Annotated in this window: 53 protein-coding genes and 1 pseudogene (1 of these 54 only partly in view); 36 read left to right on the top strand and 18 right to left on the bottom strand. The window is 63.1% G+C overall.

What is annotated here, in order from left to right; genetic code table 11:
- Nucleotides 1–2135: the 3' portion of an ABC transporter ATP-binding protein gene (locus tag EOC83_RS17615; RefSeq protein WP_063168510.1), read on the top strand. 82 nt of this gene lie to the left of the window's left edge; only the last 2135 of its 2217 coding nucleotides appear in the window; its start codon lies off the left edge, out of view; the stop codon is at nucleotides 2133–2135.
- A gap of 34 nt (nucleotides 2136–2169) precedes the next feature.
- On the opposite strand, the gene EOC83_RS17610 is transcribed toward EOC83_RS17615, so the two are convergent.
- On the bottom strand, nucleotides 2170–2760 hold the full coding sequence (locus EOC83_RS17610; RefSeq protein WP_013530886.1) for a transglycosylase SLT domain-containing protein: 591 nt from the start codon (nucleotides 2758–2760) through the stop codon (nucleotides 2170–2172).
- 217 nt (nucleotides 2761–2977) lie between these two features.
- Between EOC83_RS17610 and EOC83_RS17605 the strand changes: the two genes are divergently transcribed.
- Nucleotides 2978–4516 (top strand): trimethylamine methyltransferase family protein, encoded by a 1539-nt coding sequence (locus tag EOC83_RS17605; protein ID WP_024501515.1) that lies wholly within the window; start codon nucleotides 2978–2980, stop codon nucleotides 4514–4516.
- 58 nt (nucleotides 4517–4574) lie between these two features.
- Entirely contained in the window at nucleotides 4575–7001 is a 2427-nt protein-coding gene (locus EOC83_RS17600) for an FAD-dependent oxidoreductase (RefSeq protein WP_063168509.1), read from the top strand.
- 113 nt (nucleotides 7002–7114) lie between these two features.
- Here the strand turns inward: EOC83_RS17600 and EOC83_RS17595 are convergent, their stop codons facing one another.
- Nucleotides 7115–7507: a DoxX family protein gene (locus EOC83_RS17595; RefSeq protein ID WP_013530889.1), complete on the bottom strand. Its 393-nt coding sequence runs from the start codon at nucleotides 7505–7507 to the stop codon at nucleotides 7115–7117.
- Nucleotides 7508–7704: 197 nt separating this feature from the next.
- Here EOC83_RS17595 and EOC83_RS17590 point away from each other — a divergent pair, with 197 nt between their 5' ends.
- Nucleotides 7705–8193 (top strand): hypothetical protein, encoded by a 489-nt coding sequence (locus EOC83_RS17590; protein WP_084652544.1) that lies wholly within the window; start codon nucleotides 7705–7707, stop codon nucleotides 8191–8193.
- 80 nt (nucleotides 8194–8273) lie between these two features.
- On the opposite strand, the gene EOC83_RS17585 is transcribed toward EOC83_RS17590, so the two are convergent.
- Nucleotides 8274–9050 carry a VOC family protein gene (locus EOC83_RS17585; RefSeq protein WP_013530891.1) on the bottom strand — a complete coding sequence of 259 codons (777 nt, stop codon included), beginning with the start codon at nucleotides 9048–9050 and terminating at the stop codon, nucleotides 8274–8276.
- Between the two features lie 166 nt (nucleotides 9051–9216).
- Between EOC83_RS17585 and EOC83_RS17580 the strand changes: the two genes are divergently transcribed.
- From EOC83_RS17580 to EOC83_RS17530, 11 genes are all read left to right on the top strand, one after another.
- Nucleotides 9217–9954 carry a gamma-glutamylcyclotransferase gene (locus EOC83_RS17580; RefSeq protein ID WP_024501513.1) on the top strand — a complete coding sequence of 246 codons (738 nt, stop codon included), beginning with the start codon at nucleotides 9217–9219 and terminating at the stop codon, nucleotides 9952–9954.
- Between the two features lie 120 nt (nucleotides 9955–10074).
- A complete protein-coding gene (locus EOC83_RS17575; protein WP_063168508.1) occupies nucleotides 10075–11439 on the top strand; it encodes an NAD(P)-dependent oxidoreductase in 1365 nt (454 codons plus the stop codon).
- A 2-nt stretch (nucleotides 11440–11441) separates the two neighbouring features.
- Nucleotides 11442–12755 carry an NAD-dependent dihydropyrimidine dehydrogenase subunit PreA gene (gene preA, locus EOC83_RS17570; protein WP_013530894.1) on the top strand — a complete coding sequence of 438 codons (1314 nt, stop codon included), beginning with the start codon at nucleotides 11442–11444 and terminating at the stop codon, nucleotides 12753–12755.
- A 108-nt stretch (nucleotides 12756–12863) separates the two neighbouring features.
- Nucleotides 12864–13367, top strand: coding sequence for an Rrf2 family transcriptional regulator (locus EOC83_RS17565; protein WP_013530895.1), 504 nt, complete (start codon nucleotides 12864–12866; stop codon nucleotides 13365–13367).
- Nucleotides 13368–13410: 43 nt separating this feature from the next.
- A complete protein-coding gene (locus EOC83_RS17560) occupies nucleotides 13411–13869 on the top strand; it encodes a carboxymuconolactone decarboxylase family protein (protein WP_024501510.1) in 459 nt (152 codons plus the stop codon).
- 72 nt (nucleotides 13870–13941) lie between these two features.
- Complete coding sequence (locus EOC83_RS17555; protein WP_013530897.1) at nucleotides 13942–14319, top strand: DoxX family protein; 378 nt, start codon at nucleotides 13942–13944, stop codon at nucleotides 14317–14319.
- A 114-nt stretch (nucleotides 14320–14433) separates the two neighbouring features.
- Nucleotides 14434–15495, top strand: a complete 1062-nt coding sequence (locus EOC83_RS17550; RefSeq protein WP_013530898.1) for a glycosyltransferase family 4 protein — start codon at nucleotides 14434–14436, stop codon at nucleotides 15493–15495.
- Nucleotides 15496–15545: 50 nt separating this feature from the next.
- On the top strand, nucleotides 15546–17708 hold the full coding sequence (locus tag EOC83_RS17545) for an amylo-alpha-1,6-glucosidase (protein ID WP_027160673.1): 2163 nt from the start codon (nucleotides 15546–15548) through the stop codon (nucleotides 17706–17708).
- A gap of 142 nt (nucleotides 17709–17850) precedes the next feature.
- A complete protein-coding gene (locus EOC83_RS17540; RefSeq protein ID WP_013530900.1) occupies nucleotides 17851–19632 on the top strand; it encodes a trehalose-6-phosphate synthase in 1782 nt (593 codons plus the stop codon).
- Nucleotides 19633–19685: 53 nt separating this feature from the next.
- Entirely contained in the window at nucleotides 19686–20411 is a 726-nt protein-coding gene (gene otsB / locus EOC83_RS17535; protein ID WP_032898633.1) for a trehalose-phosphatase, read from the top strand.
- Between the two features lie 60 nt (nucleotides 20412–20471).
- A complete protein-coding gene (locus EOC83_RS17530; RefSeq protein ID WP_063168507.1) occupies nucleotides 20472–20729 on the top strand; it encodes a hypothetical protein in 258 nt (85 codons plus the stop codon).
- A 30-nt stretch (nucleotides 20730–20759) separates the two neighbouring features.
- On the opposite strand, the gene EOC83_RS17525 is transcribed toward EOC83_RS17530, so the two are convergent.
- Together EOC83_RS17525 and EOC83_RS17520 are read right to left on the bottom strand one after the other, a co-directional pair.
- Nucleotides 20760–21482: an SDR family oxidoreductase gene (locus EOC83_RS17525; RefSeq protein ID WP_013530903.1), complete on the bottom strand. Its 723-nt coding sequence runs from the start codon at nucleotides 21480–21482 to the stop codon at nucleotides 20760–20762.
- Nucleotides 21482–22324 carry an SDR family oxidoreductase gene (locus EOC83_RS17520; RefSeq protein WP_063168506.1) on the bottom strand — a complete coding sequence of 281 codons (843 nt, stop codon included), beginning with the start codon at nucleotides 22322–22324 and terminating at the stop codon, nucleotides 21482–21484. Before EOC83_RS17520 ends, EOC83_RS17525 begins: the two co-directional genes overlap by 1 nt.
- 103 nt (nucleotides 22325–22427) lie before the next feature.
- On the opposite strand from EOC83_RS17520, the gene EOC83_RS17515 reads away from it, so the two are divergent.
- Complete coding sequence (locus tag EOC83_RS17515) at nucleotides 22428–23315, top strand: helix-turn-helix transcriptional regulator (RefSeq protein WP_063168505.1); 888 nt, start codon at nucleotides 22428–22430, stop codon at nucleotides 23313–23315.
- A gap of 200 nt (nucleotides 23316–23515) precedes the next feature.
- Here the strand turns inward: EOC83_RS17515 and EOC83_RS17510 are convergent, their stop codons facing one another.
- On the bottom strand, nucleotides 23516–24151 hold the full coding sequence (locus EOC83_RS17510) for a TetR family transcriptional regulator C-terminal domain-containing protein (protein ID WP_013530906.1): 636 nt from the start codon (nucleotides 24149–24151) through the stop codon (nucleotides 23516–23518).
- 226 nt (nucleotides 24152–24377) lie between these two features.
- On the opposite strand from EOC83_RS17510, the gene EOC83_RS17505 reads away from it, so the two are divergent.
- A complete protein-coding gene (locus tag EOC83_RS17505) occupies nucleotides 24378–25706 on the top strand; it encodes an aspartate aminotransferase family protein (protein ID WP_013530907.1) in 1329 nt (442 codons plus the stop codon).
- A gap of 75 nt (nucleotides 25707–25781) precedes the next feature.
- On the opposite strand, the gene EOC83_RS17500 is transcribed toward EOC83_RS17505, so the two are convergent.
- The gene (locus tag EOC83_RS17500; protein WP_013530908.1) at nucleotides 25782–26420 is read right to left on the bottom strand and encodes a TetR/AcrR family transcriptional regulator; all 639 of its coding nucleotides are present in this window, start codon (nucleotides 26418–26420) and stop codon (nucleotides 25782–25784) included.
- 121 nt (nucleotides 26421–26541) lie between these two features.
- On the opposite strand from EOC83_RS17500, the gene EOC83_RS17495 reads away from it, so the two are divergent.
- The 3 genes from EOC83_RS17495 to EOC83_RS17485 all read left to right on the top strand — a co-directional run bounded on the left by EOC83_RS17495 (nucleotide 26542) and on the right by EOC83_RS17485 (nucleotide 29686).
- The gene (locus EOC83_RS17495; RefSeq protein ID WP_063168504.1) at nucleotides 26542–27792 is read left to right on the top strand and encodes a Zn-dependent hydrolase; all 1251 of its coding nucleotides are present in this window, start codon (nucleotides 26542–26544) and stop codon (nucleotides 27790–27792) included.
- Nucleotides 27793–27855: 63 nt separating this feature from the next.
- Entirely contained in the window at nucleotides 27856–29307 is a 1452-nt protein-coding gene (gene hydA / locus EOC83_RS17490) for a dihydropyrimidinase (RefSeq protein WP_063168503.1), read from the top strand.
- Between the two features lie 43 nt (nucleotides 29308–29350).
- On the top strand, nucleotides 29351–29686 hold the full coding sequence (locus EOC83_RS17485; protein WP_244514313.1) for a hypothetical protein: 336 nt from the start codon (nucleotides 29351–29353) through the stop codon (nucleotides 29684–29686).
- A 62-nt stretch (nucleotides 29687–29748) separates the two neighbouring features.
- On the opposite strand, the gene EOC83_RS17480 is transcribed toward EOC83_RS17485, so the two are convergent.
- The gene (locus EOC83_RS17480) at nucleotides 29749–30159 is read right to left on the bottom strand and encodes a cupin domain-containing protein (RefSeq protein ID WP_013530912.1); all 411 of its coding nucleotides are present in this window, start codon (nucleotides 30157–30159) and stop codon (nucleotides 29749–29751) included.
- Nucleotides 30160–30301: 142 nt separating this feature from the next.
- On the opposite strand from EOC83_RS17480, the gene EOC83_RS17475 reads away from it, so the two are divergent.
- The 5 genes and pseudogenes from EOC83_RS17475 to EOC83_RS17455 all read left to right on the top strand — a co-directional run bounded on the left by EOC83_RS17475 (nucleotide 30302) and on the right by EOC83_RS17455 (nucleotide 34658).
- The gene (locus EOC83_RS17475; protein ID WP_013530913.1) at nucleotides 30302–31093 is read left to right on the top strand and encodes an ABC transporter ATP-binding protein; all 792 of its coding nucleotides are present in this window, start codon (nucleotides 30302–30304) and stop codon (nucleotides 31091–31093) included.
- A 112-nt stretch (nucleotides 31094–31205) separates the two neighbouring features.
- Nucleotides 31206–31616, top strand: a pseudogene (locus EOC83_RS17470) (DUF559 domain-containing protein); the annotation flags it as partial.
- On the top strand, nucleotides 31617–32495 hold the full coding sequence (locus EOC83_RS17465; protein ID WP_063168502.1) for an ABC transporter permease: 879 nt from the start codon (nucleotides 31617–31619) through the stop codon (nucleotides 32493–32495).
- Complete coding sequence (locus EOC83_RS17460; RefSeq protein WP_063168501.1) at nucleotides 32492–33646, top strand: ABC transporter permease; 1155 nt, start codon at nucleotides 32492–32494, stop codon at nucleotides 33644–33646. The genes EOC83_RS17465 and EOC83_RS17460 overlap by 4 nt, the downstream gene beginning before the upstream one ends.
- Nucleotides 33647–33686: 40 nt before the next feature.
- Nucleotides 33687–34658, top strand: a complete 972-nt coding sequence (locus EOC83_RS17455) for an ABC transporter substrate-binding protein (RefSeq protein ID WP_013530916.1) — start codon at nucleotides 33687–33689, stop codon at nucleotides 34656–34658.
- Between the two features lie 50 nt (nucleotides 34659–34708).
- Here EOC83_RS17455 and EOC83_RS17450 read toward each other — a convergent pair whose 3' ends face one another.
- Nucleotides 34709–35167: an Lrp/AsnC family transcriptional regulator gene (locus EOC83_RS17450; protein WP_024501498.1), complete on the bottom strand. Its 459-nt coding sequence runs from the start codon at nucleotides 35165–35167 to the stop codon at nucleotides 34709–34711.
- 125 nt (nucleotides 35168–35292) lie between these two features.
- Here EOC83_RS17450 and EOC83_RS17445 point away from each other — a divergent pair, with 125 nt between their 5' ends.
- Nucleotides 35293–36576, top strand: a complete 1284-nt coding sequence (locus EOC83_RS17445; RefSeq protein WP_063168500.1) for a cystathionine gamma-synthase family protein — start codon at nucleotides 35293–35295, stop codon at nucleotides 36574–36576.
- A gap of 153 nt (nucleotides 36577–36729) precedes the next feature.
- Nucleotides 36730–37170: a CHRD domain-containing protein gene (locus tag EOC83_RS17440; protein ID WP_013530918.1), complete on the top strand. Its 441-nt coding sequence runs from the start codon at nucleotides 36730–36732 to the stop codon at nucleotides 37168–37170.
- 211 nt (nucleotides 37171–37381) lie between these two features.
- On the opposite strand, the gene EOC83_RS17430 is transcribed toward EOC83_RS17440, so the two are convergent.
- The 3 genes from EOC83_RS17430 to EOC83_RS17420 form a co-directional block, all read right to left on the bottom strand.
- A complete protein-coding gene (locus EOC83_RS17430) occupies nucleotides 37382–39031 on the bottom strand; it encodes a thiamine pyrophosphate-binding protein (RefSeq protein ID WP_063168499.1) in 1650 nt (549 codons plus the stop codon).
- Nucleotides 39028–40203 carry a CaiB/BaiF CoA-transferase family protein gene (locus tag EOC83_RS17425; protein WP_063168498.1) on the bottom strand — a complete coding sequence of 392 codons (1176 nt, stop codon included), beginning with the start codon at nucleotides 40201–40203 and terminating at the stop codon, nucleotides 39028–39030. The genes EOC83_RS17430 and EOC83_RS17425 overlap by 4 nt, the downstream gene beginning before the upstream one ends.
- A gap of 99 nt (nucleotides 40204–40302) precedes the next feature.
- Nucleotides 40303–41235: an alpha/beta hydrolase gene (locus EOC83_RS17420; RefSeq protein ID WP_063168497.1), complete on the bottom strand. Its 933-nt coding sequence runs from the start codon at nucleotides 41233–41235 to the stop codon at nucleotides 40303–40305.
- Between the two features lie 183 nt (nucleotides 41236–41418).
- On the opposite strand from EOC83_RS17420, the gene EOC83_RS17415 reads away from it, so the two are divergent.
- The 4 genes from EOC83_RS17415 to EOC83_RS17400 all read left to right on the top strand — a co-directional run bounded on the left by EOC83_RS17415 (nucleotide 41419) and on the right by EOC83_RS17400 (nucleotide 46315).
- On the top strand, nucleotides 41419–42426 hold the full coding sequence (locus EOC83_RS17415; protein ID WP_063170270.1) for a ribonuclease: 1008 nt from the start codon (nucleotides 41419–41421) through the stop codon (nucleotides 42424–42426).
- A gap of 164 nt (nucleotides 42427–42590) precedes the next feature.
- Nucleotides 42591–44240, top strand: coding sequence for an energy-dependent translational throttle protein EttA (gene ettA / locus EOC83_RS17410; RefSeq protein WP_013530923.1), 1650 nt, complete (start codon nucleotides 42591–42593; stop codon nucleotides 44238–44240).
- Between the two features lie 43 nt (nucleotides 44241–44283).
- A complete protein-coding gene (gene tam, locus EOC83_RS17405; protein WP_063168496.1) occupies nucleotides 44284–45051 on the top strand; it encodes a trans-aconitate 2-methyltransferase in 768 nt (255 codons plus the stop codon).
- Between the two features lie 142 nt (nucleotides 45052–45193).
- Nucleotides 45194–46315, top strand: a complete 1122-nt coding sequence (locus tag EOC83_RS17400) for a beta-ketoacyl-ACP synthase III (protein WP_027160654.1) — start codon at nucleotides 45194–45196, stop codon at nucleotides 46313–46315.
- A 10-nt stretch (nucleotides 46316–46325) separates the two neighbouring features.
- Here the strand turns inward: EOC83_RS17400 and EOC83_RS17395 are convergent, their stop codons facing one another.
- Complete coding sequence (locus EOC83_RS17395; RefSeq protein ID WP_063168495.1) at nucleotides 46326–46892, bottom strand: isoprenylcysteine carboxylmethyltransferase family protein; 567 nt, start codon at nucleotides 46890–46892, stop codon at nucleotides 46326–46328.
- A 197-nt stretch (nucleotides 46893–47089) separates the two neighbouring features.
- On the opposite strand from EOC83_RS17395, the gene EOC83_RS17390 reads away from it, so the two are divergent.
- On the top strand, nucleotides 47090–47707 hold the full coding sequence (locus tag EOC83_RS17390) for an MOSC domain-containing protein (protein WP_063168494.1): 618 nt from the start codon (nucleotides 47090–47092) through the stop codon (nucleotides 47705–47707).
- A 47-nt stretch (nucleotides 47708–47754) separates the two neighbouring features.
- On the opposite strand, the gene EOC83_RS17385 is transcribed toward EOC83_RS17390, so the two are convergent.
- Nucleotides 47755–48594 (bottom strand): SDR family oxidoreductase, encoded by an 840-nt coding sequence (locus tag EOC83_RS17385; protein ID WP_063170269.1) that lies wholly within the window; start codon nucleotides 48592–48594, stop codon nucleotides 47755–47757.
- Between the two features lie 129 nt (nucleotides 48595–48723).
- A complete protein-coding gene (locus tag EOC83_RS17380; RefSeq protein ID WP_063168493.1) occupies nucleotides 48724–49689 on the bottom strand; it encodes a D-amino acid aminotransferase in 966 nt (321 codons plus the stop codon).
- Nucleotides 49690–49847: 158 nt separating this feature from the next.
- Here EOC83_RS17380 and EOC83_RS17375 point away from each other — a divergent pair, with 158 nt between their 5' ends.
- Nucleotides 49848–50345 carry a hypothetical protein gene (locus tag EOC83_RS17375; protein WP_063168492.1) on the top strand — a complete coding sequence of 166 codons (498 nt, stop codon included), beginning with the start codon at nucleotides 49848–49850 and terminating at the stop codon, nucleotides 50343–50345.
- 6 nt (nucleotides 50346–50351) lie between these two features.
- Here EOC83_RS17375 and EOC83_RS17370 read toward each other — a convergent pair whose 3' ends face one another.
- Complete coding sequence (locus tag EOC83_RS17370; RefSeq protein ID WP_013530931.1) at nucleotides 50352–50666, bottom strand: DUF2293 domain-containing protein; 315 nt, start codon at nucleotides 50664–50666, stop codon at nucleotides 50352–50354.
- Nucleotides 50663–51202: a tRNA (N6-threonylcarbamoyladenosine(37)-N6)-methyltransferase TrmO gene (gene tsaA / locus EOC83_RS17365; protein WP_063168491.1), complete on the bottom strand. Its 540-nt coding sequence runs from the start codon at nucleotides 51200–51202 to the stop codon at nucleotides 50663–50665. The genes EOC83_RS17370 and tsaA overlap by 4 nt, the downstream gene beginning before the upstream one ends.
- 122 nt (nucleotides 51203–51324) lie before the next feature.
- Between tsaA and EOC83_RS17360 the strand changes: the two genes are divergently transcribed.
- Nucleotides 51325–52347 carry a metalloregulator ArsR/SmtB family transcription factor gene (locus EOC83_RS17360; protein ID WP_013530933.1) on the top strand — a complete coding sequence of 341 codons (1023 nt, stop codon included), beginning with the start codon at nucleotides 51325–51327 and terminating at the stop codon, nucleotides 52345–52347.
- Nucleotides 52344–53261 (top strand): methylenetetrahydrofolate reductase [NAD(P)H], encoded by a 918-nt coding sequence (metF, locus tag EOC83_RS17355; protein WP_013530934.1) that lies wholly within the window; start codon nucleotides 52344–52346, stop codon nucleotides 53259–53261. Before EOC83_RS17360 ends, metF begins: the two co-directional genes overlap by 4 nt.
- 439 nt (nucleotides 53262–53700) lie before the next feature.
- Here metF and EOC83_RS17350 read toward each other — a convergent pair whose 3' ends face one another.
- Nucleotides 53701–54618, bottom strand: a complete 918-nt coding sequence (locus EOC83_RS17350) for a DMT family transporter (protein ID WP_063168490.1) — start codon at nucleotides 54616–54618, stop codon at nucleotides 53701–53703.
- Between the two features lie 208 nt (nucleotides 54619–54826).
- On the opposite strand from EOC83_RS17350, the gene EOC83_RS17345 reads away from it, so the two are divergent.
- A complete protein-coding gene (locus tag EOC83_RS17345; protein ID WP_063168489.1) occupies nucleotides 54827–56047 on the top strand; it encodes an alanine racemase in 1221 nt (406 codons plus the stop codon).
- Nucleotides 56048–56094 lie beyond the last annotated feature (47 nt).

Genomic DNA, 56094 nt, shown 5'->3' with positions numbered 1-56094 from the left:
TCTCCTTCTTCACCCGCAAGGGCGAGATACCGGCGGTCATGGATTTTTCCTGCACCGTCATGCCGGGCGAGGCGATGGGCATCGTCGGCGAATCCGGCTGCGGCAAGTCGACCGTGTCGCTCGGCATCATGCGCGACCTCTCCAACATCGGGAAGATCGTCGGCGGCAAGATCAAGTTCCAGGGCAAGGACATGGGCGAACTCTCCGACGAGGAGTTGCGTTCCATCCGCGGCAACAAGATCGCCATGATCTACCAGGAGCCGATGGCGAGCCTGAACCCGGCGATGAAGGTCGGCCAGCAGCTGATGGAAGTGCCGCTGATCCACGACAAGGTGTCGAAGGAAGAGGCCTATAAACGCGCCCTCGATATGGTGCGCTCGGTCAAATTGCCCGATCCCGAGCGTATGATGCGCTCCTATCCGCACCAGCTCTCCGGCGGCCAGCAGCAGCGCATCGTCATTGCCATGGCGCTGCTGTCGAAGCCGGCGCTGCTTTTGCTCGACGAGCCGACGACGGCGCTCGACGTGACGGTGGAGGCGGGCATCGTCGATCTGGTCAAGGGGCTGGGCGAGAAGTTCGGCACGTCGATGATCTTCGTGTCGCACAATCTCGGCCTGATCCTGGAAACCTGCGATCGCATCACCGTGATGTATTCGGGCGAAGCGGTGGAGACCGGCAAGATCAAGGACGTGTTCGACCGGATGCGCCACCCCTATACGCAAGGGCTGTTCCGCTCGATCCCGCTGCCGGGCGCCGACAAGAACTCACGGCCGCTGATCTCCATCCCCGGACAGCTGCCGCTGCCGCACGAGCGGCCCAAGGGCTGCAATTTCGGCCCGCGCTGCCACCATTTCGTCGAGGGTGTCTGCAACGCCGCCGAAATCCCGATGATCGAGGTCGCTGGTCATGAAGGCCATTTCTCGCGCTGCGTGCGCTTCAACGAGATCGACTGGGAAGCGCTGCCACCCGGTGCCAAGAAGGTCAATGAGCGCGTCATGCCCGGCGCGCCGGTGCTCAAGATCGAGGACCTCAGAAAATATTACAGGGTCGGCGGCAGCGAGGTGTTCGGCTCGAGCGAGGGCCGCGTCGTCAAGGCCAACGAGACGATCTCGTTCATGGCGCGCGAATCCGAGACGGTCGCCATCGTCGGCGAATCCGGCTGCGGAAAGTCGACGCTGGCCAAGGTGCTGCTCGGGCTGGAGACGGCAAGTGCCGGCACGGTGACGCTGGGCAACACGGAAATCCAGTCGACGGGGATCGACAAACGGAGCGTCGACACGGTGTCGTCGATCCAGATGGTGTTCCAGAATCCGTTCGACACGCTCAATCCCAGCCATTCGGTCGGTTCGCAGATCATCCGCACGCTGGAGAAGTTCAATGTCGGCAAGACGGTTGCCGATCGCCGCAAGCGGATGCTGGAGCTGCTCGACCTGGTGAAGCTGCCGCGGGCATTCGAAACCCGCAAGCCGCGTCAGCTTTCGGGCGGCCAGAAGCAGCGCATCGGCGTGGCGCGAGCCTTTGCCGGTGACGCCAAGGTGGTGGTGGCCGACGAGCCGGTCTCGGCATTGGACGTGTCGGTGCAGGCGGCGGTGACCGAACTGCTGATGGACATCCAGCGCAAGAACAAGACGACGATGCTGTTTATCAGCCACGATCTGTCCGTCGTTCGCTACATCGCCGACCGCGTCGTCGTCATGTATCTCGGCTATATCGTCGAGCAAGGCACGACCGACCAGATCTTCGCACCGCCCTATCATCCCTATACCGAGGCGCTGCTGTCGGCGATCCCGATCGCCGACACGAGTGTCGTGAAGAAGCACATCGTGCTGGAAGGCGACATCCCGTCGGCGATGAACCCGCCATCCGGGTGTCCGTTCCAGACCCGTTGCGGCTACAAGAAGCTGGTGCCGGACAATCTCTGCGAGACCAAGGTGCCGCCGGTCAAGCATCTCGGCGACGGTCATATGAGCCTGTGCTGGCTCTCCGACGACGTGCTGGCCAAGATGGAGCCCGTGATCAAGTTCGACAAGGAACACGCCGCGCACGAAGGTATGCCGGACGACGCGCCGCATGGCGATGGCCCCGGTTTTGCTGGCACGCCACCAAAGCGTCCGCGCGGCAAAAGGCCGAGCTGACAGTCCGAAGATCGAGATCAACGATGCGGCAAGCTCAGTTCCCGCACTCGCTCAACTGCTGGGCATAGTCCCGCGCCATCTTGTCGGTGGCCCGGGCATAGCCCTGCACACCGGCATCGCCCCTGTTGCCGCGGCCATAGGCGGTCCAGCCGAGATAGTAGGCAAGGTAGAGATTGTAGGTGTCGTTGCGGGCGACGCCGTAGGTGTCAGATGTCTTGGAATGATACCAGCCGACGAAATCGACCGCATCGGCGAATTTCGTCCGCCGCGCCGCCCAGTTGCCGGTCTCGCGCTGATATTGCGACCAGGTGCCGTCCAGCGCCTGCGAGAAGCCGGTGGCCGTGGAGACGTGCTTCCACGGAATGAAGCCGAGCAGCTTGGTACGCGGCGGCCTTGCATTGCTCTTGAAGCCCGATTCCTTGCGCACCGTCGCCATCAGTACGGGAACGGGAATGCCATATTTCTGTTGGGTGCGCTCGGCGGCAGACTGCCAGTTGTCGAACCAGCCGTCATTCTGGTCGAAGACGGCGCAGACATTGTTGATGTGATTGGGCGGCGTGGCGCAGGCCGAAAGCGCCAGCAGCACGCAAACCGCACCAATTTTACTAAAACTCGAACTACGCATCGGCAGAGCAATAGGCCGAAATCATAAAGGGAATCTTGCAGCGTCCATTAACGCTTCGCCCGAGCGGTCGCTCGAGGAAATCCCATATCAACAATCCGACATATTTCGTCGTATTCTATAAATGGATACTGCGGAAATGCCGCCGTGGCTAAAATCACGCCCGCAAACGGCGTATTTATGACAGCTTGCCTGGTTTGCCGGGGCTTTGATGCCAGGCATGAACGAACCAAGACGCAAACGCGGCGCCGAGCGCACCAGCAATCGGGGGCCATCGGCCATTCCGCAACTGCCGCTCAGGCGGGTGACCAATCCCTATCCGCCAATGGCCATGCTGTCGCCCGATCAGATCGAGCAGATCCATCAGGCGTCGATGCACATATTGGAGAATTTCGGCATCGAGGTGATGAGTCCGCGCGCGCTGTCGCTGTTCGAGAAGGCCGGCGCCAGGGTCGATCATGCCTCAGCGAATGTCCGCATCGATCGCGGCCTGATCGAAGACGTGCTGAAGACCACGCAGCCCAGCTATGTGTTGACGCCGCGCAACCCGGCCAACGCGGTTCATCTGGGCGGCAACACCATCAATTTCACCCTCGTTGCCGGGCCGCCCAATGTCCATGACATGGAGCGCGGCCGCCGCGCCGGCAATTTGCGCGACTATTCGGATCTCACACGGCTGGCGCAGCATTTCAACTGCATCCACATGCTGGGCAACCAGGTCTGCGCGCCGGTGGAGCTGCCGGCAAACTCTCGCCATCTCGACACTTATTTCACCAATCTGACGCTGACCGACAAGAGTTTCCATGTCTCGGCGATCGGCCGGGGCAGGGCATTGGACGGCATCGAGATGATGGCGATTTCGCGTGGGCTGACGCTCGACCAGATGCGCGACGATCCCGGTATCACCACCATCATCTCGGTCAACTCCCCGCGCCGCTTCGACGAGATGATGGCCGAAGGCCTGATGACCATGGCCGAGTTCGGCCAGTCGGTGGCGGTGACGCCGTTCACGCTGATGGGGGCGATGAGCCCGGTGACGCTGGCCGGGGCGCTGGCGCAGCAGAATGCCGAGGCGCTGTTCGGCGTCGTGCTGACGCAGCTTGTCCGTCCGGGCGCGCCGGTCATGTATGGCGCCTTCACCTCCAATGTCGACATGAAGTCGGGCGCGCCGGCCTTCGGCACGCCCGAGAACACCAAGGCCAACATTGCGTCAGGGCAACTGGCGCGGCGCTACGGGCTGCCCTACCGCACGACGCCGGGCTCGGCTTCCAATGCCGCCGACGCGCAGGGCGCCTATGAGACGCTGATGGCACTGTGGGGGGCGGTGCTCGGCCACGGCAACCTCGTCTACCACGCCGCCGGCTGGCAGGAGGGCGGGCTGACGGCGTCGTTCGAAAAACTCATCATCGATGTCGAGATGATCCAGCATATGATGGAGTTCTTGCGCCCGATCGAAGTCAATGAGGCGGAACTCGCCGTCGAGGCTTTGGGTGCGGTGCCAACCGGTGGGCATTTCTTCGGCGAGCCGCACACGCTGGAGCGCTACGCCACTGCCTTCTACCAGCCGATGCTGTCCAACTGGCAGAATTACGAAGCCTGGCAGGAAGCCGGCGGCCTCGACGCCACGGCACGCGCAACGCGGCTGTGGAAGAAAGCGCTGGAGGACTATGTCGAGCCGGTGATGGATATCGCCGTGCGCGAGGCGCTAGAGGCTTACATGGCCAGGCGCAAGGAAGCGATCGGGCAGGGCGAGCCGTGATCGTTCCCAGCTTGAATCCATTCACCCATTCAACTCACTGATATCAGAGAAAAAATCCATGAAATCGCATGCAAAGGTCGTGGTCATTGGCGGTGGCGTCGTCGGATGCTCCGTGTTGTTCCATCTCGCCCGCCACGGCTGGACCGATGTTGTCCTGCTCGAGCGCGACGAGCTGACCTCAGGCTCGACCTGGCACGCGGCCGGGGGCATGCACACCATCAATGGCGACCCCAACGTCGCCAAGCTGCAGAAATACACGATCAATCTCTACAAGGAGATCGAGGAGCTTTCCGGCCAGGCGACCGGCGTGCATCTGACCGGTGGCGTGCTTCTGGCAGCGACCGAGGCGCGGCTCGACTGGCTGCGCGGCGTCGTCGCCAAGGGCCGCTATCTCGGCATCGAGCTCGAGGAGATCTCGCCCAACGAAGCGGCCGAACTGATGCCGCTGCTCGATCCCAAGCAGTTCGTCGGCGCGGTCAGGAACAAAGAGGACGGCCATCTCGATCCCTCCGGCGTCACCCACGCCTATGCCAAGGCCGCGCGGAAACTTGGGGCGGAAGTGGAGCGTTTCACCAAGGTCGAGGACATCGTGCGGCGCCCTGACGGACTGTGGCGGGTCATCACCAACAAGGGCGAGGTGGTGGCCGAGCATGTCGTCAACGCCGGCGGCCTGTGGGCGCGCGAGGTCGGCCGCATGGTCGGCCTCGAACTGCCGGTGCTGGCCATGGAGCACATGTACCTGATCACCGAGGATATGCCGGAGGTCGCCGCCTGGAACGCCAAGACCGGCACCGAGATCATCCACGCGGTCGACTTCGACGGCGAGCTTTACCTGCGCCAGGAGCGCGGCGGCATGCTGATGGGCACTTACGAAAAGGCCAACAAGCCATGGTCCGAATACCAGACGCCATGGAATTTCGGCCATGAATTGCTGGCGCCCGACATCGACCGCATCGCGCCGTCGCTTGAGGTCGGCTTCCGCCATTTCCCGGCCTTCCAGAACACGGGCATCAAGCAGATCATCAACGGGCCTTTCACCTTCGCGCCCGACGGCAACCCATTGGTCGGGCCGGTGCGCGGGCTGCCGGGCTTCTGGGTCGCCTGCGGTGTCATGGCCGGGTTTTCGCAAGGCGGCGGCGTCGGCCTCGCTTTGTCGAACTGGATGATCGAGGGCGATCCCGGCGCCGACATCTGGGCGATGGATGTCGCGCGCTACGGCGACTGGGCGACGATGGCCTATACCAACGCCAAGGTGCGCGAGAATTATTCCAGGCGCTTTTCGATCCGCTTCCCCAATGAGGAGCTGCCCGCCGGGCGGCCGCTGAAGACGACGCCGGTCTACGACCTGCTGTCGGCCAAGGGTGCGCAATGGGGCGTTGCCTATGGGCTGGAAGTGCCGCTGTGGTACGCGCCGGAAGGCGTCAAGGACGAATTCTCCTGGCGCCGCTCGAGCGATTTCACGCAGGTCGCCAAGGAGGTCGCCACAGTTCGCGACGGTGTCGGCCTGTCGGAGATTTCGAGCTTCGCCAAATACAAGGTGACGGGTGAGGGAGCGGCCGCCTGGCTCGACCGGATGCTTGCCTGCAAACTGCCCAAGCCCGGCCGCATGACGCTGGCGCCGATGCTGAAGGAAGACGGCAGACTGATCGGCGATTTCACCCTCGCCAATCTCGGAAGTGAGGGCTGGTTCCTCGCCGGCTCCGGCATCGCCGAGCAATACCATATGCGCTGGTTCGAGAAGCACCTGCCTGACGATGGATCGGTCCGCATCGAGTCGCTGGGCGCGAAGCTCACCGGTCTGTCGATCGCCGGCCCGAAGGCGCGGGATGTGCTGGCAAAGGCGACGCGCTCGGATGTCTCCAACGCGGCCTTTTCCTTCATGGCCATTGGCCGGATGGATATCGGCATGGCGCCGTGCCTGGTCGGCCGTGTGAGCTATACCGGCGATCTCGGCTACGAGATCTGGGTGGCGCCGGAATACCAGCGCGTCGCCTATCAAGCGCTGATGGCGGCGGGCGGGGAATTCGGCATCGGCCTGTTCGGCTCGCGCGCGCTCAATGCGCTGCGGCTGGACAAGAATTACGGCTCATGGGGGCGCGAGTACCGGCCGATCTACGGGCCGCTGGAAGCGGGGCTCGACCGCTTCGTTGCTTACGGCAAGGACGCCGATTTCATAGGCAAGGCCGCGGCGCTGGCCGAGCGCAGGCAGGGCGGCAAATTGCGCCTGCGCGCTTTTATCGTCGATGCCGACGATGCCGATGTCATTGGCGATGAGCCGATCTGGTTCGATGGTGCGGTGCGCGGCTGGGTGACGTCGGGTGGCTATGCGCATCATTCGAAGAAATCCGTCGCCGTCGGCTATGTGCCGAAGGAGATCGCTGATGAGAGCGACGGCTTCGAGATCGAGCTGCTGGGCAAGCGCCATGCGGCGCGCATTCAGGCGGTGCCGCTGTTCGACGCCAATTTCGAACGGATGCGTGCTTGAAGCGCTTCGGCTTCGCCGATGCGCTTCAGATTCCTGTTTTGTGGATGTCGTTGTCCCAAAACCGCCGGGCACTTTTGGGCGACATGCACCAGGCCCGCATCCTCTTTCTGGCGTCAGGCGCTGCGGCGGCTGTCCAGCGCGAAGGCGCCGGCGCCGGCAAACACCAGATAGAGGAAGATGAAGCAGAACGAGATCGCCGAATCGCCGCCATTGTTGACCGGGAAGAAGTCGCGCGGCATGTGCGCCATGAAATAGGCGATCGCCATTTCGCCGGCCAGAAGGAATGCCACCGGTCGCGTGAACAGGCCCAGCGCGAGCAGGATGCCGCCGGCGAATTCGAGGATGGCGGCAGTCGTGGTCAGCCCGGAAAGGGCGTGGGGATCGACGCTGACGGGGAAGTTGAACAGTTTCTGGCTGCCATGCTCGATGAACTGCAGCGCGGTCATGATGCGCAACACGCCGAGCGCCTGCGGCTGGTATCTGGAGAGGCTTTCGAAAAGCTTCATAATGACTCCATTTTCAATCCGTCCGGCCATAGATTATCGCCCAGGAATGGACCATTCACTTCCCATGGCCTGGCGTCAACAATCGGTGATTGAAAATGTCCCCAGCTTGACCCTTCACATTTTTCCCGCAAGGGTTGTATTTCTATCGTTGCGGTTGTATTAGTGCGGCCACTCTAGAAATGTGGGTTCCCTTTGCCATGAAAAAAGTCGCCATCAGCCTCTTCGCAATTCTTGCAGGCACCAGCTTTGCCATGGCCGAGGACGCCGGCTGTGAGGCCTTCAAGTGGCCCGTGACGCGGGAGCAGACCCTGTTTGCCGCGGCACCGGCAACGCCGTCCGGAGCGGCACTGGCGGTTGGTGCGGCTGCGGACCTGGCGCTGGTGCCGGTAGAGAAAGCCGGTTTTGCGGTAGCGCCCGAACGTGCGCCGGCATCAGACAGTTTCGGGGCCGTCGCCAGCGTGGAGGTGCCATCCGAGGGAGCCATCCAGATAAGTCTCTCGGGGGAGGCCTGGATCGATGTCATCCAGGATGGCCAGGCCATCAAGTCGGCGGGCTACAGTGGCGTGAAAACATGCCCTGGCATCCGCAAGAGCGTGCGCTTCAAGCTTGCGCCCGGCCCGGCCACCGTTCAGTTCAGCGGCGCGAAAAAAGCTGAGTTGAAGGTTGCGGTGCTGGCGCCGGAATGAGGCGGCGCCAGGCAGGGGAGAGGCCTTCATCGGTGGTCCGATGAAAGCCCGCACTTTGTGTCAGCGGTGTTCGATCGCCGTCAGCGGACTGGCGCCATCAAGGCGAAGTGCGCGCCTTGCGGGTCCTGGCACTGCACGATCCAACTGCCGCCGGGGACCTCCATCGGCCCCATCAGGATCTTGCCGCCATTGTCGGTGACCCGTTTGGCCGCCGCGTCGATGGCCGCAACGTTGAAGTAGAATTGCCAGACCGGGACCGGGATCTGCGCGGGCTTGTTCATGATGCCGCCGCCGGATTCGGGGCCGGCCGTAAAAGTCTGGTACGTGCCCATCGGGCCCATGTCGAAATCGCCGGCGTCGACCCAGCCGAACTGGTCGGAATAGAAATCGAACGCGGCTTTCCAGTCCGACGTGTAAAGCTCGTGCCAGCCGATGTGGCCCGGCGTGCTGGCCGGCACGACAGGCTGGTCGGGACCGTTCGGCTGCAGGAACATGAAGGTCGCGCCTTGCGGATCGGCGACGACGGCAAAGCGGCCGACGCCCGGAATGTCGTCGGGCTGGCGGTGAACGGTGCCGCCGGCTTTCTCCAGCGATGCAGTTGCGGCATCGACATCCCTGGTGTGGATATAGCCGAGCCAGGCAGGCGGCATGCCCATCTTGGCGGCATCCTCGGGCAAGGTCATCAGGCCGCCGACGCCACGTTCGCCGACATTCATGACGATGTAGCGCGGCATGCCGGGTGCCTTATCGAAGGGCTGCGCCGTCCAGCCGACCACTTGGGTGTAGAACGCCTCGGCGGCGTCGAGATCTGATGTCATCAATTCGTACCAGAAGAAGGGCATCGGGGTTTTTGGCATTTTCGGTCTCCTCACCTTTCATGGATCGATCGTCGTCCACCATAGGACGATCCTCACGACGGAAATCCGACACCGCCCGGACAACAATGGGTGTGTGTGCCAAGCGTTCCCTGATTGCGCATCCAGCGGTTTTCGATTTCTCTGCGGTCATGAGGGGTTGTCGTCCATGCGCTTGATGTCGCTCACGCCCGAGCTTGTCGCACTGTGCCATCGGGAAGAGGCCGATCCCGGTCCGGACCCGAGCTGGACAGACATGAACGACGAGGACTTTCGAACCCTCGCCTTGCGACTGTCCAATGAAGCCGATGAGGGACCGTTATGGGTGTTCGCCTATGGGTCGCTGATCTGGAAGCCGGAATTCGAGTCGGTCGAGCAACAGCTCGCCACAGCCTTCGGCTGGCACCGCTCCTTCTGCCTCGACATGGTGCGCTGGCGCGGCAGCGCCGAGCAGCCTGGGTTGATGATGGCGCTCGAGCGGGGCGGGCGCTGCAACGGCGTGATCTATCGCTTGCCGGAGGGTGAGAAGCCGGCGCAGATCGAAAGGCTGTTGCGGCGCGAGATCAGCGACCATGAAAGCATCGAGACGGTTCGCTGGCTGCCGGTGCATACGCCGCAGGGTAAGCTGCGCGCGCTCGGCTTCTGGGTCGGCGTGAAGGGCAGGGGAACGTCGCTGAACCAGCCGCTGGACAGAGTGGCGAGCGTGCTGGCCAGAGCCTGCGGGCATATCGGATCCGGCGCCGAATATCTCTACAACACGGTCAGCCATCTCGAAGCATTCGGCATCCGCGACCGCAATCTGTGGCGATTGCAGGAATTGGTGGCGCAGGAGGTCAGGGCCATCCATGGCCGCAAGCTTGAGCCTGGCCTTTCGCTCGCACTGCAAGCCCGACCGCAGTCGCAATAATATGAGTAAAAAAATCATGTTATTGCCGAGCCTTTTCAGTGACTTGCGTCGAAAATTGACCAATTGATAAAAAAATAAAACGTGCTAGCCTTCTCCAAAAGAAAACATGGGGAACTGACGATGCCAGAAGGCCAATTCAGGGAAGGCATTGCGGGCGGCAGGCTCTCGGCCGACCAGTATGCGGATAATTTTTCCGACCTGCACCCGCCGCTCGACCACCACGAGGCGCTGGTCGAATCCGACCGCTGCTATTTCTGCTACGATGCACCGTGCATGAATGCATGCCCGACTTCGATCGACATTCCGCTGTTCATCCGCCAGATCTCGACCGGTAATCCGATCGGTTCGGCCAAGACCATCTTCGACCAGAACATATTGGGCGGCATGTGCGCCCGCGTCTGCCCGACCGAGACGCTGTGCGAGGAAGTCTGCGTGCGCGAGGTGGCGGAAGGCAAGCCGGTGCAGATCGGCCGCCTGCAGCGCTACGCCACCGACGTCGCCATGGGCGAGAACAAGCAGTTTTATCCGCGCGCCGAGCCGACCGGCAAGACGGTCGCCGTGGTCGGCGCCGGGCCGGCCGGCCTTGCCGCCGCGCACCGGCTCGCCCGCCACGGCCATGACGTGACCATCCTGGAGGCGCGCGCGAAGGCCGGCGGCCTCAACGAATACGGCATCGCCGCCTACAAGAGCGTCGACGATTTCGCCCAGGCCGAAGTCGACTACGTGACCGCGATCGGCGGTATCGACATCCAGAACGGCAAGGCGCTCGGCCGCGACTATCAGCTGTCGGATCTGATCCGCAATTACGACGCGGTGTTTCTCGGCATGGGCCTTGGCGGTGTCAATGCGCTGCGTGCCGATGGCGAGGACGCTGACGGCGTCATCAACGCGGTCGAGTTCATTGCCGAGCTGCGCCAGGCCAGCGACCTTTCCGGCCTGCCGGTTGGTCGCCGCGTCGTCGTCATCGGTGGCGGCATGACGGCCATCGACGCCGCGGTACAGTCGAAGCTGCTCGGCGCCGAGGAGGTGACGATCTGCTACCGGCGCGGCCAGGAGCACATGAATGCGTCTGAGTTCGAGCAGGATCTGGCCGCTGCCAATGGCGTCAGCATCCGTCACTGGCTGCAGCCGAAGCGGGTGATCGCCGAGAGCGGCAAGGTCACTGCCGTCGAACTCGAATACACCGCCCTCAACGGCGACAGGCTTGCCGGCACCGGCGAGACGCTGACGCTCGTTGCCGATCAGGTGTTCAAGGCGATTGGACAGAGCTTTGTCCCGGCCGCCCTCAACGGCAGCGGTGCATCGATCGGCCTCGAAGCCGGCCGCATCAAGGTGGATTCGGAAGGGCGCACGTCGCTTGCCAAGGTCTGGGCCGGTGGCGACTGCATCTTCGGTGGCGACGACCTGACCGTCTCGGCGGTCGCGCAGGGACGCGACGCTGCGGAGAGCATCAATCGGGCACTGACCTCGAACGGGAGGGCATGAGCATGGCGGATATCAGAAACAATTTCGTCGGCATCAAGTCGCCCAATCCGTTCTGGCTGGCCTCGGCGCCACCGACCGACAAGGCCTACAACGTCATCCGCGCCTTCAAGGCCGGCTGGGGCGGCGTGGTGTGGAAGACGCTGGGCGAGGAGGGCCCACCGGTGGTCAACGTCAACGGTCCGCGCTACGGCGCGATCTGGGGCGCCGACCGCCGCCTGCTCGGCCTCAACAACATCGAACTGATCACCGACCGCGACCTGCAGGTCAATTTGCGCGAGATCAAGCAGGTCAAGAAGGACTGGCCCGACCGCGCCATCGTCGTCTCGCTCATGGTGCCTTGCGTCGAGGAGGCCTGGAAGGCGATCCTGCCTGTGGTCGAGGAGACGGAGGCCGACGGCATCGAGCTCAATTTCGGCTGTCCGCACGGCATGTCGGAACGCGGCATGGGCGCCGCCGTCGGCCAGGTGCCGGAATATATCGAAATGGTGGTGCGCTGGTGCAAGCAGAACACCCGTATGCCCGTCATCACCAAGCTGACGCCCAACATCACCGATGTGCGCAAGCCCGCGCGCGCAGCACATGCCGGCGGCACCGACGCGGTGTCGCTGATCAACACCATCAATTCGATCACTGGTGTCGATCTCGACAGCTTCGCGCCGCAGCCGACCATCGACGGCAAGGGCTCGCATGGCGGCTATTGCGGGCCGGCGGTAAAGCCGATCGCCATGAACATGGTGGCCGAGATCGCGCGCGATCCGGAAACGCAGGGCCTGCCGATCTCCGGCATCGGCGGCATCACCACCTGGCGTGACGCGGCCGAATTCATGGCGCTTGGCGCCGGCAATGTGCAGGTCTGCACGGCGGCGATGACCTACGGCTTCAAGATCGTGCAGGAGATGATCGCGGGCCTGGAAAACTGGATGGACGAGAAGGGGCACGCCTCGCTCGACGACATCGTCGGCCGCGCCACGCCCAATGTCACCGATTGGCAGTATCTCAACCTGAACTACGTCGCCAAGGCGCATATCGACCAGGATGCCTGCATCAAGTGCGGCCGCTGCCACATCGCCTGCGAGGACACTTCGCACCAGGCGATCACCAGCATGGTCGACGGCGTCAGGCACTTCGAGGTCATCGAGGCCGAGTGTGTCGGCTGCAATCTCTGCGTCAATGTCTGCCCGGTCGAGAACTGCATTACCATGGAGCCGCTGGCAGCCGGTGTGATGGACCAGCGCACCGGCAGGCCGGTATCGCCGGTCTACGCCAACTGGACCACGCACCCGAACAACCCGATGGCCAAGGTGGCTGCGGAGTAGGAACTCCCCCAAGAGAAAAACGGCGCTTTCGAGCGCCGTTTTTCATTTTCCTATTGCAGATATGAATTATCCACGATAGTATGTATCCATGAATAAGGAACCTGTTCGATGAAGCTGGGCGAGGGTGTTGAAGCAGCCATCCATTGCGCCGCCACGCTGGCCAGTGTGGAAGGCAATAGCACCATGCCGGGCGCCGCTCTCGCCGAGGCCTTTGGCCTTTCGCCGAGCTATCTGCTCAAGCATCTCAACATGCTGAGCGCGGCGCGCGTCCTGGAATCGGTGCCCGGGCCTGCCGGTGGCTATCGGCTGGCGCGGCCAGCCGAGCGCATCACGCTGCTCGACATCGTGCTGGCCGTCGAGGGCCGCGAGCCGGCCTTCCGCTGCGGCGAGATCCGCCAGCGCGGTCCGGTGAAGCTCGATGCGTCGGCCTATGTGAAACCCTGCGGCATCAACGCCGCGATGCTGAAGGCCGAACGCGCCTATCGCGCCGCGCTCGCCGAGACCAAGCTGTCCGATATCGTGGCCACCTACGCGGCAGAAGGCGATCCCAGGTCGCTTGCTGCGAGCTGCGCCTTTGTCGAGCGCCACCAGCGGCCGCAGAAATCCAGTTAACTCCAAAACCTCAAAACCCAAGCAGACGTGAAAGGACGAGACGATGAAACAGAGGCTGCAATTTTTCGCCAAGGCGCCGGAGATCATGAAGGCGGTGTCGGCGCTCAACAAGGCGGTGGACGAATGCGGGCTCGAGGTGAGCCTGCTGCACCTGATCAAGCTCAGGGCTTCGCAGATCAATGGCTGCTCGTTCTGCGTCGAGATGCACAGCCGCGAGGCCAGGCGCGACGGCGAGACCGAGCAGCGGCTCTATCTGGTTTCAGCCTGGAAGGAATCGCCGCTGTTCTCGGAGCGTGAACGCGCGGCTTTGGCCTGGACCGAAGCCGTCACCCTGATCGCCAACAACGGCGTGCCGGACGAACTTTATGCACGTACGCTGGAGCATTTCTCAGAAGAGGAGCTGGTCAAGCTGTCCGTTGCGCTCGGCATGATCAACACCTGGAACCGGCTGTGCATCCCGTTCCAAGCCATACATCCGATGCCGGCGGCCAAGGCTGCCTGATTGTCCAATCATGTTGGGAGCGCCGTGGAGAGCGCGCTCCCACTGCCTTAAACCTTTAAAGGGGAGAGTTTGATGCCTGCGGATTTGCCTTCGACCTTGTTGTTTCTCGCTCGCCTGCTGCTCGGCGGCGCCTTCGTTTTCGCCGGCCTGCGCAACATCCAGAACGCGGCCTTCCTGACCCAGCTGATGGCCGCGCGCGGTGTGCCGCAGGCGCGGTTGGCACTGTGGACTGGTATCGTGCTTCAGGTCGCCGCCGGTGTGCTGGTCATCGCAGGATTGTGGACGGCACTCGCGGCCACGGTGCTGCTGCTGTTCCTCATCGTCGCCACGCCGATGTTCCACAATTTCTGGGACCATCAGGGTCCGGACCGTGCGTCCCGCATCAATGGCTTCGTCGGGAATGTTGCCCTGAGCGGTGGCTTTCTGACCCTGATCGCGCAATCCGTTTGACGCACAGTTCCATGCCGACTGCGGCCTCTGGTGCCGACGGCTCGACCATAAAATCGGAACCAATCGAGCCGTTGACGCATTTCACACCTGCATGCCCAGCATCCAGGATGAAATATGAAAATCGCCCATGTCGCGCCGCTTTATGAATCGGTGCCGCCAAGGCTCTATGGCGGCACCGAGCGCATCGTCTCGTATCTGACCGAAGCGCTGGTCGATCTGGGTCATGAGGTGACGCTGTTTGCCAGTGGCGACAGCCAGACCTCCGCGAAGCTGGTACCCAGCCGGGAACGCGCGTTGCGCCTCGATCCGCGTCCGCTCAAATCCGAGATCGCGGCGCATCTTTCGATGCTTGCGCAGGTGAGGGAACGGGCGTCGGAGTTCGACGTCATCCACTTCCACCTCAGCCACTTCCTGCATTTTTCCTTCTTTGAGGATATTGCGGAGCGGACGGTGACGACGCCGCATGGCAGGCTGGATTATGTCGACCTGGCGCCGGCCTATGAACGGTTCCCGCGCTTTCCCCTGATTTCCATTTCGCACAGCCAGAAGGCGGGCCTTGCCAACGCCAACTGGTTGGCGACGATCCATCACGGATTGCCGACTGCTCTCTACGAGCCGACGTTCGAGACGGCCGCCGAAGAACCCTACCTTGCCTTCCTCGGCCGGTTCTCACGCGACAAGCGCCCGGATCGCGCCATCGAGATCGCCTTGCGTTCGGGGCTCAAGCTCAAGCTCGCGGCAAAGATCGGCGACGACGATCGCGCCTATTTCCGTGAGGTGGTCGAGCCTTTGATCGATGGCGATCGCGTTGTCTATGTCGGTGAGATCGAGGAAAACCAGAAGGCGGAATTTCTCGGCAAGGCGGCAGGCCTGCTGTTCCCGATCGACTGGCCGGAGCCGTTCGGCCTTGCCGCTATCGAGGCAATGGCCTGCGGCACACCGGTCATCGGCTGGAGTTGCGGTGCGCTGCCGGAGATCATCGATCAAGGCGTCACCGGTTTTATCGCTGACACAATGGATAGCGCGGTCGCTGCGGTGCCGGACTTGCTGCAACTCGACAGGCGAAAGGTGAGGGCCGTTTTCGAAAAGCGGTTCTCCGCCCGAAGAATGGCCGGCGACTATCTGGCCGCCTATGCGGGCCTGATCGGCGTCCCGAGCACGGCGAAGGCGTCTTGAGCAGCGACGTGCTCGAGCCACGGCAACGAAACAACAGGGATCTTTGACGAATGGCCCAACTCGATGAGCGCCAGCTCGATCCTGCGGTTGCGCTTGCATCGCTCGACGCCACCGCCCCTCGCGAGCCGCATCGGTTGTTTGCGCTCAAGCAGGGCGATTGCTTCGCCGTTGCCGACGCCTATGGCGACATACGTGGCGCCGGCGACGGTTTCTTTCGCGACGACACGCGGGTTCTTTCCGAGTTCCGGCTGACCGTCGGCGGCAGGCAGACATCTCTGCTCGGCGCCTCGCTCAGCCAGGACAATGTGCTGTTCACCACCAATTTGACCAATCTGCCGATACAGAGCGCCGGTGGACGCGACATCCCGCAGGGAGCCATTCACATCGAACGCGTCAGACTGCTTTGGCAGGACAGGCTGTTTGAACGCATCACCCTTTCCAATTACAGCCGGGAACACTCGACGATCAGCGTTTCCCTGCACTATTCCGCCGATTTCCGCGACATGTTCGAAGTGCGTGGCTCGACACGGCCGAAGCGCGGGCTGGCCCATGCCGCCGAAACAAACGCGACGTCGGTCCTGCTGCGCTATGATGGGCTCGATGGCCTGGCCCGCCTCTCGGCGATATCGTTCTCGCAGGCGCCGGACCAACTGAGTGCCAACCGTGCCGATTTCCTGATCGCCGTGACCAAGCGCAGCAGGAAGGTGCTTTATGTCGAGGTCGGTCCCGAGGTGGCCGACAAGCCCGACCGCGACCGGTTCCGCGCCGCTGCCGCCCGCGCCCGCTTTGGCATGCGGGCCAAACGTCGCCATGGCGCGACGGTGCGCAGCTCGGGCCGTGTCTTCAACGACTGGGTCGAGCGCGCTCGCGCCGATGTCGCGCTGCTGACCACCGAGCTGGCGACCGGCCCCTATCCCTATGCCGGCATCCCCTGGTTCTCGACGGCGTTCGGCCGCGACGGCGTCATCTCGGCGCTGCAGATGCTGTGGCTCAATCCGGGCCTGGCGCGGGGCGTGCTGGCCTTTCTGGCCCAGCATCAGGCGACCGAGACATCGCCGTTCAGCGATTCGCAGCCGGGCAAGATCATGCACGAGACCCGCAAGGGCGAAATGGTGGCGCTGCGGGAGCTTCCCTTTGGCCGCTACTACGGTGGCGTCGATACGACACCGCTCTACATCTACCTTGCCTGTGCCTACGCCGATCGTACCGGTGACATGGCGTTCATCGACGGCCTGTGGCCGTCGCTGTGCGCCGCGGCCGAATGGACGGAGGAGGCGGGCCGGGAAACCGGATTCGTGACTTACCAGCGAGCGGCCGAGTCCGGCCTCGCCAACCAGGGATGGAAGGACAGTTTCGATTCGGTCTTCCATGCCGATGGCCGCATTCCCAAGGGCCCGATCGCCCTTGTCGAAGTGCAGGGCTACGTCTTTGCCGCCTTCCGGGGGCTGGCGGCACTTGCCCGTCGCCGGGGCGAGAACGACAGGGCCGACCACTGGGATGATCGCGCCGAAGCGATGCGGGTTGCCGTGGAACGGGATTTCTGGCTTGACGATCTCGGCTTCTATGCGCTGGCAATCGACGGTGCCGGCGAGCCCTGCAAGGTGCGGACCTCGAATGCGGGGCATCTGCTCTTTGTCGGATTGCCTGAGCCGGCGCGGGCCCAGATGGTGGCTGACCAGCTGCTTTCCGCCTCCTTCCATTCGGGCTGGGGACTGCGGACGCTCGCCGACGATGCCGTGTTCTTCAATCCGATGTCGTACCACAATGGCTCGATCTGGCCGCACGATACCGCCCTTTGCGGTGCCGGGCTGGCGCGCTATGGCGAGCGCGAAAGCGTGGTTCGCCTGATGAGCGGCACGTTCGAATCCGCGGTCCATTTCAACATGCGGCTGCCCGAACTGTTCTGCGGTTTTACACGTGCGCCGGGCGAAGCACCCATCGCCTATCCCGTCGCCTGCCTGCCGCAAGCGTGGTCGGCGGGCTCCGCTTTCATGTTGATGCAGGCCTGTCTTGGCCTGGAGATCGACGGCTGGGAGGGTGAGATTCGCGTCGGCCGCCCCAGGCTGCCGATCGGCATCGACACGCTGACACTGCGGCACCTGGGCGTCGGCGACCGGGTCGTCGATCTCACCTTCCAGCGCGTCGGCGACCGGGTCGTCGCTTTCCTGGCCGACCGCCATGAAGGGCTGGTGCCGCTCATAGTAAGAACATGATCCGAACAAAATTGGCGGAACCGATCCAGGCCTTGTGCGTTGCAAAAACACTGGTCCGAACGCCGACCACGTGGCCGGCGGACCGTTTCAAACGGGAAACACGAACAAACGGTCGCCGACGGCCGGGGTGAGTTGACGTTCAATGACAAACTACGGTGCGGACCTGCTCTGGGTTCTGATTTTCGCGAGCCTCGGTTTTTCCGCTCTTGCCGTATTCCTCTCCATATCGCGGCACCGTCGCCGTCATCCTCCTGCCGTCCCACATACGGCAGGCGAAGATGTGGCGGCGGAGGCCGCGCGCAAGGTGATACGGGAGTTCGAAAAGAACGGCCAATCGGCCGATGCCGCGCTGGTGACCTGGTCGCCAGAAACATTGCGCAAGATCCTGGCCGACGATCTGCCCGATGCGCAGGTTATCGTGGTGTCCAATCGCGAGCCGTACATCCACAATGTGAAGGACGACGGCGTCGAGTTGCTCGTCCCGGCCAGCGGGCTGGTGTCGGCGCTCGAGCCCATTACCCGCGCCTGTGCGGGCACCTGGATCGCCTATGGCGGCGGAACGGCGGACCGCCTTACCGTCGACGACCACGATCGCGTGCAGGTGCCGCCTGGCAACCCGTCCTACACGCTGCGCCGGGTCTGGCTGACGGAGGAAGAGCATCAGGGCTATTATCTCGGTTTCGCCAATGAGGGCCTTTGGCCGCTTTGCCATATCGCCTTCACCCGGCCGATTTTTCGTGCCTCCGACTGGGCTGCCTATGAAGCCGTCAACCGGAAGTTTGCCGATACGGTGGTTGCCGAGGCGCGCAACGAGCGGCCGATCGTGCTGGTCCAGGATTACCATTTCGCGCTGCTGCCGCGCATGATCCGCGAGCGCTTGCCGGAGGCGATCGTCATCACTTTCTGGCACATCCCGTGGCCAAATTCGGAAGTGTACAGCATCTGCCCATGGCGTGAACGCATCCTCGAAGGCCTGCTCGGCAGCTCGATCATCGGCTTCCACACTCAGTTCCATGCCAACAATTTCACCGAAAGCGTCGATCGCTTCCTGGAAAGCCGCATCGAGCGGGCCGATGCGGCCATCTCCTACGGCGGACGGACCACATTGGTGCACGCCTATCCGATCTCGATAGAATGGCCGGCGGACCTGCTGGCGAAACTTCCCGCTGTCGACGATTGCCGCGCTCGCATGCGCGAGAGGTTCGGCCTTAAAGCGGATGTGAAGCTGGCCGTCGGGGTCGAGCGCCTCGATTATACCAAGGGCATTCTCGATCGGTTTCACGCTTTGAACGAATTGTTCAAGCGACAGCCTGAGTGGATCGGAAAACTGGTCTTCCTGCAGATCGCGGCACCCAGCCGCGGCACGCTGCCTGCCTACAAGCTGCTCCATGACGAGTGCCACCGTTATGCCGAAGAGCTCAACCGGCGTTATGGCAGCGAGGGCTACAGGCCGGTGATCATGGTGGCCGAACATCACTCGCAAGAACAGGTCTACGAGATCTATCGGGCCGCCGACATATGCATGGTCACCAGCCTGCATGACGGCATGAACCTCGTCGCAAAGGAATTCGTCGCCGCGCGCGACGACGAGCAGGGCGTTTTGATGCTCAGCACATTCGCCGGCGCCTCGCGTGAATTGCTGGAGGCGCTTATCGTCAACCCTTACGATGCCGCCATGATGAGCGGAGCGCTGTTGCAGGCACTGACCATGTCGCCCGAAGAACAGCGCGAGCGCATGCGCCCCATGCGCGAGACAATCCGCAACAACAATGTCTATCGCTGGGCCGGCAGCATGCTTCTGGATGCGGCACGTTTGCGCAAGCGCGGGGACCTCGATCGGGTGACCGGTGCCGTCAGCGACCCGCCGCCCAGCGTCGACAATGTCGTCTCCATTTTTGAGCGCAGACGGGTGGCGATGTCATGAGCGATGCGCTGCAAAATATTGTTGGCGAGACCCTGCACAAGCCGCAGGCCGTCATGGAGAAACCGCACACTGTGCTGACCGGCGAATGGGCGTTGTTCCTCGACATCGACGGCACCCTGCTGGAACATGCCGAACACCCGGACGCCGTCTCGGTCAGCGACGAGCTCCGCTCCTTGCTGCAAGGCCTGGATCGCAAGCTGAACGGGGCATTGGCCTTCATAACAGGCCGTTCCGTCGCGGCTGTCGATCATCTGTTTCAGCCTTTGAAGCTGCGCGCCGCCGGGCTCTATGGCCTGGAACATCGGCTCCTACCGAACGACGACGTCGAAGTCGCGGATGAGCCGGCGGATATTTCTGCGCTTGCCGACGAGATCGAGGCCGAGCTCGGTCGTGGCGCCTATATCGAGCGCAAAGGACGGGTGCTGGCCATCCACACGCGCGCCGCCCCGCATCTGCTTCCGCGCGCGACGCAGCTTGTCGAGCAGGCGCTGGCCACGCTGCCAAAGGGCTACCGGGTGGTTCCCGGCAATGCCGGTGTTGAACTGCTGCCGCTCGAGGCCGCCAAGGGCGCCGCGATCCGGCGTTTCATGGAAATTGCGCCATTCACGGGCCGTCGCCCGGTCTTCCTGGGCGACGACACGTCGGATGAAAACGGTTTTGAGGCCGTCAATGATGCCGGCGGCATATCGATACGCGTCAAACCACCAGCGCACACCGCAGCGCGGTACGGGCTTGCCGACGTTGTCGAGACGCTGGCCTGGCTGAGAGGTCAACTTTAGATCCAGCCGACGCAACCGCGATCGCGCCTCCTGGAAAGGGCAAGGAAAGGAACGGTTTCGATGGGACGCTTCGCACAATTGGTCCGAGAGATCACCCCGAACTGGCTGCACTCTCGCTCCTCCCGCCATGACATTGCCGACGTTTCACCGTCCGACGCGGATTTCAGCTGGCAAGAGGCGATCGATAACAAGATGTATGGGGCTGATACGCCTGATTATTCCTATGTTCCGGAAAAGACCGCTTCAGATGCGGTGAGACCGGGCGGTGACAGCCCCGGCGAAAAGAGCGTGCGGGGTGATCCAAAGAGAGCCAATTGAGGGTGAAAGCCTGTCGGCGCCCGAGGAACGCTAGGCCGCAAATCGCAGTCCGCCGTCGCAGGTCAGCACCTGACCGGTCATGAAGCCGTTGGAGACGAGGAAGGCTATTGCCGCGGCGACGTCTTCGGCGCGACCGATGCGGCCGACCGGGGTCCTGCCGGCATAGTCGGCAAACAGCGCCTGCCTCTGCTCCTCGGCCAGAAAGTCCCACCAGGGCGTGTCGATGACGCCTGGCGCCACGACATTGACGCGCAGCGGTTTCAACTCCATCGCCAGGATCGGCACCACGGTCAACAGCATGCCGTTGATGGCGGCGATACCGGCGACGCCGGGCGTTGCGAGCTGCGCCGACACCGCCGAGATGAAGGTGACCGATCCGGCCTTGTTGAGTGTCGGCAAGGCGGCCTGCAGGCAGGACAGCTGCGGGCGGACCTTTTCCTCCACGCCACTGCCGATGTCACTCAGGTCAAGCGCCGGGAACGGGCCGAGGCCCTTGCCGCCGCTGGCCGCCAGCACCAAGTGATCAAAGGGGCCGAGGCGCTCGAAGAATTGACGGACCTCATCCGGCTTCGACGCGTCGAAAGCGGCCTTCTCGGCAGCACCGCCAAGGCTCTTCCAAGCGCTCTTCAGCTTGTCCTCGTTGCGGCCGGTGATGGTTACCTTCATGTCCGGGCCAAGCAGTTTGCGCGCCGTCGCCAGCCCGATGCCGGACGAGCCACCGATGATGACGGTGTGTTGGATTGCCTTGGTCATCAATGCTGTTCCTTCGATGTGGGGGAGGCCGGGCCGATGAGGTCGAGGCTCAAGCTTCTCAGCTGTTGCCTTGCCTTGGCGTCGTAGGCCTGAGCATCGGCGCGGGATTCCCGCAGGCCGTCGAAATAGAGGCCGCTTTTCCCGTTGAGCGTGGGTGAGGTGGCGAGATTGAGGATGGCGTCGGCACCGGTCTCGACCGAACTCCACGGCGTCACCCCGGCCTGCCGGACCATGGTTGTGTTCATGTAGCTCGCCGGATGCAATGCGTTGACGGTGACGCCGGTGCCTTTCAACTGTTCGGCCAAATCGACGGTGAACAGAATCTGCGCCAGCTTGCTCTGGCAATAAGTGCGCACCCCGTCATAGGAGCGGGTCAGCATGACATCGCTGAAGTCGATCGCCTGCTGCCCCGCAGAGGCGACATTGACGATGCGCGCCGGCGCACTGGCCTTCAGCAATGGCAGGAGCTCCGATGTCAGCAGGAAACCGGCGAGATAGTTGACCGCGAAGCGCAGTTCATAGCCGTCGGCACTCACCTGCCTTTTGGCACCTTGGCCCGCTGTGCCGATGCCGGCATTGTTGATGAGGATGTCCAGCCGGTTCGTCCGGGCGCGCACCGCCTCGGCGAGGTGGCGCACCTCGGCCAGCGAAGAGAGGTCGGCGACCAGAAGCTCGGCCTTGCCGCCGGCGGCTTCGATCTCGGTGACAACAGCCTTGCCGCGCGTTGCATCGCGGCCGTGCACCAGCACACGGGCGCCCGCGGCGCCGAGCCGTTGCGCGACAACGCGGCCGACGCCGTCTGTCGAGCCGGTGATGAGGATCGTCTTGTCTTTGAGTTCCATGTTCAGAGCCTCCGTTCTGTTGCTCTGAACGGAAGATGGGGCAGTTGGCGCTGGCCAAACAGTTCAAACTTTATCCTGGTATCAATACTGCTATAATACGCGCATGGAGTCCCAACCTCACGCGGCCCCCACACGTTCGGCTGAAGACAGCCGCCGGCGCGAACTCGGCGCCTTCCTGCGCTCGCGCCGCGAAAGGCTGACGCCCTCGGCCGCAGGCATCGCCATCGGTCTCAGGCGACGTACGCCGGGCTTGCGCCGCGAGGAGGTGGCGATGATCGCCGGTGTCGGCACGACTTGGTACACATGGCTGGAGCAGGGGCGGGAGGTCAGGCCCTCGGTCGAGGTGCTGACGGCGCTCGCCGAAGCACTGCGCCTCGACGCCGCCGAAAAACAGCATCTGTTCATCCTTGCCGACCGCCAGCAGCCGGAGCGCCGTGCCGTAGCGCCGGAAAAGGTCGATGGCCCGTTGCTGCACATGCTGCAGAGCCTGGTGCTGCAGCCGGCCTATGTCGTCGGGCGGCGCTGGGACGTGCTGGCCTGGAACCCGGCGGCGGTGGCGGTGTTCGGCGATTATGGCCTGCTGGAGGGTGACGCCCGCAACATCGTCCACATGGTGTTCACGAGCCCGCATCACCGGCACCTGCTGGTCGACTGGGAGCAACTGGCGCGCACCGTGCTGGCCTCGTTCCGGGCCACGAGCGCCCGCTATGTCGGCGATCCGGATTTCGAGCGGCTGATCGAGTTGATGACCCGTTCGAGCCCCGAATTTCGTGCCTGGTGGCCGCAGCGCGACGTCGCGCATCGGTTGTCGGGGGTGAAACATGTCCGGCACCCGAGCGCGGGCGCCATGACCTTCGAGCATATGAGCCTGTCGATCGGCGACGGCTCGGACATGAAGCTGATCGTCTACACGCCGTTAGCCGAGCAGAATTCGATCGCCAAGCTGCAGGCATTGCTGGACGCGCTGCCGGCCGAGCGGCGCAGCGCCTGAGGTTGGCTGGCGTCCCCCTCGGCTTCGTCATCCACGGGCGAAGCGGACGCGGAGACCCGAGGATCCATGCCGGGACGTTTGCCGAAGAGTACTACGGAGCAGAATTTGGACCTTTGCGGCGCGTTGAAGTCGCGGCATGGATTGTAGGGTCTGCGCCGCGTCGCTTCGCTCCTTGCTTCGCCCTAGAATGACGAAACCATTTAGCCCTTCGGCTTCAGCCCATCGAGGAACAACTGCTCGAGAAATCTTGCCGCATCCTCGAAGCGGCCGTCGCCGCCACGGTTCGGTCCGAGCACGGCGCGGACCTGGACGTCGAAATCGGCATAATGCTGCGTCGTCGCCCAGATCGAGAAGATCAGGTGCCACGGGTCGGTCTTGGCGATCTTGCCGGCGCGCATCCAGCCCTTGATGACGGCGGCCTTCTCGTCGACCAGCGTTTTCAGTTCGCCCGCCAGCAGCGGCATGATGCGCGGCGCGCCTTGCAGGATCTCGTTGGCGAACAGCCGGCTCTCGCGCGGAAAATCGCGCGCCATCTCCAGCTTGCGCCTGATGTAGCTGCGCAGTTCGGTTAGGGGATCGCCAATGTCGTCGAGTTCGCGCAGTGGCGCCAGCCAGGTGTCGAGCAGGCGCTGCATCAGCGTTTCGTGGATGTCTTCCTTGCGCCGGAAATAATAGAGCAGGTTCGGTTTCGACATGCCGGCAGCTTCGGCGATCTGGTCGATGGTCGAGCCGCGAAAGCCGTTGGTGGAGAAGACCTCAAGCGCCGCCTCCAGGATGAGTTCGCGCTTTTCCTGCTGGATGCGGGTGCGGCGAGGGGCATCCGTGCCGATGGTCACCGTTGCAAGCCCTCGTGTTGAGGCTCATCTGGACCAATTCTCTGGACCAGTTTTTCCCTAGCCTGTGGAACGCACTTCAGGTGCCGCATTTCCGCTAGTAATCCTTGACCGCCTACAGGGCGGTGCTAACGTTTGTCCAATCGGTCAAAAATTTGCGTAGCATGAAAACGCGGCAAAGACCAAGCGTTGGGCGCAGCGAAACAGTTTACAAGGGGAAGTCCTGGTCATGTCCAACCGGCTGAAAGTCACGCCGAACGATCTCAGTGCATTCTGGATGCCGTTCACGGCAAACCGGCAGTTCAAGCAGGCGCCGCGCATGATGGTGTCCGCCAAGGACATGCATTACACAACCAGCGACGGCCGCAAGGTGCTCGACGGCACCGCCGGCCTGTGGTGCGTCAATGCCGGCCACTGCCGTCCGAAGATCACCGAGGCGATCCAGCACCAGGCTGCCGAACTCGATTATGCGCCGGCCTTCCAGATGGGCCATCCGATCGTGTTCGAACTGGCCAACCGCCTGGTCGACCTGGCGCCCAAGGGCATGGACCATGTCTTCTTCACCAATTCCGGCTCGGAATCGGTCGAGACCGCGCTCAAAATGGCGATCGCCTATCACCGTGTGAAGGGCGAGGGCTCGCGCACCCGGTTGATCGGCCGCGAGCGCGGCTATCACGGCGTCAATTTCGGCGGCATCTCGGTCGGCGGCATCGTCACCAACCGCAAGATGTTCGGCACGCTGCTCGGCGGCGTCGACCATATGCCGCACACGCATCTGCCGGAAAAGAACGCCTTCACCAAGGGTGTGCCGGAGTATGGCGCGGAACTCGCCAACGAGCTGGAGCGTATCGTCGCCCTGCACGACGCTTCGACCATCGCCGCCGTCATCGTCGAGCCGGTCGCCGGCTCCACCGGCGTCATCCTGCCGCCGAAGGGTTATCTGGAGAAGCTGCGCGAGATCTGCACCAAGCACGGCATCCTGTTGATCTTCGATGAGGTCATCACCGGTTTCGGCCGTCTCGGCACACCGTTCGCCGCCGACTATTTCGGTGTCACGCCCGACATCATGACCACCGCCAAGGGCGTCTCCAACGGCGTCATCCCGATGGGCGCGGTGTTTGTGAAGAAGGAGATCCACGACGCCTTCATGACCGGCCCCGAGCACATGATCGAGTTCTTCCACGGCTACACCTATTCGGGCAACCCCATCGCCTGCGCGGCCGCACTCGGCACGCTTGACACCTACAAGGAAGAGGGCTTGCTGACCCGTGGCGAGGAGCTGGCGCCGTACTGGGAAGACGCGCTGCATTCGCTGAAAGGCGAGCCGAACGTCATCGATATCAGGAACATCGGCCTGATCGGTGCGATCGAGCTGGCGCCGATCGCCGGCCAGCCGACCAAACGGGCCTTCTCGGCCTTCGTCAAGGCGTTCGAGCGCGGCGCGCTGATCCGCACCACCGGCGACATCATCGCGCTCTCGCCGCCGCTGATCATCACCAAGGGCCAGATCAACGAATTGATCGACCATGTTCGAGATGTGCTGAGGTCAATCGATTGACGGACTGACGCGGTCGGTTGAGGTCGGCGCGGCAGCGCGCCGACCTGACCTTTTGCTTGCAACGAACCATTACAGTCAGGCGGGCAACGCACCGATCCCGGTCAGGATCACCCGCTTGATATTTTCCTTGGCTTCCCGCCATTGCCGGTCGGACAGAGGTTTTCCGCCATTGAGTGTCTCGATCTGATGGCCGAAATCGGCGTAGTGCTGGGTCGTAGCCCAAAGCATATAGAGCAGATGACGCGGATCCACCGGGTCCATCTTGGCTTCCTCGATCCAGCGCCTGATGATCTCGACGCGGCCGTCGGTCCATTCGCGCAGCGTCGATTCCATATAGTCCTGAAGCACCGGCGCCCCGTGCATCACTTCGGAGGCCCAGACCTTCGAGCCGTCGGGATGGCGGCGTGATATTTCCATCTTGGCGTCGATATAGGCACTGATGCCGTCTATGGGCCCGCGCGCCGCGTCGAAGCAATTGGCCGCCTGTAGCCAGATTTCAAAGATGTTTTGAACGACCGACCGGTAAAGCTCTTCCTTGGTGGCGAAATAGTAGTGGAGATTTGCCTTCGGCAGTCCGGCCAGATCCGCAATCAACTGCATCGTGGCGCCGCCAAACCCTGCCTCCGCAAACACCTTCTCTGCAGCGACGAGAATGGTTTTTTCATTCTCTCGGCGGATCTCCTGTCGCCGCATGGGGCGGGTGGGTTCTGCCATGTCTACCCCAAGATTCTAGTTGACCGCTTGGTCAGGTTGTGTAGTTTAAAAGCTGACCATACGGTCAAGCTGTAAATCACTCAAGGGGCGACAAGACCCCTGGTGTAGATGGGAACTCGAGATGGCCGCACCCGGCGAGAATCTGCGAATCAATTCAAACCGTTTGTGGGATTCCATCATGGAGATGGCGAAGATTGGCCCCGGCATTGCCGGCGGCAACAATCGCCAGACCGTGACCGACGAAGACGGCGAAGGGCGGCATCTGTTCAAGCGCTGGTGCGATGCGGCCGGGCTCGAAATGGGCGTCGATGAAATGGGCACGATGTTTGCCCGCCGCGAAGGCACCGATCCCAGCCTGCCGCCGGTCTATGTCGGCAGCCATCTCGATACGCAGCCGACCGGCGGCAAGTATGACGGCGTGCTCGGCGTACTGGGCGGGCTTGAAGTGGTGCGCTCGCTCAACGATCTCGGCATCAAGACCAAACATCCAATCGTCGTCACCAACTGGACGAACGAGGAGGGCTCGCGCTTCGCGCCGGCTATGATGGCGTCCGGCGTGTTCGCCGGCGTGCTCGACCAGGCCGATGTGTACGGGCATGTCGACAAGCAGGGCAAGAAATTCGGCGAGGAACTGGAGCGCATCGGCTGGAAAGGCCCCGAGAAGGTCGGCGACCGCAAGATCCATGCCTTCTTCGAACTGCATATCGAACAGGGTCCGATCCTCGAGGACGAAGATATCGACATCGGTGTCGTCACCCATGGCCAGGGCCTTAAATGGCTGCAGGTGACGCTGACCGGCAAGGAAGCCCATACCGGCTCGACGCCGATGCCCAAGCGCCGCAATGCCGGGCTCGGCATGGCGCGGGTGATCGAACTGGTGCACGAGATCGCCATGGACTACCAGCCCGATGCCGTCGGCGCGGTCGGCCACATGGAGGTCTATCCCAATTCGCGCAACATCATCGCCGGGCGCACCGTCTTCACCGTCGATATCCGCTCGCCGGAAAAGGAAGTGCTGGACGCGATGGATGGCCGCATCCGCGAAGGCATCGACACGATCTGCGATGCACTCGACATCCGCTGCGAGATCGAACAGGTCGGCGCTTTCGATCCGGTGACTTTCGATGCCGGCTGCGTCAAGGCGATCCGCGATGCCGCCGACCGCCTTGGCTATTCCCATCGCAACATCGTTTCCGGTGCCGGCCACGACGCCTGCTGGATCAACCGCGTCGCGCCCACCGCCATGGTGATGTGCCCTTGCGTCGATGGCCTCAGCCACAACGAGGCCGAAGAGATCACCAAGGAATGGGCTTCGGCGGGTGCCGATGTCTTGTTCCACGCGGTGGTGGAGACGGCTGTCATCGTGGAGTGAGCTTAGAATCCACCTTCCAAACGACGCTCGTAAAGAAGCGCGAAGAGAACAAGGGAACAGTCAATGACCAAAGTCATCCGAAACGGCACCATCGTCACCGCCGACCGCACCTGGAAGGCCGATGTGCTGATGCAGCACGGCAAGATCGTCGCCATCGGTTCGGGCCTGCATGGCGACCATGAGTTCGACGCCACCGGCTGCTACATCATGCCGGGCGGCATCGACCCGCACACCCATCTCGAAATGCCGTTCATGGGCACCTATTCGGCCGATGATTTCGAATCCGGCACGCGCGCGGCGCTCTCCGGCGGCACGACGATGGTGGTCGATTTCTGCCTGCCGGCGCCGCAGCAGTCGCTGCTCGAAGCCTTGCAGATGTGGGACAACAAGACCTCGAAGGCGTCGTGCGACTACTCCTTCCACATGGCGATCACCTGGTGGGGCAAGCAGGTGTTCGACGAGATGGCCACGGTCGTCGACAAGGGCATCACCTCGTTCAAGCATTTCATGGCCTACAAGGGCGCGCTGATGGTCGACGACGACGAGATGTATGCGTCGTTCCAGCGCTGCGCCGATCTCGGCGCGCTGCCGCTCGTTCATGCCGAGAATGGCGACGTGGTGGCGGCACTGTCGCAGAAGCTGCTGGCTGCCGGCAACAACGGCCCCGAGGGCCACGCCTATTCGCGGCCGCCCGAAGTGGAAGGCGAGGCGACCAACCGCGCCATCATGATCGCCGACATGGCCGGCGTGCCGCTCTATGTCGTGCATGTCTCCTGCGAGCAGAGCCACGAGGCGATCCGCCGGGCGCGCCAGAAGGGCATGCGGGTGTTCGGCGAGCCGCTGATCCAGCACCTGACGCTGGACGAGAGCGAGTATTTCGACAAGGACTGGGACCATGCGGCACGCCGCGTGATGAGTCCGCCCTTCCGCAACAAATCGCACCAGGACTCGCTGTGGGCCGGCCTGCAGGCGGGTTCGCTGCAGGTGGTGGCGACCGATCATTGCGCTTTCACCACCAAACAGAAGCGCAACGGCGTCGGCGATTTCACCAAGATCCCGAACGGCACCGGCGGGCTTGAAGACCGCATGCCGGTGCTGTGGACCACAGGCGTCAACACCGGCCGGCTGACGATGAACGAGTTCGTCGCGGTGACCTCGACCAACATCGCCAAGATCCTCAACATGTATCCGAAGAAGGGCGCCATCGTAGAGGGTGCCGACGCCGACATCGTCGTCTGGGATCCCAAGCGCAAGAAGACAATTTCGTCCAAGAAGCAGCAATCGGTGATCGACTACAATGTCTTCGAGGGTTTCGAGGTGACCGGCCTGCCGCGGTTCGTGTTCTCGCGGGGCGAACTGTCGATCCAGGAGTCCGAGGTCAAGACCAAGCCCGGCCATGGTGAATTCGTCGGCCGCGAGCCGAATGCGGCCGTCAACCGGGCGCTGTCGACGTGGAAGGAAATCTCCGCGCCGCGCAAGGTGGAACGCACCGGCATCCCGGCGACCGGGGTTTGAGGTGCGGCGCGGGGGACTTCTTTTCGCGGCAGTTTTGGTTCTGGTGGCCAGCCAAGTGTCGGCGGCCGGCATCGACCTAGCCAAACCTTATGGCAACAAGTCCGGCTGCATCAACAAGAACGGCCAGGAAGTCTACGCCGAGGACATGCTGCTTCTAACCAACACCGACTTCATCACGGCGACGAGCGCTTGCACCTTCACCGGCAAGAGGGTCCAGGCCGACGGCTCGCTTGTGGTGAAGGCGGAGTGCGAGGCCGAAGGCGAAGAGGGCAAGTCGCCCGCCACCTTCATCATCAAGCACAGCACCAAGAACGCCAAGAAACTGGTGATCGCGGATGCGGACGGCACCGTCTATGGGGAAGTGTCTCGGTGCCGATGATTGCCGAAGCTGGCGGGCGCAAACCTCTAGCAATTGGCCGACGGGCGCCTAGCCCGGCGAAGTCAGCTTCCGGCGACCAGCGCATCCAGTTCCGGCAGCAGGACGACGCTCTCCTGTTCGTTGGGATCGGTGCGCGCAATGACGGCAGAGGACGGGGCGCCGCTCAGGTTGGCCGGCAGATGCGGCACGCCGGCGGGGATGTAGAAGAGATCACCGGCCTTGACGACGATATGATGCTCGAGCCGGTCGCCATACCAGGTGTGAACTTCGCCGGAGAGCACATAGATCGCCGTCTCGTGGCTCTCGTGCATATGCGCCTTGGCGCGGGCGCCGGGCGGCATGGTGAGCATGTGCATGCAGATGCCGGAGGCACCGACGGTCTCGGCGGCAATGCCGGCGAAATAGGTCAGCCCCTGCTTGCCTTCATAAGTGCTTTCAGGGCGGATAAGATGACAAGTGGGTTTAGGCGACATCGGGGAAACTCCGGGCGTCGATCGCGTGGGACAAGGTCAGAGGGACAGGGCCAAATGGGACAGGGCAAGTGGAAAACAACATCGCGATAAAAGCAATCGGATTCCAGCCGCCGCGGGAACGGAAACAGGCAGGCGGCAACCGATGACGGGGAATTCGCCAGCCGTCGTCGCGGCAAGCAAACTCGGGCTGACTTTCCAGACCAATGACGGGCCGGTGCAGGCGCTGTCCAATGTCGATCTCACCATCGGCAAGGGCGAGTTCGTCTCCTTCATCGGGCCTTCGGGCTGCGGCAAGACCACGCTGCTGCGCGTCATCGCCGATCTGGAGAAGCCGACCTCGGGGGCGATTTCCGTCAATGGCATGACAGCAGAGCAGGCGCGCGAGAAACGCGCCTATGGCTATGTCTTTCAGGCGGCGGCGCTGTTTCCGTGGCGGACCATCGAGCGCAATGTGGGGCTGCCGCTGGAGATCATGGGCCTATCCAGGGCGGAGCAAGGCGAGCGGATCAAGCGCACGCTCGGCCTCGTCAACCTCTCTGGATTCGAGAAGAAATATCCCTGGCAGCTCTCGGGCGGCATGCAGCAGCGCGCCTCGATTGCCCGTGCGCTGGCCTTCGACGCCGACCTGCTGCTGATGGACGAGCCGTTCGGCGCGCTGGACGAGATCGTGCGCGACCATCTCAACGAGCAGCTGCTGGAATTGTGGGGACGCACCAACAAGACCATCTGCTTCGTCACCCACTCCATTCCGGAGGCCGTCTATCTGTCGACGCGCATCGTCGTCATGTCGCCGCGCCCGGGCCGTGTCAGCGACATCATCGAATCGACGCTGCCGAGAGAGCGGCCGCTCGACATCCGCGAGACGCCGGAGTTTCTGGCGATCGCAGCGCGGGTGCGGGACGGGCTGCGCGCGGGGCACAGCTATGATGATTGAGGGGCAGGATGAGCTTCCTCCTCTCCCCAACGGGGAGAGGGTGGCCGGAGCGAAGCGGAGGTCGGGTGAGGGGGCGGCGCCGACGGATCCGACCAAGAGAAAGGTCGGGGCAACCGCTCGCGCCCGAAAGCTGCGGGTTGACGAGACCGAGGCTGAATACAGGCTTTGGGGGGAGCTGAGAGACCGTCATCTCAATGGCTACAAATTTGTGAGGCAAGTGCCGCTTGGACCGTTCATCGCGGATTTTGTTTGTCGCGAGGTAAGCCTGATTGTCGAACTTGATGGTAGTCAGCACGCAGATTCTCCAACCGACCCTTCCAGGACAGCTTGGCTGAACGGACAAGGTTATTCGGCTCTCCGGTTCTGGAATCATGAGGTTTTGGCCGAACGTCGAGCGGTCCTGGATACGATCTTGGCTTGCCTTGACGGAAAGATTTCCACCCCCTCACCCGACCTCCGCTTCGCTCCGGCCACCCTCTCCCCGTTGGGGAGAGGAGGGCGCCAGTCGGCTGAGGCCCGCTAGATGGACACCTTCCGCGACAAGCTCGTTCCCGTCACCTCCATCCTCGTTGGCGTGATCGCGCTCTGGTATGTCTTCGCCGTCATCCTCAACACGCCGTTCCAGCGCGATCTCGATCGTCGCGCGGGTGAAACATCCACGTTCAGCCAACTCATCGGCAAGACGCTGTCGCAGCCGAAGCCGACATTGCCGGCGCCGCACCAGGTGGCGGTGAATTTCTTCGAGAACACCTTCCTGCGGCCCATCACCTCCAACCGCAGCCTGGTCTACAATGCCTGGGTGACGCTTTCGTCGACGCTGCTCGGCTTCGCTTTCGGCACGGCGCTCGGCATCATCATCGCCGTCGGCATTGTCCATGTGGCGACGCTCGACCGCAGCCTGATGCCGTGGATCATCGCCTCGCAGACCATTCCCATCCTGGCTGTGGCGCCGATGATCATCGTCGTGCTGGGGGCGATCGGCATCAGCGGGCTCGTCCCGAAGGCGATGATTTCGACCTATCTGTCGTTCTTCCCGGTGACTGTCGGCATGGTGAAGGGGCTGCGCTCGCCCGAGATCATGCATCTCGACCTGATGCACACCTACAATGCCAGTCGCGCGCAGACCTTCTGGATGTTGCGCGTGCCTGCTTCGGTGCCGTTCCTGTTCACCTCGATGAAGGTGGCGGTGGCGGCAAGCCTGGTCGGCGCCATCGTCGGCGAACTGCCGACAGGCGCTGTCGCCGGCATCGGCGCCAAGCTGCTCGCCGGCGCCTATTATAGCCAGTCCATCGACATCTGGTCGGCGCTGGTCGCCGGTTCGGTGGTGGCAGCCCTTCTGGTCATGGTGGTCGGCATTGCCGGGCGCCTCGTCGACCGCGCTATGGGCGGGAGGCCGGCATGAACTGGCTGAAACCCTCCTGGCAGGCAGTGCTGGCGATCGTGCTGTGCCTGATCGCAGTGGCGCTCGGCCCGATCGCCGCGCCGAAAGTCGATGCACTGGCGCAGCCTGCAGGGACGTTGATATACCCCTATGTGGCGACGACCTGGCTGATTTTCGGCGTGCTGCTTGTCGCCGCTTTGATCTCGGTGACCAGAATACCGTCCATCGTCGAAGCCGTTGTGCTTTTCATCGGCGCGCATCTGGCCGCCTGGCTGCTGATTGGCGGCATCACCGGTTTCGAAGGCCTGGCGCGGACGCCGTACTTCCTGCTTCTCACCGCCGCATGGCTGCTTGGCTGGCGCTGCGTGGCGGTGCTGTCATCATTGCGTCCGTTCGCCAAATGGGCTCGCACCGCGCTGGGCCTGATCATCCCAGCCATCTTCGGCGCCTGGATCCTGATCATCTGGGAAGCGGTGACGCGTGGGGCCGGCATACCCTTCATCCTGCTGCCGCCGCCAAGTGCCATCGGCGCGCGCATCGCCGGTTCGCTGCCGGTGCTCGGCGCCGATGTCCGCCAGACCATCTTCAAGGCGGTCATCTTCGGCTATGTCGTGGGCAGCGGCGCCGGCTTCATCACCGCGGTGCTCGCAGACCGTGTGCCGTTCCTGCGACGCGGCCTGTTGCCGATCGGCAACATGGTCTCGGCGCTGCCGATCATCGGCGTCGCGCCGATCATGGTGATGTGGTTCGGCTTCGACTGGCAGTCCAAGGCGGCGGTGGTCATCATCATGACCTTCTTCCCGATGCTGGTGAACACGGTCGCCGGTCTGGCCGCCTCCGGCCATATGGAGCGCGACCTGATGCGCACCTACGCGTCGGGCTACTGGCCGACGCTCTTGAAGCTTCGGCTGCCGGCAGCCGCTCCCTTCATCTTCAACGCGCTGAAGATCAACTCGACGCTGGCGCTGATCGGCGCCATCGTTGCCGAGTTCTTCGGCACGCCTGTCGTCGGCATGGGCTTCCGCATCTCGACCGAGGTCGGGCGGATGAACATCGACATGGTCTGGGCCGAAATCGCAGTTGCAGCACTTGCGGGTTCGGTCTTTTATGGCGTGGTCGCTCTTGTCGAAAGAGCCGTCACGTTTTGGCATCCCTCTGTCCGTGGTGGATAGGGGCGGTGGGTTTAGGGCACTAACTTCAGAGGGTAACAAAATGAAAAGACTGATTATTCCCGTTCTGGCTGGCGCGATGTCGCTTGCCGCTTTCCAGGCAATGGCCGCCGACAAGGTGACGTTGCAGCTGAAATGGGTCACGCAGGCCCAGTTTGCCGGCTACTATGTCGCCAAGGCCAAGGGTTTCTATGAGGCCGAGGGTCTCGACGTCGACATCAAGCCGGGCGGTCCCGATATCGCGCCCGAGCAGGTGATCGCCGGCGGTGGTGCCGACGTTATCGTCGACTGGATGGGCGGTGCGCTGGCTGCCCGCGAAAAGGGCGTGCCGCTGGTCAACATCGCCCAGCCGTTCAAGAAGGCCGGCATGGAGCTGGTCTGCCCGAAGGACGGCCCGATCAAGACCGAAGCCGACTTCAAAGGTCACACGCTCGGCGTCTGGTTCTTCGGCAACGAGTATCCGTTCTACGCCTGGATGAACAAGCTCGGCCTGAAGACCGAGGGCGGCCCGGACGGCGTCACGGTGCTCAAGCAGAGTTTTGACGTGCAGCCGCTGATCCAGAAGCAGGCGGACTGCATCTCGGTCATGACCTACAACGAATACTGGCAACTGATCGACGCCGGCTACAAGCCGGAACAGCTGACCGTGTTCAACTACTCGGCCATGGGCAACGACCTGCTCGAGGACGGGCTCTATGCGTCCGAAGACAAGCTCAAGGATCCGGCCTTCGAAGACAAGATGGTGCGTTTCGTGCGCGCCTCGATGAAGGGCTGGAAATATGCCATCGACAACAATGACGAAGCCGCAGGCATCGTCATGGACGGCGGCGGCCAGGACGAGAACCACCAGAAGCGCATGATGAGCGAAGTCGCCAAGCTGATCGACAATGCCGACGGCAAGCTTGACCCGGCGACCTACGAGCGCACCGCCAAGGCGCTGCTCGACCAGAAGATCATCACCAAGGAGCCGACCGGCGCCTACACCACCGCCATCACCGACAAAGCGGTCAAGTAAGCCTAGCCGGCAACACATCTATCCAGAAAGCGGCGCCTCCGGCAGAAATGTCAGAGGCGCCGTTCCTTTATGGTGTTCATGACGAAGCTGGTCTCGATCGAGGCGACGCATTTCAGCCGCGCGATCTTTTCCTTGATGAAGCGCTCGTATTGTTCGAGGCTTCCCGTCACCACTTTCAGCACATAGTCGCGCGAACCGGTGACGAGGTGGCATTCCAGCACCTCTTCCCAGCCGCGGATCGCGTCCTCGAACATCACGATCTCGTCTTCGTTCTGGCGGCTGAGCCGGATGGTGGCGATGGCGACCATGCTCCAGCCGAAGGCTGAGGGATCGACCAGCGTGGTGTAGCCTCTGATGACCCCGGTCTCCTCCAGCCGCCGCACCCGCCTCAGGCAGGGCGACGGCGACAGGCCGATGCGCTCGGCAAGCTCGTTGTTGGTGATGCGGGCGTCGGCCCGCAGCTCACGCAGGATTTTCAGGTCGAAATCGTCGGCTATCTTCTGCTGCACTTTCGGTCTCTCCAGGCAATTTGTTGCGGGGATGCAGCCATGTGAGCCCAAAAATAGCAAGGACTGGCGGAACGAGATCGCATAAATTGCCGTTCACTATTTCAGTCGAACAGGCAGGAAAAGCCATGACCGCGCCACGCCCGTCGAAAACCCATATCGGCAACCACAAGCTCCACCCGGAGACGCTGATGCTGAGCTATGGCTTCGATCCGCAGCTTTCGGAGGGCGCCGTCAAGCCGCCGGTGTTCCTGACCTCGACCTTCGTGTTCAAGTCGGCGGAGGAGGGACGCGACTTCTTCGACTACACCTCCGGCAGGAAGGAGCCGCCGAGCGGCACCGCCTCCGGCCTGGTCTATTCGCGCTTCAATCATCCCAACAGCGAGATCGTCGAGGACCGGCTGGCGATCTATGAGGGGACGGATGCCTGCATCCTGTTTTCATCGGGCATGTCGGCGATCGCCACGACGCTGCTCGCCTATGCCCGTCCGGGCGACGTCATCCTGCATTCGCAGCCACTCTACGGCGGCACGGAGACGCTTTTGACGCGCACGCTCTCCGGTTTCGGCATCGGTGCTGTCGGTTTCGCGGATGGCGTGGACGAGCCGGCGGTGCGCACGGCCGCCGACGCGGCCGTCGCGAAAGGCCGCGTGTCGGTCATCCTGATCGAGACGCCGTCAAACCCGACCAACAGCCTGGTCGACCTCGCGCTGATGCGCAAGATCGCCGACGAGATCGGCGCGAGCCAAGGGTCAACGCCGATCATCGTGTGCGACAACACATTGCTGGGTCCGGTGTTCCAGCGGCCGATCGAACATGGTGCCGACGTGTCGGTTTATTCGCTGACCAAATATGTCGGCGGCCATTCCGACCTGATCGCGGGTGCCGCCATGGGCAGCAAGGCTATCACCAAGCCGATCAAGGCGCTGCGCGGCGCGATCGGCACGCAGCTCGACCCGCATTCCTGCTGGATGCTCGGCCGCTCGCTGGAGACGCTGTCGATCCGCATGGAGCGGGCCAACGACAATGCTCGCCTGATCGCCGAATTCCTGCGCGACCACGCCAAGGTCGACAAGGTGCACTACCTGCCGTTTCTGGGCGAGAATACGCCGGCCGGCCGCGCCTACAGGGCGCAATGCAGCGGCGCCGGATCAACCTTCTCCTTCGACATCAAGGGCGGGGAGAAGGCGGCTTTCGCCTTCCTCAACGGATTGCAGATCTTCAAGCTGGCGGTGAGCCTCGGCGGAACGGAATCGCTGGCCAGTCACCCCGCGGCCATGACCCATTCGGGCATTCCCTTCGAGGTGCGCCAGCGCATCGGCGTGCTGGAGACCACGGTCAGGCTGTCGATCGGCGTCGAGCATCCGGACGATCTGATCGCCGACCTGACGCAGGCGCTGGCGGCGGTCTGACCGCTATCGCTGAAGCCGGACAGGACGGCCCTAGGATCTCTATACGTCATCACAAAAACGTGTGGTTGGATACATTGTGCCGCCAGGCCGTTCCGTTGGCGCATGCGCGCGCCGGGGAGCCGCGACGCGTGCACAGTCAATCGGAGGTTCTTCATGCGCACCCAATCCTTCTTACCGGCGCTGTCGGCGCTGGCCATTTCGACCGCTTTCCTGTTCGCATCGCCCGCCCTGGCAGCCATGGAAAAGTTCAAGGCGACACTAGACGGCAGCCAGCAGAGCCCGCCCGTCACCACGAAGGGTAAGGGCACAGCCACTTTCACCTTCGACACGACCAAGAAGAAGCTCAACTGGAACGTCAAATATTCCGGCCTCAGCGGACCGGCGACGGCCGCGCATATCCATGGCCCTGCGGCGATGGGTGAAAACGCCGACCCTGTCATCCCGTTCAAAAAACTCAAGAGCCCGATCAAGGGGTCGGAGACGCTCACTGATGCCCAGGCGGCTGACCTTGAGGCCGGCAAGTATTACGTCAACGTCCACACCAAAGCGAACCCGAATGGGGAGGTCCGCGGCCAGATCGAGAAGGCGAAGTAGCTGACCGTTGAAGGTTGGCAGGACAGCGCCCCCCTCTGTCCTGCCGGACATCTCCCCCTCAAGGGGGGAGATCGAATGTACTTCGGGTTTCGCCAATCGCCAGTGTTGGAAGAAGGGCGAGACGACGAAACTGCCAATCTCCCCCCTTGAGGGGGAGATGCCCGGCAGGGCAGAGGGGGCGTGAAGGAACTCGACTTGCCCCGGTCGGCCCTCAAACCTTGTCGCGGATCTGGGTCATCGTCCGGGTCGGGGTGATCGCTTCGGGGTCGAGCCTGATCTCGACGATCGCCGGCTTGCCGCTGGCGCGGGCGCGTTCGAAGGCCGGGGCGAAGTCCGCCGTCTTCTCAACCGTTTCGCCATGGCCGCCATAGGCGCGGGCGAGAGCCGCGAAATCGGGGTTCTTGAGGTCGGTGGCCACCACGCGGCCGGGATATTCGCGCTCCTGATGCATGCGGATGGTGCCGTAGATGCCGTTGTTGACGACGACGACGACGATCGGCAGGTCGTATTGCACGGCAGTGGCGAATTCCTGCCCGTTCATCAGGAAGCAGCCGTCGCCGGCGAAAGCGACCACGGTGCGCTCTGGAAACAGCTCTTTGGCGGCGACTGCCGCAGGCGTGCCATAGCCCATCGAGCCTGACGTCGGCGCACCTTGAGTGGCGAAGCGGCGGAAGCGATGGAAACGATGCACCCAGGTGGCATAATTGCCGGCGCCGTTGGTGAGGATGGCGTCGTCGGGCAGCATCTTTTCGAGATAGTTCATGATCGGGCCCATCTGGACCGGGCCGGGGCCGCTTTCGGGTGGTGTCGACCAGTCGAGATAGGCGGCATGCAGCTTTGGCGTCTCGGCTGCCCAGACGGGTGCGGAGGCCGGCTTGCGTTTGGCGAAAGCGTCGACGAAGGCGGACGGCGAGGCGTTGATAGCCAATGCCGGCCTGTAAACGCGGCCGAGCTCGCCGGAATCGGCATGGACATGGACCAGTGTCTGGGCCGGGTAGGGGCTTTTCAGCAGCGTGTAGTCCGAGGAGGGCATTTCGCCCATGCGGCCGCCGATCAGCAGCACGAGGTCGGCCTGCTTGATCGCTGTGGCCAGCTTCGGGTTGATGCCTATGCCGACATCGCCGGCATAGTTCGGATGCAGATGATCGAACAGCATCTGGCGGCGGAAGGAACAGCCGACCGGCAGCGACCAGGCCTCGGCGATCGCGCGCATTTGTGCAACCGCCTCGGCGTCCCAGCGCGTGCCGCCAAGGATGACGAAAGGCCGCTTGGACTTGGCCAGCAATTTCTCAAGCGCATCGAGTTCGGCTTCCCCGGGCCGCGTTTCGACCGGTGTGTGCGGCAAGGCGACGGGCGCTTCAACGACACTGGTCAGCATGTCTTCGGGCAGCGAGATCACCACTGGGCCGGGACGGCCCGATGTCGCCACGGCGAAGGCGCGGGTGACGAATTCTGGGATGCGCGAGGCGTCGTCGATCTCGACTACCCATTTGGCGATGTCGCCGAAGAACCTCTTGTAATCCACCTCCTGGAAAGCCTCGCGCTCTTTGGCGTGGCCGGCGACCTGGCCGATGAACAGGATGACGGGTATCGAATCCTGCATGGCGATGTGGATGCCGGCCGAGGCATTGGTGGCGCCGGGGCCGCGGGTGACGAAGCAGATGCCGGGCTTGCCGGTCAGGCGGCCGTGGCAATCGGCCATCATGGCGGCACCGCCTTCCTGGCGGCAGACGATGGTGCGGATCGCTGAATCGTGCAGCGCGTCGAGCACCGCCAGATAGGATTCACCGGGCACGCAGTAGATGCGGTCGGTGCCGTTGGCTTCGAGAGCGTCGACGATGAGTTGTCCGCCAGTCTTCATTGTCCAGACTTCTCCAGTTCGGCAAGGATTTCTTGGGTGTGCTCGCCCAGGCGCGGCGAGGGGCGCTCATAGACCAGCGGCGTGCCCGACATCACCATCGGCGCGCGCACCGAAGGCAGAAGATTGCCATGGCCGTCGTCCAGGTCGAGCCGCATGCCGCGCGCGATCGTCTGCGGGTCGGCGAACATCTGGCCGATCGTGTTGATCGGGCTCGCCGGCACGCTGGCCGCTTCGAGCTTTGCCAGCAGCGGATCGCGGTCAAAAACCTTCAGCGCCTCGACCATGCGTTCGCGCAACTTGGCCCGGTTGGCGACCCGGGCGGGATTGGTGGCGAAGTCGGGATTGGCAGGCAGGTCGTCCAGCCCGACGGCAGCGCAGAATTTGGCGAACTGGCCGTCATTGCCCACCGCCAGGATGATGTGCCCATCCCGGACCGGCACCACCTCGTAGGGGGCGATGTTCATATGCGCATTGCCCATCTGCACCGGCGATTTGCCGGAGACGAGATAGTTCAAATTCTGGTTGCCGAGCGCCGAGATCTGGGTGTCGAAAAGCGCCATGTCGACATGCTGACCGTCGCCGGTCTGCTCGGCATGGCGCAGTGCTGCCTGGATGGCGATGACCGAATAAAGGCCGGTGAAGATGTCCGAGATGGCAACGCCCGCCTTTTGCGGCTCGCGGCCGACCTCGCCGGTGATCGACATCATGCCGGCCATGGCCTGGATGATGAAGTCGTAGCCGGCGCGCGGTGCGTACGGACCGTCCTGGCCGAAACCGGTGATCGAGCAGTAGACGAGGCGCGGGTTGATCTTGCGCAGGCTGTCATAGTCGAGGCCGTATTTCTTCAGGCCGCCGAGCTTGAAGTTCTCGATCAGCACGTCCGAAGTGGCGACCAGCCGGCGCACCGTCTCGGCGCCTTCCGGGGTCGAGAAATCGATGGCGATGGAGCGCTTGCCGCGATTGCAGGAATGGTAATAGGCGGCCGACAGGTTCTCGCCGTCCTTGCCCATGACGAAGGGCGGGCCCCATTTGCGGGTGTCGTCGCCGCCATCGGGGCTCTCGACCTTGATGACATCGGCGCCGAGATCGGCAAGCAACTGCCCGGCCCATGGCCCGGCAAGGATGCGGGCGAGTTCGACGACGCGGACGCCTTTCAGCGGGGGCTCAGCCATGGATCACCGTGGTTGCCGCAATCACTGCGATTGCTGCGAAAGCAGAGCCTCTATCAAGCCCTGCAACGGCTGTCACGGCTCTTGCAATGGGCCAATCCGTCACGCTTTGAGGACTTCGTCGGCCCAGGCGGCGAAATCATCCATGATAATGTCGCGATTCACCTCGTTCAGGCTTTCGTGGCGGGTGTCGGCGTAAACCTTTGAAACCAGATTCGAAAAGCCCATCTTGCGCATGCGATTGGCAAGATGGGTGATCCCTTTGCCATAGTCGGAAGCCGGATCCTTCTCGCCGCCGACGATGCTGACGGGCAGGTCGCGCCGGATACCGGCAAAGCCGGCATCCTTGCCACCGTTCAGCGCCATACCGACGACGTCGCGCCACATCGACACCGAAGCGTCCCAGCCGCACAAGGGATCGGCAATGTATTTCGCCACTTCCGCTTCGTCGCGCGACAGCCAGTCGAACAGCGTGCGGTGATTGGGCACCGCCTTGCCCCAGGCCTGGAAGGTGAGTTTCGGCAGCAGGCGCGATGGCACGTCGGAGCCGAGCCGCATCCGTTCCCAGGCAAGGATGCCGAGCGCAAGCTGCCCAAGCGGGCCTTGGGAGAAATTGCCGTTCCAGATTGCTGCCGCGTGAACGCGTGGCGAGTGGCGCAACAGGTAGTTCAGCGCCACCGACGCACCCATCGAATGGCCAAACAGGATGACCGGTCTGTTTGGCCGTTCGCGGGCGATGAGATCATGGATGACGTCGACGTCGGCGATCACCTTGGCGGCACCGTCCCTGTCGGCGAACCTGCCGAGCGGAGCGTCGGACGCCTTGGTCGCGCCGTGGCCGCGATGATCGTGGACATAGACGTCGAAACCGCGCGAGCCAAGAAAATCGGCAAAGCGGGCATAGCGCGCTGCGTGCTCGGCTAGCCCGTGATTGATCTGGACGACGGCGCGTGCCCGGCCATCGGCCTGCCTGACGAAAAGATTGAGCTCGGCACCGGTCGGCGAGGCAACCACGCGCTGCTGGCTGAATGACATGCCGCCTGGTCCCGCCCTTGCTTTTGTCGTCGTTGGCTTTGTTTGCGCCGGCCCACATTATGCGTCAATCCGGCAAACCCGCTTTTCGCGACGATGTTTCTTGCGTTCGGTCAGCAAAATATCGCAATTCTGACATGGAGACAGCTTCAGTCTGTCGCCCACTTCTTCAGCCGGGGATTCTCCATGCGCATCGGTGTCGTTTTCGGATTGGCCATGTTGGCGGCGTCGCTGGCCGGGGCCGCGCATGCCGACGTGAAGATGAGCGGCAGCTTCGTCGCCGACGCCGCCTGTCCGGCGACGCAAGCGATCAAGAACGGCAAGAACCCCGGCAATGTCTCGACCGATGCCGGGCAGAGCTATCAGTTGCTTGCCGGCAACAAGGAGACGCCGACGCATTATCTCATCCTGGTGCCGGGCGCCGATCCGGAGCGCCGCTGGGTGAAGGTCAGCTGCGGCCATGTTTCCGGCAGCAGCGCGGCGACCGTGCCGGCCGCGCCTGACGGGCAAGGCAAGCCGGCGGCATCGGGGAAGCCCGAATACGTCTTCGCGCTGAGCTGGCAGCCGGCGTTTTGCGAGACAAAGTCGAACAAGACCGAATGCAGGGCACAAAGTGCCGGCGATTTCGACGCCACGCATTTCACCTTGCACGGCCTGTGGCCGCAGCCGAATGGCAATTTCTATTGCCAGGCGACGGCGAGCGACAAGGCCAACGACAATCCGGCCCACTGGAAAGACCTGCCGCCGGTCAATCTTGACGCCAACACCCGCACGGAACTCGATCAGGTGATGCCTGGAACGGCCTCCCATCTCGAACGGCATGAATGGATCAAGCACGGCACCTGCTACGGCAAGAGCCAGCAGGACTATTTCTCCGATGCGCTGAATTTGATGCGCGCGGTGAACAGTTCGCCGGTGCGCGATCTCTTTGCCAAAAACATCGGCGGCAAGCTAACGGCCGACCAGATCCGCGGCGCTTTCGACACTGCCTTCGGGGCGGGAGCAGGGGACCGCGTGCGCGTTTCCTGCGTCATCGATCCGTCGAGCGGCAGGCGGCTGATCGGCGAACTGACGCTCGGCCTCGCCGGCCCGATCGGCCCAAACAGCGCGCTCAAGGACCTGCTGCTGGCTTCGGTGCCGACCAACAAGGCAGGCTGCCCGACCGGCACCGTCGACGCTATCGGGTTCCAGTAAGGGCGGCTGAACGGCGCCCAGACTGCACGAGCAGCGGTCCAAGCTTGTCCGTGTGATTGGCCTGATCTGGCAAAAGCGATTGCCGTTCGCCGCCGCATCGCCTACATAGCGGCCAACCTCCATTCAATTCGACAAATCCAGTCGGTTTTTCAGGGAAAGCGCGCGTGGCACGCCAGTTCATCTATCACATGGCCGGCCTCAACAAGGCCTATGGCACCAAGAAGGTGCTCGAGAATGTCCATCTCTCCTTCTATCCGGACGCCAAGATCGGCATCCTCGGCCCCAACGGTTCGGGCAAGTCGACGATCCTCAAGATCATGGCTGGGCTCGACAAGGAGTGGAACGGCGAAGCGTGGCTCGCCGAAGGCGCCACTGTCGGCTACCTGGCGCAGGAGCCGGCGCTCGATCCGGACAAGACCGTGTTCGAAAACATCATGGAAGGCGTCGCCGCCAAGACCGCCATCATCGAGCGCTACAACGAATTGATGATGAACTATTCCGACGAGACGGCCGACGAGTCGGCCAAGCTCCAGGACGAGATGGACCGGCTGAACCTATGGGACCTCGAACAGCAGGTCGAGATGGCGATGGAAGCGCTGGGCTGCCCGCCCAAGGATTCGGAAGTCACCAAGCTTTCGGGCGGCGAGCGCCGCCGCGTCGCGCTTTGCCAGCTTTTGCTGCGCCAGCCCGACCTTCTGCTGCTCGACGAACCGACCAACCATCTCGACGCCGAAACCACGGCATGGCTGGAAAAGCATCTGCGTGCCTATCCGGGCGCCGTGATGATCATCACCCACGATCGCTACTTCCTCGACAACGTCACCGGCTGGATCCTGGAACTCGATCGCGGCCGCGGCATTCCCTATGAGGGCAACTACACCAAATACCTCGAAGCCAAGGCCAAGCGGCTCAAGCAGGAAGGCCGCGAGGACGATGCCCGCCAGCGCGCCATCGGCCGCGAGCGCGAATGGATCCAGTCGAGCCCGAAGGCCCGCCAGACCAAGTCCAAGGCGCGTATCCAGGCGTTCCAGGACCTTTTGGATGCAGCCGACAAGCGGCGTCCGAGCGATACGCAGATCGTCATCCCGCACGGCGAGCGGCTCGGCAATGTCGTGATCGAGGCGGAAGGCCTGTCGAAGGGCTTTGGTGACACGCTGCTCATCGACGGCCTGGAATTCAAGCTGCCGCCCGGCGGCATCGTCGGCGTCATCGGCCCGAACGGCGCCGGCAAGACGACACTGTTTCGCATGATCACCGGCCAGGAAAAGCCGGATGCGGGTTCTGTGCGCGTCGGCGAAACGGTGAAGCTCGGCTATGTCGACCAGAGCCGCGATGCTCTCGATCCGTCGAAGACGGTGTGGGAAGAGATTTCCGGCGGCGCAGAAGTGGTCAAGCTCGGCAAGTTCGAGGCCAACACGCGCGCCTATTGCGCGTCGTTCAACTTCCGTGGCGGCGACCAGCAGCAGAAGGTCGGCAACCTCTCCGGCGGCCAGCGCAACCGCGTGCATTTGGCCAAGATGTTGAAGACCGGCGGCAATGTGCTGCTGCTCGACGAACCGACCAACGATCTCGATACCGAAACGCTGGCCGCACTCGAAGACGCGCTGGAAAATTTCGGTGGCTGCGCGGTCATCATCTCGCACGATCGCATGTTCCTCGACCGCCTGGCGACGCACATCCTCGCCTTCGAGGGCGACAGCCATGTCGAATGGTTCGAGGGCAATTTCGAGGATTACGAGCAGGACAAGATCCGCCGCCTCGGGCCGGATGCCGTCAACCCGCACCGCATGACCTACAAGAGGCTGACGCGGTAGGGGGGGTTCCGGGCGGCGATCTCAACCGGCATGAGGAGCTCAAATGGCTGATTGGTCCGCCGCCCAATATCTGAAATTCGAAGACGAGCGCACGCGGCCCGCGCGGGATCTTGTGGCGCAGGTGCCCGTCGACTTTCCACGCCGGGTCGTCGACATCGGCTGCGGGCCGGGCAACTCGACCGAACTGCTTGTCGAGCGCTGGCCGGATGCTGAGGTGAGCGGCTTCGACACTTCGCCCGACATGATCGAGAAGGCGCGGGCTCGCTTGCCCGAGGTCACCTTTGATCTGGCCGATGCCTCCAAATGGCAGCCGGCGGAGCCGGTCGACGTGATTTTTGCCAATGCGGTGTTCCAGTGGCTGCCCGAGCATCCCGCAGTCTTCCAGCGGCTGATGGGTTTCCTCGCGCCAGGCGGCGCGCTTGCCATCCAGATGCCCGACAATCTGGGCGAGGACTCCCACCGCCTGATGCGCGAGACCGCCGCCGAATTGCCGTTTGCCGAAAAGCTCAAGGGCGCGGCACGCGGGCCGTTGCCGCCGGTGTCGTCCTACTATGACCTCCTGTCGCCGCTCAGTGATCGGCTGGATATCTGGCATACCATCTACAACCACCCGCTTGCCGACGCGCAGGCGATCGTCGAATGGGTGAAGTCGACGGGCCTGAAACCGTTCCTCGATCCGCTGGATTCCGACGAACGGGCGATGTTCCTCGAAAGCTACACGGCCAAGATCGCCAAGGCCTATCCGAAAACGGCTAGCGGCAAGGTGCTTTTGCGCTTTCCACGCATCTTCATCGTTGCCAAGCGGGCCTGATTATCCATGTTGCACGAGGACCAGTCCGGCCTAAACCTTTGGTTTAAGCCGGCGTAAACCGCCGCGGTGAGAAAACTGTTGCGCCGGAGCGTTCCGGCGCCCACATGAAGCCCGCAACGCCTGCGGATGGGACGGACTGGACATGCATCGCGTCATCATCAGCGGCATCGGCGTTGAAATCCCTGAAGCCACAATCACCAATGAAGAGCTGGTGGCCAGCTTCAATGCCTGGGTCGACGCGGAGAATGCGCGCCGCCTGGGCACCGACGAGCCGCCGCTGGCGAAATCGGATAGCGACTTCATCGTCCACGCTTCGGGCGTGCGCACCCGTCATGTCATCGAGCGCGAAGGCATTCTCGACCCGACCCGCATGTCGCCGCGCATTCCGGCTCGGCCCGACGATGCGCTGTCGCTCGAAGCCGAGTTCGGCATCGCCTCGGCGAAGAAGGCTCTCGAGCATGCGGGGCTACAGCCGTCGGATATAGACCTGGTGATCTGCTCGGCCTCGCATCACCAGCGGCCCTATCCGGCGATCGCCATCGAAATGCAGGAGGCGCTGGGCACGAAGGGCGCAGGCTTCGACATGGGGCTCGGCTGTTCTTCGGCGGCGGCGGCCTTGCACATCGCCGTCAATTTGGTGCGGTCGGGCGCGCACAAGCGCATTCTGGTGACGACGCCCGAGATCATCACCGGCCATCTCAATTTCCGCGACCGGCAGACGCATTTCATTTTCGGCGACGCTTCGGTGTCGATGGTGGTCGAAGGCCTGGCCAAGGGCGACAAGCGGCCGGGGCGCTTCGAGGTGCTCGACACGCGCATCTGGACGCAGATGTCGAACAACATCCGCACCAATCTGGGCTACCATACCCGCACCGCCCAGGATGATCCCTACATGATCAATCTGGAAGGCAACCTGATCAAGCAGGTCGGCAACAAGGTGTTCAAGGAAGTCACCGTCGCCGGGCAGAAATTCATCGTCGAATTCCTCGCCGAGCACGGGCTGACGCCGCAGGCGATCAGGCGCTTCTGGCTGCATCAGGCCAATGCGCGGATGAATGCGATGATCCTGAAGCTGTCGTTCGGCCACGAGGTCGATCACGACCGCGCGCCAATGGTGCTGGAGCGGCTGGGCAACACGGCGGGCGCCGGGGCCATCGTCGCGCTGTCGGAGAACCACGCCGATATGAAGCCGGGCGATTTCGGTCTGATCTGCGCCTTCGGCGCGGGCTATTCGATCGGCGGCGCGCTGCTGAGAATGCTTTGAGGCTGCCGCGTCATGCTGGTGCGAACGGCACCAGCATCGGAACGCGCGCGGCATAGTCGTCATAGGCGCTGCCCAGTTCGCCGCGCAGGAAATTTTCTTCCAGCCTGGCTTTCGTCACGATGCCGATGATGAGCAGCGCGGTTCCGGCTATGCCCCACATGGTGCCCTTGGCTGCCATGGTGGCGAGGATCGCCAGCAGCAATCCGGTGTAGATCGGATGCCGGACAAGGCCATACGGGCCGGTGTTGACGACACGGTGCCCGGCCTTGGCGGTGATGGTGCCCGACCACAGCCTGCCGAGATGCAGGCGCGCCCACCAGGCAAAGGCGATGCCGATGGCGATCAGGGCGACACAGATCCAGGCTTCGGGGAGATCAGGCATCCACAGCCTGAGCCGGCCTTCATAGCCGTGCGCCGGAATGAACAGCAGCACCGCGCCGGCTATCCAGAGACCCCGATAGCGGGCCTCCGCCTTGAACCCGGCGCGCTTCTGGGCAGGGTCGGACCACAAAGCGGCGACGGCCCAGCTTCCTGCCCAGATCAACCAAAGCAACGTGATTGCCGTCACAGGTCGCATGATCAGCCTCCGCAAACCGTCTGGACGTCACTATGAAACCGGCACCGCGCGCCGGCAATGCGGTGCGAGATCGATGACAGGTAAGAAAAGCGTGATCGCGATCCTATCGGTGCTGTTGATCGGACGATCAGCACTTTCGACTGGACGCCGCGAAGCGCGCCCGGCTAATTCGCTGGATGACGAATAGAAAGAACGCCATGCCGGATCTCTTCCCCGAGGCTGAAAAGCCGGTTGAAATCATTGCCGCGCGAAAGCTTGCCGCCAGGGCGGCAGCGCTTTACGTGGCGCCGGCGGATCATTTTCAGACGCGCCCGGTGGACGAATTGCGGCTGGGTTTCGACGGCATTTCAGGCGATTTCCATGCCGGGCCGACACGGCGCTCGGGCGGGCGCGAGCCCTGGTATCCGCGCGGCACTGAAATGCGCAACGAACGGCAGCTGTCGATCGTGGCAGCGGATGAACTCGCCATCGTCGCCGAGCGCATGCGCCTGGCCGAGATCAGGCCGGAGTGGATCGGCGCCAATCTTGTGATCGAAGGGGTGCCGAACCTCTCCATGCTGCCGGCCGGCACGCTGCTGTTCTTCAAGGGCGGCGTGACAGTCAAGGTCGACGCGCAGAATGGTCCGTGCCGCATCGCCGGCCGGTCGATCGCGGAGAACGCCGGAATGGCCGACGTCGAAGCCGGCGCTCTGCTGTTCCCGAAAGCGGCGAAGCGGCTGCGCGGCATTGTCACCTGGGTAGAGAAGCCAGGCACGGTTAGGGCAGGCGAAGAGATATCGCTGCGCGTGCCGGAGCAGTGGATTTATCAAGCCTGAGGGCCGGCTACGCCGCCCATGGAGCGGCGCAGCAAAAGCGCTGGACTTCAGCCCTTGCGGTTCTTCTTCACGCCTTGCGCCATGATGGAAACGTCGTCCCACTTCTCCCAGGTGGCAATGCGGTTGGCGTATTCCTGCTTGATCATCGGCAGGCCGCCATCGCCGAAGAATACCCGCAGCGGCGGCTCGGCGGCGTCGACAATGGCCAGCATGGCCGGCCCGGTGGCGTCTGGATCGCCGGCGACCGAATTGGCGCGGCGCTCGGCCATCTTGGCACGGGCGGGCGCATAGGCCTCGATCGGTTGGGATACCTTGGCCGACGGCCCGGCCCAGTCGGTGGAGAAACCGCCCGGCTCGACCAGCGTCACATGGATGCCGAATTCCGCGACCTCGATGCTGAGCGACTGGCTGAAGGCCTCCAGCGCCCATTTCGAGGCGTGGTAGAGGCCGAGCGAGGCAAAGGCATTGACGCCGCCGATCGACGAGATCTGGATGATGTGGCCGGAACGCTGTGCCCGCATGATCGGCAGTGCGGCCTGAGTGACCCACAGAGCGCCGAAGACATTGGTTTCGATCTGGTCGCGAGCTTCCTGTTCGCTGACCTCCTCGATGGCGCCGAAATGGCCGTAGCCGGCATTGTTGATGACGACGTCGAGCCGGCCAAAACGCTTGTGCGCCTCGGCGACAGCGGCATCGACGGCTTTCTTGTCGGTGACGTCGAGCTTTATCGCGGCAATCCTGTCGCCGTATTTCTCGACGAGATCGGCGAGGGTGCCAGCATCGCGGGCGGTTGCCGCGACGCGGTCGCCTCGGGCGAGTGCAGCCTCGGCCCAGACGCGGCCAAAGCCCTTCGACGATCCGGTGATGAACCAAACCTTGTTTGTCATGATCTTGGAGTCCTTGCCCCTGCGGGCGTGATTTTGGATGAAAGCGGAGGCTTCTCCGCTTTCGGGCATATACGGTCGATCCTCTGATTTTCCAGAGGCGACGGGAATCTTTTGACAAAGACGCCTGAATTATCGGAGATAATTCACCTGAGACGACCAGGCCGGGTCCTCGTGCTTTTGCCAGTAGCGCGCCATCAGCCGGCTGGTGATCGGTCCGACCTTGCCATTGGCGATCGCCGCGCCGTCGATCTCCGTCACCGGCATGATGCCGCCCGCAGTGGAGGTGATGAATACCTCGTCGGCCTCGCGCAATGCGGTGACGCTGAGATCGGTCGCCGTGGCGGCAAGGCCTTCTTCTGCACAGAGATCGAAGACGGTGCGGCGGGTGACGCCGGGCAGCACGCCGGTGGCCGGCGTCGACAGTTTGCCGTCCTTGACGCAGAAGACGTTGAAGCCCGGGCCTTCGGCGACATTGCCGTTGAAGTCGAGGAGCAACGCGGTCTCTGCACCGCGGTCATAGGCATCGTAGAGGCCGCGCACCAGATCGAGCCAGTGGTAATTCTTGATCGCCGGGTCGATCGAGGCCGGCGGAATACGCATCTTGTCGCTGATGGCGACGCGCAGGCCGCGCTGCAGCTGCTCGGCATTGGCGACCGAGCCGAACGGCACGGCGAAGGCCATGAAGCGGTTGACCGCCTGGCGCGGGTCGCGGCTGAAGGTCGGAGAGGCGCCGCGCGTGCACAGCATTTCGACATAGGCGGCGCGATGACCGGACAGCGCTACGCAATTGTGCAAGATTTCGGTCACGCCGTCGCGGTCGAAGGGAATGGTCATGCGCAGCTTTTCCAGCCCGCCGAGGAAGCGGTCGAGATGCAGATCGAGGCGGAAGAAGCGGCCGTTCCAGACATGCACGGTGTCGTAGGTTGCGTCGGAATGCAGAAAACCCCAGTCCAGCACCGAGATCTTGGCCTGCGACATCGGCAGGTATTGGCCGTCGAGAAAGGCGATGCCGTCGGGGTAGGAATGCGGGTCGACATGGCGGTCGCCAACCACGGGCAGTTGCTTCTCGTCCTGTGTCGTCGCCGTGTGGCTCATTGGGGCTTCCTGTCACGCAAGGCAAGATCAGTAGGCTATCGGCGCTGGGCAGAAGGCATAGAGCCACCCGCCCGGTGCTGTTCGGCCTCGATGACGATCTCGTCGATACATTGGATCGGAATTGCCTTAGATTGCGCGCTCTGAACGGGAGGGGGAAGATGGGCAGGCTTGGGGCCGTCATAGCAGCCATGACGATGTTCGCCGCTGCGGGCGAAGCCAGCGCCCAGTGCGCGCGCGAAGGCGATGAATTGTGCCAGGGCGGGCAGACCTATCGCTGCGAGAAAACCGGCAGCGAATTGACACCGATCTTCCAGAACCTGCCTTGCGCGGTGCCGTCGCTGAGCGGCACCTGGGTCGGCAGCGGCCATCAAAGCCCGGCGGGTGACGCCGGGGCCGACTGGCCGATCGCCATGACCATCAACGATGGCAGCGCGTCGATCGACTATCCGTCACTCGGTTGCGGCGGATCGCTGTCACAGACGTCCAGTGACGGCATTTCGGCGGAATACCACGAGAGCATCACCTACGGTCAGGACAAATGCGTCGACGGCGGCAACATCACCGTCAGGTTTTTCAAGGGAAATCTGTCCTGGACCTGGATCGGCCAGGCCGATGGTCAGCCCTATAATGCGGTCGCAGTGCTTAAGCGGAAGTAGCCGTGGTCATTCCTCCTCGTCATCCGCGTCGAGCAGGCGCGTCGCGCGCCAGCGAGTGAGCACGACGTTGGTCTGCTCGATGACGAAGAAACGCGCCGAGTCGCGGTCGTAACCTTCGCTCAGCAGTTTCTCGTAATCTGTGTGCATGTGGCGGATATGGGCAATCGTCGCCAGCCATACGGCGATGCCTGGTGGCAAGGTCTTCATGTGGACCGCGCCGGCGTCGCCGCGGATCTTCTCCATGTCGGCATAGGGTGCCAGCGGCAGAAGTGCTGTCAGCGCCTTGGCGATGGCGCGGCGGCGACCGGTGGGCGCCGTCATCGCCGAACCCCGTTGGGCTCGTCGCGCCCTTCGATGGTCGCCTCGGCAATGGCGTCGGTCGAGGCGAAATAAGGTTTGATGTCGATGACCGGAGTGCCGTCGAGCACGTCGATGGCGTCGAGATCGATGCGGCCGGTGTTTTGGTCGAGCCCGACGAGCCTGGCCACATGCAGCCCGATTGGGTTGGGGCGGGCAGGGGAGCGCAGCGAAAATACGCCTTTTGCTTCGGCCGCATGGCGTGGTTTCTGCACAATCAGGTCCCGCGGCGCGTGATGCAGCCAGGACAGGATGATGACGTGGCTGGCGCGCTCCAGCCCCCGTAAGCCATTTCGGTAGGGCGCGTCGATGGTCAGCACTGCCTTCTGCCCGGTCTCGCGCGCGGCGCGCATGTTCTTCGGGCAGGTTTCGCGCGTCGTCCACGGCGAGGCAATGCGGCCGATGAAGACGATGCCGTCATCCGGCGGCATCAGTGCGGGATCGTTTTCCAGCCTCTGCTCGCCTTCGCGGGCCTCGAACATCTCACGCGGTCCAGTCATGGCCCATGTCTCTTAAAACGCCACACAAGCGGCATTTTCTTGTCCGGAAGCGACATAGCGCTTGCAAGGTTTCGAAAACTGACATAAACATATGTTTATATCTTTTCAAAGAGAATACGCTGATGCATGTCTCGCTCGACACTATGGTGGATACGTTAAAGGCGGCGGCCGAATCCAGCCGATTGCGCATACTGGCACTTCTGTCGCGCGGTGACCTCACCGTTTCCGATCTTACCGAAATTCTCGGCCAGTCGCAGCCGCGCGTTTCGCGGCACCTGAAGCTGCTTCTGGAGGCAGGGCTGATCGGCCGCTACCAGGAAGGGTCCTGGGCCTTCTTCCGCCTGTCGGATGCGGATTCCGCGCGTGACTTCGTCATGGGCCTGGTTTCCGGCATTCGCGGCGCCGATCCGCAGGTCGAGCGCGATCTTGAGCGCCTGGCCTCGGTCAAGCGCAAGCGGCAGGACCGGGCGGTCGAGTATTTTTCCGTGAATGCGGCAAGCTGGGACCATATCCGCTCGCTTCATGTGCCGGACCGCGCCGTCGAAGCCGCAATGCTGAAACTGGTCGGCAAGCGGCCGTTCCAGTCGATGCTCGATCTCGGCACCGGCACCGGGCGGCTGCTCGAAATCTTCTCGCCGCTCTATCGGCGCGGTGTCGGGATCGACATGTCGCGCGAGATGCTGACCGTGGCGCGCGCCAATCTCGACAAGGCCGGCGTTTCGAACGCGCAGGTTCGGCAGGGCGACATCTTCGCGCCGCCGGTCGAGCGCGATGCCTTCGATCTCGTCACCATCCATCAGGTGCTGCACTATCTCGACGATCCCGCCCGCGCCATCCACGAGGCGGCGCGGCTTTTGCGTCCGGCAGGACGCCTGGTCATCGTCGATTTCGCGCCGCATGCGCTGGAATTCCTGCGCGAGGAGCATGCGCATATGCGGCTCGGCTTTTCCGACCGGCAGATCGCCGACTGGTTTTCGGAAGCCGGCCTCGATCTCGAAGATGCCCAGGAGTTCGAGCCGCGCGGTGGCAATGAGGCGAGGCTCACTGTGAAACTCTGGCTCGGCCGCGATCGGCGCCTGCTGATTGCCGATCCTTCCAACGACACAAGGCAGGCCAAAGCGAACTCGATGGGGGAAATCGCATGAACCAGTTCCGCTTTTCCCGCCGCCCCGACATCGGCGACAAGGTCAGGGTTTCCTTCGAATTCTTCCCGCCGAAGACGGACGAGATGGAAGCGAGGCTGTGGGAGACGGTCACAAGGCTGGAGCCGCTGAAGCCGAAATTCGTCTCGGTGACTTACGGCGCCGGCGGCTCGACACGGGAGCGCACCGCGCGCACTGTAAAGCGCATCCTGACGGAAACCGGTATTCCTGCAGCGGCGCATCTGACCTGCGTCGGGGCAACGCGCGACGAGGTCGATGCGGTCATCCAGGATTACAAATCGATCGGCATCAACCGGTTCGTGGCGCTGCGCGGCGACCCGGCCTCCGGCGTCGGCGAGCCCTACCGGCCGCATCCCGGTGGCTACGAGAATGGCGCGGAACTGGTCGCCGGGCTCAAGACGATCGCGGATTTCGACATCTCCGTCGCGGCTTATCCGGAAAAGCATCCGCAAAGCCCCGATTTCGCCACCGACATCGAGATGCTGAAGCGCAAGGTCGACAATGGCGCGACGCGGGCGATCACCCAGTTCTTCTTCGACAACGATCTCTACGAGCGCTATGTCGAGCGCGTTCGCCGCGCCGGCATCTACATCCCGATCGTGCCGGGCATCCAGCCGGTTCACAGTTTCAAGCAGGTCGCGAACTTTTCCGCGAGGGCGGGCGCGCATGTGCCCGGCTGGCTGGCGGAGCGTTTCGAAGGCCTCGACAAGGACCCGCAGACGCATGCGCTGGTGGCATCGGCGGTGGCAGCCGAACAGGTCATGGACCTGGTCGAGCGCGGTGTCGGCGATTTCCACTTCTACACCATGAACCGCGCCGATCTGGTCTTTGCCATCTGCCATATGATCGGTATTCGCTCGCACGAGGCGGCGGCCGCCGGATCAGCCGCGGCATGAGGTCGGGCTCAACAACAAAAGGCCGGGAAAAACCCGGCCTTTTGAATTGGTTGGACTATTTGGGTGCTGGTCTTCCCCGCTTTGGCGGTCAGGGAAGGAAGCCCATAATGAGGGCTCCGATAAAGGCGAACGCAGCACAGATCATCAATGCGTTGATAGGCCTCGTAAGTCCCATGACATAGCCTCCTCTTAAAGAGCTATGTCATGGAGTCTAGGTTCATTTGTGCCACAGGCAAGCGGAAAATGTGCTGCATTGCGACGTGATTGTGAAATCCGCGACATGTCTTTTGCCGTTAGGCTTTGAAACTCCTAGGCAAATACCGACTTCAGACCTGTGAATAAAATGTGGCCGGCTCGTGTCGCTGCCGTGTCATGGCAGCGCTACCGCCGCGAAAGTCGAATGCGACTTTCGCGGCGATGTGGGGGTTCAAAGGACGCGCTAACGTCTTCCAAGGACGCGCCCGTCGATGGTGATGAGGCCGAGCGCGATCAGCACCACCCCGCCGATTTCGAACAGCTCCAGCCGCTCGCCTAGGAACAGGAAGCCGAGCAGCATGGCGCTGGCCGGCACAACAAGCGTGACCAGCGAGGCGTTGGTAGCGCCCGCCGAGGCGACGAGGTTGAAATAGAGGATGTAGGCGACGGCTGTGGACAGAAGTGCCAGCGCCAGCACCGCCGCCCAGACCGGCGGCGAGGCCGAGAACAGGCCGGATGGGCCGTAGGTGAAGAGCACGATCGGGATCATGATGATGGTCGAAGCGGTCAACTGCCCGGTGGCGACGACCGGCGAGGGCACGCCCTTGAAGCGGCGGGCGACCATCAGCGCAATGCCATAGGACAGTGAAGCGCCGATCAGCGCGAATTTGGCCCAGACCGGGCCGCCGAGCCCGGCAAGCAGGCCGGGGCCGATCATGACGGCCGTACCGGCGATGCCGAGCGCAATGCCGGCGAGCTTGTTCCAGGAGAGCTTTTCGTCCGATGTCAGCGCATTGGCGAGAATCAATGTCCAGAACGGCGTCGTGGCGTTGAGCACCGAGGCGACGCCGGCGCCAAGCTCCGTCTGGCCGGCGAAGATCAGCGAAAAGGGCACCACATTGTTGGTGAGCGCCAGCAGGAAGAACAGGCCTGCATGCGGAAGCGCGAGGCGGAAGGACGGGCCGCACAGGCCGAGATAGATCTGTAGCGCGATCGCGGCGATGGCGACGCGAAACAGCACCAGCACCAGCGGGGGGAGTTCGGCCACCGCGATGCGGGCAAAGAAGAACGAGCCGCCCCAGATCGCGCCGAGCAGCAGGAGCTGCCCCCAGTCCTTGAGCACCATCGGCCCGCGCGGTGCTGATGTCGCGGCTATTGTCATGTGAGTCGCCCTCCCAGACGGCCTGAATGCCAGTCAGTCAGGCAGAAGCCATATCGGACTCAGTGACAAGAGCCACCCGAAACCTGATCGCTGGCAAACGTTGCTGGCAAAGACCCAGCGCCCCAGCGTCAGCCGCACGAGACACAGAATTGTTTTCATTAGCCGCTAGCTTGGATTAATTGTGCGCAGCCGAAGTGAGGATTCGTCCATGCAGCGATTCGAGAATGCCCGCGAGGCGGCACTGGCGCTTCGTCCGGACGATCCGGTCTATTGCTTCCGCCCGCAAGTGCTGATGGCGGATGCCAGGCAGTTCATGGGCATGTTCCCCGGCAAGACCGCCTATGCGGTCAAGACCAATGGCGAGCAGATCGTGCTGAAGACGCTGGTCGAAGCCGGCGTCAAGGCTTTCGACGTCGCTTCGCCGGGCGAGTTCGCCGCCGTGCGTGCCGTTTCCCCCGATGCCGAGATGCTCTACATGCACCCGGTCAAGGCGCAGTCGGACATCAAGCTGGCGCTGGAGAAATACGCCATCCGCGTCATTTCGCTCGATCATGAGGACGAGATCACCAAGCTGACGCGAGTGGTGCGGGCTCTCGACATCGATCCGGGCTCGATCAGCGTGTTCGTGCGGGTGCAGACCAAGGGGCATGCCGCCTACGAACTGTCGAAGAAGTTCGGCGCCGGGCCGGCGTATGCCGTCGAGCTCGCGGAGCGGCTGAGCCGTACCGGCTACAAGGTCGGCCTGTGCTTCCATGTCGGCAGCCAGATCGAGGATCCCGATACCTATGAGCGGGCGCTGGCTTCCGCCGACTGGGTGCGCAACCGGCTGACCTTCGATATTGCCGGGCTCGATGTCGGCGGCGGTTTCCCCGCCGAATACGGCCACGACCCTAACCGCAAGCAGATCGAGATGCCGTCGCTTGGCCAGATCATGTCGCGGCTGTCGGGCGATCTGAAGGAGTATCAGTTCGACCAGATGCCGCTGGTGGCTGAGCCCGGCCGGGTGATCGTGGCGCGCTGCCTGTCGTTGATCGTGCGGGTGCTGCTGCGCAAGGGCAAGCGGCTCTACATCAATGACGGCATCTGGGCATCGCTGTCGGATTCATGGACCGGCAAGATCACGCTGCCGGCGCGCTTCATTCCCGACCCGGCGATCCGCTCGCGCAATGGCGAGGAGAAGAACATCGTGCCGTTCAAGGTCTGCGGCGCGACCTGCGATTCCGTCGACATCCTGTCGCGGCCGTTCTGGCTGCCGGAAACGGTCGATACCGGCGACTGGATCGAGATCGGCCATATCGGCGCGTATTCGCTGTCGCTGAGGACCCGCTTCAACGGCTTCTATCCCGACACCTTCGTCGAGGTGACGACGCCGTTCGACGAGGGCGACGCGCCACAGGGTTTTGCCAGTTTGGAGACGATGGCGGATTGAGGGGAATAAGGCAGTAGGGGAATAGGGGAATAGGGGAATAGGGGAAT

Source organism: Mesorhizobium sp. Primo-A (assembly GCF_003997175.1).
In the GTDB taxonomy this organism is placed as follows: domain Bacteria; phylum Pseudomonadota; class Alphaproteobacteria; order Rhizobiales; family Rhizobiaceae; genus Mesorhizobium; species Mesorhizobium ciceri.
This window is presented reverse-complemented; position numbering and strand designations above follow the sequence as displayed.

Bases quoted from the DNA above. Each gene is read 5' to 3' on its own strand.
- EOC83_RS17610 (WP_013530886.1), bottom strand. From the start codon at position 2,760: ATGCGTAGTTCGAGTTTTAGTAAAATTGGTGCGGTTTGCGTGCTGCTG.
- EOC83_RS17605 (WP_024501515.1), top strand. From the start codon at position 2,978: ATGAACGAACCAAGACGCAAACGCGGCGCCGAGCGCACCAGCAATCGG.
- EOC83_RS17600 (WP_063168509.1), top strand. From the start codon at position 4,575: ATGAAATCGCATGCAAAGGTCGTGGTCATTGGCGGTGGCGTCGTCGGA.
- EOC83_RS17595 (WP_013530889.1), bottom strand. From the start codon at position 7,507: ATGAAGCTTTTCGAAAGCCTCTCCAGATACCAGCCGCAGGCGCTCGGC.
- EOC83_RS17590 (WP_084652544.1), top strand. From the start codon at position 7,705: ATGAAAAAAGTCGCCATCAGCCTCTTCGCAATTCTTGCAGGCACCAGC.
- EOC83_RS17585 (WP_013530891.1), bottom strand. From the start codon at position 9,050: ATGCCAAAAACCCCGATGCCCTTCTTCTGGTACGAATTGATGACATCA.
- EOC83_RS17580 (WP_024501513.1), top strand. From the start codon at position 9,217: ATGCGCTTGATGTCGCTCACGCCCGAGCTTGTCGCACTGTGCCATCGG.
- EOC83_RS17575 (WP_063168508.1), top strand. From the start codon at position 10,075: ATGCCAGAAGGCCAATTCAGGGAAGGCATTGCGGGCGGCAGGCTCTCG.
- preA (WP_013530894.1), top strand. From the start codon at position 11,442: ATGGCGGATATCAGAAACAATTTCGTCGGCATCAAGTCGCCCAATCCG.
- EOC83_RS17565 (WP_013530895.1), top strand. From the start codon at position 12,864: ATGAAGCTGGGCGAGGGTGTTGAAGCAGCCATCCATTGCGCCGCCACG.
- EOC83_RS17560 (WP_024501510.1), top strand. From the start codon at position 13,411: ATGAAACAGAGGCTGCAATTTTTCGCCAAGGCGCCGGAGATCATGAAG.
- EOC83_RS17555 (WP_013530897.1), top strand. From the start codon at position 13,942: ATGCCTGCGGATTTGCCTTCGACCTTGTTGTTTCTCGCTCGCCTGCTG.
- EOC83_RS17550 (WP_013530898.1), top strand. From the start codon at position 14,434: ATGAAAATCGCCCATGTCGCGCCGCTTTATGAATCGGTGCCGCCAAGG.
- EOC83_RS17545 (WP_027160673.1), top strand. From the start codon at position 15,546: ATGGCCCAACTCGATGAGCGCCAGCTCGATCCTGCGGTTGCGCTTGCA.
- EOC83_RS17540 (WP_013530900.1), top strand. From the start codon at position 17,851: ATGACAAACTACGGTGCGGACCTGCTCTGGGTTCTGATTTTCGCGAGC.
- otsB (WP_032898633.1), top strand. From the start codon at position 19,686: ATGGAGAAACCGCACACTGTGCTGACCGGCGAATGGGCGTTGTTCCTC.
- EOC83_RS17530 (WP_063168507.1), top strand. From the start codon at position 20,472: ATGGGACGCTTCGCACAATTGGTCCGAGAGATCACCCCGAACTGGCTG.
- EOC83_RS17525 (WP_013530903.1), bottom strand. From the start codon at position 21,482: ATGACCAAGGCAATCCAACACACCGTCATCATCGGTGGCTCGTCCGGC.
- EOC83_RS17520 (WP_063168506.1), bottom strand. From the start codon at position 22,324: ATGGAACTCAAAGACAAGACGATCCTCATCACCGGCTCGACAGACGGC.
- EOC83_RS17515 (WP_063168505.1), top strand. From the start codon at position 22,428: ATGGAGTCCCAACCTCACGCGGCCCCCACACGTTCGGCTGAAGACAGC.
- EOC83_RS17505 (WP_013530907.1), top strand. From the start codon at position 24,378: ATGTCCAACCGGCTGAAAGTCACGCCGAACGATCTCAGTGCATTCTGG.
- EOC83_RS17500 (WP_013530908.1), bottom strand. From the start codon at position 26,420: ATGGCAGAACCCACCCGCCCCATGCGGCGACAGGAGATCCGCCGAGAG.
- EOC83_RS17495 (WP_063168504.1), top strand. From the start codon at position 26,542: ATGGCCGCACCCGGCGAGAATCTGCGAATCAATTCAAACCGTTTGTGG.
- hydA (WP_063168503.1), top strand. From the start codon at position 27,856: ATGACCAAAGTCATCCGAAACGGCACCATCGTCACCGCCGACCGCACC.
- EOC83_RS17480 (WP_013530912.1), bottom strand. From the start codon at position 30,159: ATGTCGCCTAAACCCACTTGTCATCTTATCCGCCCTGAAAGCACTTAT.
- EOC83_RS17475 (WP_013530913.1), top strand. From the start codon at position 30,302: ATGACGGGGAATTCGCCAGCCGTCGTCGCGGCAAGCAAACTCGGGCTG.
- EOC83_RS17465 (WP_063168502.1), top strand. From the start codon at position 31,617: ATGGACACCTTCCGCGACAAGCTCGTTCCCGTCACCTCCATCCTCGTT.
- EOC83_RS17460 (WP_063168501.1), top strand. From the start codon at position 32,492: ATGAACTGGCTGAAACCCTCCTGGCAGGCAGTGCTGGCGATCGTGCTG.
- EOC83_RS17455 (WP_013530916.1), top strand. From the start codon at position 33,687: ATGAAAAGACTGATTATTCCCGTTCTGGCTGGCGCGATGTCGCTTGCC.
- EOC83_RS17445 (WP_063168500.1), top strand. From the start codon at position 35,293: ATGACCGCGCCACGCCCGTCGAAAACCCATATCGGCAACCACAAGCTC.
- EOC83_RS17440 (WP_013530918.1), top strand. From the start codon at position 36,730: ATGCGCACCCAATCCTTCTTACCGGCGCTGTCGGCGCTGGCCATTTCG.
- EOC83_RS17430 (WP_063168499.1), bottom strand. From the start codon at position 39,031: ATGAAGACTGGCGGACAACTCATCGTCGACGCTCTCGAAGCCAACGGC.
- EOC83_RS17425 (WP_063168498.1), bottom strand. From the start codon at position 40,203: ATGGCTGAGCCCCCGCTGAAAGGCGTCCGCGTCGTCGAACTCGCCCGC.
- EOC83_RS17420 (WP_063168497.1), bottom strand. From the start codon at position 41,235: ATGTCATTCAGCCAGCAGCGCGTGGTTGCCTCGCCGACCGGTGCCGAG.
- EOC83_RS17415 (WP_063170270.1), top strand. From the start codon at position 41,419: ATGCGCATCGGTGTCGTTTTCGGATTGGCCATGTTGGCGGCGTCGCTG.
- tam (WP_063168496.1), top strand. From the start codon at position 44,284: ATGGCTGATTGGTCCGCCGCCCAATATCTGAAATTCGAAGACGAGCGC.
- EOC83_RS17400 (WP_027160654.1), top strand. From the start codon at position 45,194: ATGCATCGCGTCATCATCAGCGGCATCGGCGTTGAAATCCCTGAAGCC.
- EOC83_RS17395 (WP_063168495.1), bottom strand. From the start codon at position 46,892: ATGCGACCTGTGACGGCAATCACGTTGCTTTGGTTGATCTGGGCAGGA.
- EOC83_RS17390 (WP_063168494.1), top strand. From the start codon at position 47,090: ATGCCGGATCTCTTCCCCGAGGCTGAAAAGCCGGTTGAAATCATTGCC.
- EOC83_RS17385 (WP_063170269.1), bottom strand. From the start codon at position 48,594: ATGACAAACAAGGTTTGGTTCATCACCGGATCGTCGAAGGGCTTTGGC.
- EOC83_RS17380 (WP_063168493.1), bottom strand. From the start codon at position 49,689: ATGAGCCACACGGCGACGACACAGGACGAGAAGCAACTGCCCGTGGTT.
- EOC83_RS17375 (WP_063168492.1), top strand. From the start codon at position 49,848: ATGGGCAGGCTTGGGGCCGTCATAGCAGCCATGACGATGTTCGCCGCT.
- EOC83_RS17370 (WP_013530931.1), bottom strand. From the start codon at position 50,666: ATGACGGCGCCCACCGGTCGCCGCCGCGCCATCGCCAAGGCGCTGACA.
- tsaA (WP_063168491.1), bottom strand. From the start codon at position 51,202: ATGACTGGACCGCGTGAGATGTTCGAGGCCCGCGAAGGCGAGCAGAGG.
- EOC83_RS17360 (WP_013530933.1), top strand. From the start codon at position 51,325: ATGCATGTCTCGCTCGACACTATGGTGGATACGTTAAAGGCGGCGGCC.
- metF (WP_013530934.1), top strand. From the start codon at position 52,344: ATGAACCAGTTCCGCTTTTCCCGCCGCCCCGACATCGGCGACAAGGTC.
- EOC83_RS17350 (WP_063168490.1), bottom strand. From the start codon at position 54,618: ATGACAATAGCCGCGACATCAGCACCGCGCGGGCCGATGGTGCTCAAG.
- EOC83_RS17345 (WP_063168489.1), top strand. From the start codon at position 54,827: ATGCAGCGATTCGAGAATGCCCGCGAGGCGGCACTGGCGCTTCGTCCG.